This window comes from Blastochloris sulfoviridis, from assembly GCF_008630065.1.
GTDB classification, from domain to species: Bacteria; Pseudomonadota; Alphaproteobacteria; order Rhizobiales; family Xanthobacteraceae; genus Blastochloris; species Blastochloris sulfoviridis.
Genome location: NZ_VWPL01000003.1, coordinates 170504 through 214567, shown reverse-complemented (window position 1 = coordinate 214567; position 44064 = coordinate 170504). Strand labels below are relative to the sequence as shown.

40 protein-coding genes, 1 other RNA gene and 1 riboswitch are annotated in these 44064 nt (G+C 68.3%); of the genes, 26 read left to right on the top strand and 15 right to left on the bottom strand.

The genetic code is table 11. From position 1 onward, the window contains the following. Positions 1-729: 729 nt before the first annotated feature. Positions 730-3237, top strand: a complete 2508-nt coding sequence (locus F1193_RS02985; RefSeq protein WP_150096184.1) for an AsmA family protein — start codon at positions 730-732, stop codon at positions 3235-3237. Here the strand turns inward: F1193_RS02985 and F1193_RS02980 are convergent. From F1193_RS02980 to ssrA, 3 genes are all read right to left on the bottom strand, one after another. Next, entirely contained in the window at positions 3215-3727 is a 513-nt protein-coding gene (locus F1193_RS02980) for a dihydrofolate reductase (protein ID WP_150096183.1), read from the bottom strand. The genes F1193_RS02985 and F1193_RS02980 overlap by 23 nt on opposite strands. 4 nt (positions 3728-3731) lie before the next feature. Then, complete coding sequence (locus F1193_RS02975; RefSeq protein WP_150096182.1) at positions 3732-4322, bottom strand: SspB family protein; 591 nt, start codon at positions 4320-4322, stop codon at positions 3732-3734. A gap of 73 nt (positions 4323-4395) precedes the next feature. Then, positions 4396-4759, bottom strand: a transfer-messenger RNA (tmRNA) gene (gene ssrA / locus F1193_RS02970). 96 nt (positions 4760-4855) lie between these two features. On the opposite strand from ssrA, the gene F1193_RS02965 reads away from it, so the two are divergent. Next, complete coding sequence (locus F1193_RS02965) at positions 4856-5650, top strand: thymidylate synthase (protein WP_150096181.1); 795 nt, start codon at positions 4856-4858, stop codon at positions 5648-5650. Positions 5651-5960: 310 nt separating this feature from the next. Here the strand turns inward: F1193_RS02965 and fumC are convergent, their stop codons facing one another. After that, the gene (gene fumC, locus F1193_RS02960) at positions 5961-7361 is read right to left on the bottom strand and encodes a class II fumarate hydratase (protein WP_150096180.1); all 1401 of its coding nucleotides are present in this window, start codon (positions 7359-7361) and stop codon (positions 5961-5963) included. An 814-nt stretch (positions 7362-8175) separates the two neighbouring features. Here fumC and F1193_RS02955 point away from each other — a divergent pair. The 7 genes from F1193_RS02955 (at position 8176) to F1193_RS02925 (ending at position 13591) form a co-directional block, all read left to right on the top strand. Beyond that, positions 8176-8358, top strand: a complete 183-nt coding sequence (locus F1193_RS02955; RefSeq protein ID WP_150096179.1) for a DUF4169 family protein — start codon at positions 8176-8178, stop codon at positions 8356-8358. A 1-nt stretch (position 8359) separates the two neighbouring features. Then, positions 8360-8581 (top strand): ribbon-helix-helix domain-containing protein, encoded by a 222-nt coding sequence (locus tag F1193_RS02950; protein WP_126396552.1) that lies wholly within the window; start codon positions 8360-8362, stop codon positions 8579-8581. Positions 8582-9070: 489 nt separating this feature from the next. Further along, entirely contained in the window at positions 9071-10195 is a 1125-nt protein-coding gene (gene hflK / locus F1193_RS02945; protein WP_150096178.1) for an FtsH protease activity modulator HflK, read from the top strand. Next, a complete protein-coding gene (hflC, locus tag F1193_RS02940; protein ID WP_150096177.1) occupies positions 10192-11088 on the top strand; it encodes a protease modulator HflC in 897 nt (298 codons plus the stop codon). Before hflK ends, hflC begins: the two co-directional genes overlap by 4 nt. A 19-nt stretch (positions 11089-11107) precedes the next feature. Continuing rightward, positions 11108-11293, top strand: coding sequence for a DUF2065 domain-containing protein (locus F1193_RS02935; RefSeq protein ID WP_150096176.1), 186 nt, complete (start codon positions 11108-11110; stop codon positions 11291-11293). A gap of 131 nt (positions 11294-11424) precedes the next feature. Continuing rightward, positions 11425-12924, top strand: coding sequence for a Do family serine endopeptidase (locus tag F1193_RS02930; RefSeq protein ID WP_150096175.1), 1500 nt, complete (start codon positions 11425-11427; stop codon positions 12922-12924). A 202-nt stretch (positions 12925-13126) separates the two neighbouring features. Continuing rightward, complete coding sequence (locus F1193_RS02925; RefSeq protein WP_150096174.1) at positions 13127-13591, top strand: Lrp/AsnC family transcriptional regulator; 465 nt, start codon at positions 13127-13129, stop codon at positions 13589-13591. A 34-nt stretch (positions 13592-13625) separates the two neighbouring features. On the opposite strand, the gene serB is transcribed toward F1193_RS02925, so the two are convergent. Then, positions 13626-14525: a phosphoserine phosphatase SerB gene (gene serB / locus F1193_RS02920; protein ID WP_150096173.1), complete on the bottom strand. Its 900-nt coding sequence runs from the start codon at positions 14523-14525 to the stop codon at positions 13626-13628. Between the two features lie 75 nt (positions 14526-14600). Between serB and miaA the strand changes: the two genes are divergently transcribed. The 7 genes from miaA to F1193_RS02890 all read left to right on the top strand — a co-directional run bounded on the left by miaA (position 14601) and on the right by F1193_RS02890 (position 20286). After that, positions 14601-15512 carry a tRNA (adenosine(37)-N6)-dimethylallyltransferase MiaA gene (gene miaA / locus F1193_RS02915; RefSeq protein ID WP_150096172.1) on the top strand — a complete coding sequence of 304 codons (912 nt, stop codon included), beginning with the start codon at positions 14601-14603 and terminating at the stop codon, positions 15510-15512. 60 nt (positions 15513-15572) lie between these two features. Then, positions 15573-15737, top strand: coding sequence for a hypothetical protein (locus F1193_RS17005; protein WP_170263295.1), 165 nt, complete (start codon positions 15573-15575; stop codon positions 15735-15737). 317 nt (positions 15738-16054) lie between these two features. Beyond that, the gene (locus F1193_RS02910; RefSeq protein ID WP_150096171.1) at positions 16055-17815 is read left to right on the top strand and encodes an acetolactate synthase 3 large subunit; all 1761 of its coding nucleotides are present in this window, start codon (positions 16055-16057) and stop codon (positions 17813-17815) included. 113 nt (positions 17816-17928) lie between these two features. Beyond that, positions 17929-18465 (top strand): acetolactate synthase small subunit, encoded by a 537-nt coding sequence (gene ilvN, locus F1193_RS02905; RefSeq protein ID WP_150096170.1) that lies wholly within the window; start codon positions 17929-17931, stop codon positions 18463-18465. A 174-nt stretch (positions 18466-18639) separates the two neighbouring features. Continuing rightward, the gene (ilvC, locus tag F1193_RS02900) at positions 18640-19659 is read left to right on the top strand and encodes a ketol-acid reductoisomerase (protein ID WP_150096169.1); all 1020 of its coding nucleotides are present in this window, start codon (positions 18640-18642) and stop codon (positions 19657-19659) included. Positions 19660-19751: 92 nt separating this feature from the next. After that, a complete protein-coding gene (locus F1193_RS02895) occupies positions 19752-20066 on the top strand; it encodes a BrnT family toxin (RefSeq protein WP_150096168.1) in 315 nt (104 codons plus the stop codon). Further along, positions 20014-20286, top strand: coding sequence for a hypothetical protein (locus tag F1193_RS02890; protein ID WP_246164085.1), 273 nt, complete (start codon positions 20014-20016; stop codon positions 20284-20286). The genes F1193_RS02895 and F1193_RS02890 overlap by 53 nt, the downstream gene beginning before the upstream one ends. A gap of 165 nt (positions 20287-20451) precedes the next feature. Here the strand turns inward: F1193_RS02890 and F1193_RS02885 are convergent, their stop codons facing one another. Next, complete coding sequence (locus tag F1193_RS02885) at positions 20452-20742, bottom strand: GIY-YIG nuclease family protein (RefSeq protein WP_150096167.1); 291 nt, start codon at positions 20740-20742, stop codon at positions 20452-20454. 271 nt (positions 20743-21013) lie between these two features. Here F1193_RS02885 and F1193_RS02880 point away from each other — a divergent pair, with 271 nt between their 5' ends. The 4 genes from F1193_RS02880 to F1193_RS02865 all read left to right on the top strand — a co-directional run bounded on the left by F1193_RS02880 (position 21014) and on the right by F1193_RS02865 (position 26565). Beyond that, positions 21014-22720 carry a carbamoyltransferase C-terminal domain-containing protein gene (locus F1193_RS02880; protein WP_150096166.1) on the top strand — a complete coding sequence of 569 codons (1707 nt, stop codon included), beginning with the start codon at positions 21014-21016 and terminating at the stop codon, positions 22718-22720. 100 nt (positions 22721-22820) lie between these two features. Continuing rightward, positions 22821-22927: riboswitch (TPP riboswitch) on the top strand. Positions 22928-23055: 128 nt separating this feature from the next. Continuing rightward, the gene (gene thiC / locus F1193_RS02875) at positions 23056-24894 is read left to right on the top strand and encodes a phosphomethylpyrimidine synthase ThiC (RefSeq protein ID WP_150096165.1); all 1839 of its coding nucleotides are present in this window, start codon (positions 23056-23058) and stop codon (positions 24892-24894) included. Positions 24895-25006: 112 nt separating this feature from the next. Further along, complete coding sequence (pdxY, locus tag F1193_RS02870) at positions 25007-25870, top strand: pyridoxal kinase PdxY (protein ID WP_150096164.1); 864 nt, start codon at positions 25007-25009, stop codon at positions 25868-25870. Next, positions 25867-26565 carry an NUDIX hydrolase gene (locus F1193_RS02865; RefSeq protein ID WP_150096163.1) on the top strand — a complete coding sequence of 233 codons (699 nt, stop codon included), beginning with the start codon at positions 25867-25869 and terminating at the stop codon, positions 26563-26565. Before pdxY ends, F1193_RS02865 begins: the two co-directional genes overlap by 4 nt. 123 nt (positions 26566-26688) lie before the next feature. On the opposite strand, the gene F1193_RS02860 is transcribed toward F1193_RS02865, so the two are convergent. Together F1193_RS02860 and F1193_RS02855 are read right to left on the bottom strand one after the other, a co-directional pair. Next, positions 26689-28062, bottom strand: coding sequence for a patatin-like phospholipase family protein (locus F1193_RS02860; protein ID WP_150096162.1), 1374 nt, complete (start codon positions 28060-28062; stop codon positions 26689-26691). A 157-nt stretch (positions 28063-28219) separates the two neighbouring features. Further along, positions 28220-28621 carry a hypothetical protein gene (locus F1193_RS02855; protein ID WP_150096161.1) on the bottom strand — a complete coding sequence of 134 codons (402 nt, stop codon included), beginning with the start codon at positions 28619-28621 and terminating at the stop codon, positions 28220-28222. A 498-nt stretch (positions 28622-29119) separates the two neighbouring features. On the opposite strand from F1193_RS02855, the gene F1193_RS02850 reads away from it, so the two are divergent. Together F1193_RS02850 and infA are read left to right on the top strand one after the other, a co-directional pair. Further along, on the top strand, positions 29120-30649 hold the full coding sequence (locus tag F1193_RS02850) for a DEAD/DEAH box helicase (RefSeq protein ID WP_150096160.1): 1530 nt from the start codon (positions 29120-29122) through the stop codon (positions 30647-30649). Positions 30650-30666: 17 nt separating this feature from the next. Continuing rightward, positions 30667-30942 carry a translation initiation factor IF-1 gene (gene infA / locus F1193_RS02845; protein WP_126396589.1) on the top strand — a complete coding sequence of 92 codons (276 nt, stop codon included), beginning with the start codon at positions 30667-30669 and terminating at the stop codon, positions 30940-30942. 34 nt (positions 30943-30976) lie between these two features. Here infA and F1193_RS02840 read toward each other — a convergent pair whose 3' ends face one another. After that, the gene (locus F1193_RS02840) at positions 30977-31513 is read right to left on the bottom strand and encodes a DUF1003 domain-containing protein (protein WP_150096159.1); all 537 of its coding nucleotides are present in this window, start codon (positions 31511-31513) and stop codon (positions 30977-30979) included. Between the two features lie 403 nt (positions 31514-31916). On the opposite strand from F1193_RS02840, the gene F1193_RS02835 reads away from it, so the two are divergent. Next, positions 31917-33509, top strand: coding sequence for a 2-isopropylmalate synthase (locus tag F1193_RS02835; protein ID WP_150096158.1), 1593 nt, complete (start codon positions 31917-31919; stop codon positions 33507-33509). A 284-nt stretch (positions 33510-33793) separates the two neighbouring features. Here the strand turns inward: F1193_RS02835 and F1193_RS02830 are convergent, their stop codons facing one another. Together F1193_RS02830 and F1193_RS02825 are read right to left on the bottom strand one after the other, a co-directional pair. Next, complete coding sequence (locus F1193_RS02830; protein WP_150096157.1) at positions 33794-35650, bottom strand: phosphoenolpyruvate carboxykinase (GTP); 1857 nt, start codon at positions 35648-35650, stop codon at positions 33794-33796. 185 nt (positions 35651-35835) lie between these two features. Further along, positions 35836-37278: an O-antigen ligase family protein gene (locus F1193_RS02825; protein WP_150096156.1), complete on the bottom strand. Its 1443-nt coding sequence runs from the start codon at positions 37276-37278 to the stop codon at positions 35836-35838. Positions 37279-37727: 449 nt separating this feature from the next. On the opposite strand from F1193_RS02825, the gene F1193_RS02820 reads away from it, so the two are divergent. Continuing rightward, positions 37728-38483: a metallophosphoesterase gene (locus tag F1193_RS02820; protein ID WP_246164081.1), complete on the top strand. Its 756-nt coding sequence runs from the start codon at positions 37728-37730 to the stop codon at positions 38481-38483. Positions 38484-38532: 49 nt separating this feature from the next. Here F1193_RS02820 and F1193_RS02815 read toward each other — a convergent pair whose 3' ends face one another. Beyond that, on the bottom strand, positions 38533-39222 hold the full coding sequence (locus tag F1193_RS02815; protein ID WP_170263293.1) for a transglutaminase-like cysteine peptidase: 690 nt from the start codon (positions 39220-39222) through the stop codon (positions 38533-38535). A gap of 196 nt (positions 39223-39418) precedes the next feature. Between F1193_RS02815 and F1193_RS02810 the strand changes: the two genes are divergently transcribed. Next, the gene (locus F1193_RS02810) at positions 39419-40372 is read left to right on the top strand and encodes a 1-phosphofructokinase family hexose kinase (protein ID WP_150096153.1); all 954 of its coding nucleotides are present in this window, start codon (positions 39419-39421) and stop codon (positions 40370-40372) included. Positions 40373-40469: 97 nt separating this feature from the next. On the opposite strand, the gene F1193_RS02805 is transcribed toward F1193_RS02810, so the two are convergent. The 3 genes from F1193_RS02805 to F1193_RS02795 form a co-directional block, all read right to left on the bottom strand. After that, the gene (locus F1193_RS02805; protein ID WP_150096152.1) at positions 40470-40910 is read right to left on the bottom strand and encodes a hypothetical protein; all 441 of its coding nucleotides are present in this window, start codon (positions 40908-40910) and stop codon (positions 40470-40472) included. Positions 40911-41093: 183 nt separating this feature from the next. Further along, entirely contained in the window at positions 41094-41369 is a 276-nt protein-coding gene (locus F1193_RS02800; RefSeq protein WP_150096151.1) for a hypothetical protein, read from the bottom strand. 289 nt (positions 41370-41658) lie between these two features. Next, positions 41659-42225: a carboxymuconolactone decarboxylase family protein gene (locus F1193_RS02795; RefSeq protein ID WP_150096150.1), complete on the bottom strand. Its 567-nt coding sequence runs from the start codon at positions 42223-42225 to the stop codon at positions 41659-41661. Positions 42226-43080: 855 nt separating this feature from the next. Between F1193_RS02795 and F1193_RS02790 the strand changes: the two genes are divergently transcribed. Then, a complete protein-coding gene (locus tag F1193_RS02790; protein WP_150096149.1) occupies positions 43081-43782 on the top strand; it encodes a hypothetical protein in 702 nt (233 codons plus the stop codon). The last annotated feature ends 282 nt before the right edge of the window (positions 43783-44064 follow it).

Sequence of the window (44064 nt, the reverse complement as noted above, 5' to 3'; positions counted from 1 at the left end):
TTTTCTTCGTTTTTTTTATAATAAAACTCCCTCTGGGGTTTTGGGGGGGGGGGCGTCTTTCTCTCCTTCGCGCCCCCCGCCCCAGGATGTCGGCGCTGCGGGATGGTGACGCTGTAGCCGGCAAACGATCGGGCGGCATGCCGCCCGATCCGGTCTGAGACGATTTCCGGGTGATGGGCCCGGCTTCTTTCTTCCCTCTCCCCTTGCGGGAGAGGGTGCCGAGCGATCGATGAGATCGCGAGGCGGGTGAGGGGTGAAATCGCGCAGCCTGCGAGAAGCCCCCTCACCCGGCTCGACCTCGCTTCGCTTGGTCTCGCCACCCTCTCCCGCAAGAGCCTGCGCCCGGGCTCGCGCAAGCGCGGCCCGGGTGGGAGAGGGAAGGAGCGCGGCTCCCGCCCAGCGCTTCTTCCGCGGGGGTGAAACGGAAGCCATCTCACGGCGGTCCGGATTACGTCCGGTCGATCCGTCGGTCGATCCTTCGCGGCCCCGGAAACCGCCATGGCGGCGATCCTTTGTTCGACAGGGGCGATTTTCGGCGGCCCGACGGTGGCTCGAAGGCTTGTCCGGCCAGAGCCTTATTCTTCATTATGACACGTCTGCGTGATATTCTTTGTAGCTACAATTCCTGCGCGAGGCCTGTTCTTGCGCGGAGCGTGGCTGTGCGGACCATCGCCGTCGCAGCCGGCCCGGCGGCGAACGCGCCGGAGAATCCATCGCGCCGGAGCATCCATGAAGTTGAAGCTGCTCGGTCTCGCCATCGTCGTCGTCGTCGCCGGTCTCGGCGCGCTGGCGGCGGCGTTCCTGATCGATTGGGGGGCGCAGCGCGCGCTGCTCGAGTCCCGGCTTGGCCGCGCCTTCGGTGCGCGGGTCGCCATCGCCGGCCCGATCGACGCCCAGTTGCTGCCGACGCCGCGCTTCGTGCTGCGCGAGGTGACGATCGGCGGCGAGGGCCGGCGGCTCGACGCCGCCGAGGCGTTCGGCAGCCTCGAGCTCTGGCCGCTGCTGCGCGGCGAGATCCAGGCGCGCGAGCTGGTGCTGATCGAGCCCCGCATCGAGATCGATAGCGAGGCGCTCGGGGCGCCGGGGCTCGCCGGCCTCGCCATTCCCATCGCTGCCCGGCGGCTGGTGGTGGAGGGCGGGGAAATCGCGCTCCGCGACCGCGCCGGCGGCCGCACGCTCGCCATCACCGACCTCGACGCCACCGGCGATTTGCGCGAGCCCGAGGCGCTGGCGCGGCTGCAGGGCCGGGCGACCATCGCCGGGGTGGGCGCCGCCATCCGGCTCGCGGCCTCCGCCGAGGCGGACGGGGTGCGGCTGCGGCTCGCGGCCGACGATCTCAAGCTCGACAGTCCGGGCGGGCGCCTCGCCGGCCGGATCGCCTGGGACAGCGCGGGCGCGCCCGGCGGCCTTCTCACCGCCGAACTTGACGCAGCGTCGCTCGACCTCGACGCCCAGCCGGCGCTCAGCCGTGCCGCCGGGTTTCTCCGGGCCCTGGTGGGCGGCGGCGAGGTGCGGCTGAACATCGGCGCCGATTCGCTGCGCTACGCCGATGTAACGGCGCGGCGCGTCGAGGCAAGGCTCGTCTACGGCGCCGCAACGCTGGCGATCGAGCGTCTCGGCGTCGCCGATTTCGGCGGTCTGACGGCGACGGCGCAGGGCCGGCTCGCGCGCCTCGACGGCGAGGTCGAAGGCCGCATCCGGCTCGATCTCGTCGCCGACGGCACCGCCGGGCTCCAGGCGCTGGCCGGGGCCGCGGCGCTGCCGCAGGCGTTTGCCCGGCGGCTGGCCGCAGCGCTGGTGCCGGCGCGGCTCACGGTCGACATCGTCGCCGGCAACCTGTTGGTGGAAGGCGATATTTCGCCCGAGGAGGCGGCCCGCATGGTCGCCGTCGGGCTGCGCGGAAGCACCGGTTTGGGTGCCGTCAATGTGCGGGCCGGCGTGCCGCTCGACGCGCCGGAGACGGTGGTCGCGAGCGTCGCGCTCTCGGGCGGCAGCGCCCGCATGTGGGCGTCGCTGGCCGGCCTCGATCTGCCCGCGGGCGACGCCCGGCTCGGCCTCAACTGGAACGGCCAGAGCGGCGGCGCCGGGGAGCTGGAGGCGCGGCTGTCGCTGCCGGCCCTGGAGGCGGAGACGCGCGGCCGGCTCGCCCTCCGCGACGGACGGCTCGACCCGGATCTCGGGCTCGCCATCGCCAAGGGCGACCTCGGCAAGCTCTTGCCCACGCTGGACGATTCGCCCCTGCCGGTGTCCGGCTCGCTGTGGCTGACGCGCACCGGCGACACGCTGCGGGCCGAGGCGATCGACCTCGAGCTCGCCGGCACGCCGCTGAAGGGGGCGCTCGACATCGGCACAGGCGATCCGCTGCCGCTGGCCGGCGCGCTGGCCGCCGGCCGGATCGACCTGCCGCAGCTTCTGGCGGTGCTGGGCCGCGATGCAATCCCCGTGGCGCTCGACCTGACACTGACGACGCCGCGCCTGACGCTGCCGCTGGGCTGGACGGTCGCGGATGCCAAGGGCACGCTCACTTACGCCGCGCCGCGCAGCGAACTTGTTGTCAACGAAGGCAGATTTGCCGGCGGTCAGGCGCAAGGCCGGCTGGCGATGGTGACGTCCGAGGAGGGCGTGAGCGCCGACCTCGCCGTCTCGCTCAGCGGCGCCGACCTTGCGCTGCTGCCGGCTCAGGAGGGGGGCGCCAAGCCAAGCGGCCGGCTCGATGCCGAGATCGCAGCGGCCGGCACCGCCCGCACGCCCGCCGATCTTCCGGCCGCGCTCGCCGGGCACGGCACGCTGAAGGTCGAGGCGCTGTCCTGGCCGGGGCTGTCGCCCGACGCCCTGGCGGTGCTCGCCGGCCTTGCCGGCAAGACCGCGCCGTCCGGGAGCGCGGTGCGCGCCGCGGCCGAGGCCGCGCTGGCGGCGGGACCGCTCGACCTGCCGCGCGTCGAGGCCACGCTCACGATTGCCGGCGGGCAGGTGCGTATCGGCGAGGTGCGGACACAGACCGCGGCGGCGACGCTGCGCGGCTCGGCCGAACTCGATTTCGACGCGCGCAAGCTGCAGGCCCGGCTCGATATTTCGCCGCGCGACATCACCCTGCCGGGCTCGCCGGAGCTTGCGGTGCGCTGGAGCGGGCCGTTCCTGGCGCCGCGCCGGGAGATCGACGTGTCCGCGGTGATGGCAGCCCTCGCGCGGGCCGCGGCCGAGCGCGCGCCCTCGGTCAGCCGGCGCGGCAGTAGGTGACGAAGCTCATCGCCGCCTCGTCGGCCTCGCCTTGGACTGGGCCGATGCGCGCGGTCTCCCGCCACCGGCTGCGGTCGAACGGCGGAAAATGGACGTCGCCCTCCGGCCGCGCCGCCACCTCGGTCAGCACCAGCCGGTCGGCCAACGGCAACGCCTCGGCATAGAGTTCGCCGCCGCCCACCACCATGATCTCGTCGGTGCCGCGGCGCAGCGCCTCGCCCTCAGCCGCCCGCAGCGCCGCCGGCAGCGATGCAGCAACCAGCACGCCGGGCGCGGCGAAGCCGCGGTCGCGGGTGACGACGATGGAAAGGCGCCCGGGCAGCGGCCGGCCGATGCTGGCATAGGTCTTGCGGCCCATGACCAGCGGCCGGCCCAGGGTCGTGGCCTTGAAATGCTTGAGGTCGCTGGGCAATCGCCAGGGCAAGGCGGCGTTCCGGCCGATCACGCCGTTCTCGGCGACCGCCGCGACGATGACGATCGCCGCCGCCATGCCGTCATTTCTTCCGGAAGGTGTCGAGCCGCACGATGGTGGCGCCGCCCTCGTTCTGGCCTTCGCCGGTGCCGGTATCCTGGCCGATGGGCGTCTCGCCCGCCTCGTGCGCGGGCAGCGCCTGCGGCACGCCGGTGACCGGGACCGACCCGCGCGGCCTGCCTTCCAGGGTCTCCGTCGCCGGCCGCGGCTCGGCCTCGGCGCCCTCGGCGCCCGGCTCGGCCGATGCGGCGGCATCGTCGACCACCTCGAACTGCAGCCCGAACTGCACCGAGGGATCGAAGAACCCCTTGAGCGCGCTGAACGGCACGAACAGCCGCTCCGGGATGCCGGCAAACGACAGGCCCACCTCGAAGCCATAGTCCGAGACCGACAGGTCCCAGAACTGGTGCTGCAGGATGATAGTCATCTCTTCAGGATAGCGCTCCAGCAGGCGCGGCGACAGCCGCACGCCCGGCGCCCTTGTGTCGAAGGCGATGTAGAAATGATGCTCGCCCGGCAGGCCGTCGCGCATGACGTCCTGCAGCACGCGGCGCACGACGCCGCGCAGCGCGTCCTGGGCGAGAAGATCGTAGCGGATATGGTCGACGGTCATGCGTTGATCAAATTTTTTACGCCCGAACGGCGTCACGCCCAGTAGACTTCAGGGAGGCCACGCCGGGGGCGTGAGTGGAGGCTTCTGTTGCCAGGTGCCTCCGAACCCCGCCTAGTACGCGCAAGGCACTAGGACTTTAAGTGGTCTTTCAAACCGCGTCACGCGGCCTGAGCAACCGGCGCATAGTTGTCATTCGCAACTACACTAATGGCCCGATAACGGCGGAACCATGCCGAGCGAAAGCACACCCTTTACGCCCTCGTCGATCCTATTTCGCCCCCGCCGCAGCCGGCCTGATCCGCTGCAGAACCGGCTGGGGTGGAGGCGCCGGGTACCGCCCCCGGGTCCGATGGGTTTATTCCGATAGCCATTTATCGCCATAGCCGACTTGCGCCGGCCCGCTGAATATAGGGGTGGACGGTCGGCAAAGGAAGGGCGCAAGCGCGCTGCGTCGCGCGTCGTCATCCACAGGGTGGCTGAAACCTCCGACATGGACGGGCTATAGAGAGCCGTCCGACACGCGAGCAGCCCCCATGCGCCAGTATCTCGACCTGATGGCCCGCATCCTCGAAGAGGGGGTGGAGAAGCGCGACCGCACCGGCACCGGCACGCGCTCGGTGTTCGGCCATCAGATGCGCTTCGACCTCGCCAATGGCTTTCCGCTGGTCACCACCAAGAAGCTGCATCTGAAATCGATCATCGTCGAGCTGCTGTGGTTCCTGCGTGGCGACACCAACATCAAGTACCTGCACGAGCACGGCGTCACGATCTGGGACGAATGGGCGAATGGCGAGGGCGAATTGGGCCCGGTCTATGGCCGGCAGTGGCGTTCCTGGCCGTCCGGCGACGGGCGCACCGTCGACCAGATCGCCGACCTCCTCGACCAGTTGCGCCGCAATCCCGATTCGCGCCGGCTGATCGTCACCGCCTGGAACCCGGCGGAGGTGCCGGACATGGCGCTGCCGCCCTGCCACTGCCTATTCCAATTCTATGTCGCGGCGGGGCGGCTGTCCTGCCAGCTCTATCAGCGCTCGGCCGATGTGTTTCTCGGCGTGCCGTTCAACATCGCCTCCTACGCGCTGCTCACCCACATGGTGGCGCAGGTGGCGGGGCTTGAGCCGGGCGAATTCGTCCACACCTTCGGCGACGCCCACCTCTATCTCAACCACCTCGACCAGGCGCGGCTGCAGCTGTCCCGTTCGCCGCGGCCGCTGCCGACGCTGCGGCTGAACCCGGACGTGCGCGACCTCTTCGCCTTCCGCCTCGAGGACGTCGTTATCGAGGGCTACGACCCGCACCCGCACATCAAGGCCGCCGTGGCGGTGTGAGACGGACACCGGAAAACGGCGGCGGGGCCGAGAATCTGTCGTCCCGGCCAAGCGGCGGGATGCTCAGCATCCGCCGCGCGAGCCGGGACCGTCTTCAAGACGAGATCCATTTTTCGGATGACGACCCCGGGTCTCGGCTCCGCCTCGCCCGGGGTGACGCGGAAAGAGTCGTCGTCCCGGCCAAGCGAAGCGCGAGTCGGGACCATTTTCAGGAAGGGGACTTCTTCTGCATGACGATCCCGGGTCTCACGGCTTCGCCGTTCGCCCGGGACGACGAGCGGATGTTAAGGCCCTTCAGGCCAGAAACCGTTCACTCCGGCGCGATCATCTTCTCCGGCCGGACGATGGCGTCGAACTCGGCGTCGGTGACGTAGCCGCCGCCCACCGCCTCCTGGCGCAGCGTGGTGCCGTTCTTGTGCGCGGTCTTGGCGATCTTGGCGGCGTTGTCGTAGCCGATCTTGGGGGCGAGCGCGGTGACCAGCATCAGCGAGCGGTCGAGCGCCGCCTTGATGTTGTCCTCGCGGGCCTGGATGCCCACCACGCAATTGTCGGTGAAGCTCACCGCCGCGTCGGCCATCAGCCGGACCGACTGCAGGAGGTTGTAGGCCATCACCGGATTGTAGACGTTGAGCTCGAAGTGGCCCTGGCTGCCGGCAAACGTGATGGACGCCTGGTTGCCGAAGATGTGGGCGCACACCATGGTCATCGCCTCGCACTGGGTCGGGTTGACCTTGCCGGGCATGATCGAGGAGCCGGGCTCGTTCTCGGGCAGCGACAGTTCGCCGAGGCCCGAGCGCGGGCCGGAGCCCAGAAGGCGGATGTCGTTGGCGATCTTGAACAGCGCGGCCGCCACCGTGTTGATGGCGCCGTGGGTGAACACCATGGCGTCGTGGGCGGCGAGCGCCTCGAACTTGTTGGGCGCCGAGGTGAAGGGCAGGCCGGTGATGGCGGCAATGCGCGCGGCCACCTTCTCGGCAAAGCCCACGGGTGCGTTGAGGCCGGTGCCGACGGCGGTGCCGCCCTGGGCGAGCTGCATCAGGCCCGGCAGGGTCAGCTCGATGCGGGCGATGCCGTTCTCGATTTGCTGGGCGTAGCCCGAGAACTCCTGGCCGAGGGTGAGGGGCGTGGCGTCCTGGGTATGGGTGCGGCCGATCTTGATGATGTGGGCGAACGCCTTGGCCTTGGCGTCGAGGGCGGCGTGCAGGTGGCGCAGCGCCGGCAGCAGGCGGCGGACGATCTCCTCGGCGCCGGCGATGTGCATCGCCGTGGGATAGGTGTCGTTCGACGACTGGCTCATATTGACGTGGTCGTTGGGGTGCACCGGCGTCTTGGAGCCCATCACCCCGCCCAGCATCTCGATGGCGCGGTTCGAGATCACCTCATTGGCGTTCATGTTGGACTGGGTGCCCGAGCCGGTCTGCCACACCACCAGCGGGAAGTGGTCGTCGAGCCGGCCGTCGATCACCTCCTGCGCGGCGGTGACGATGGCGTCGGCGATCTTGGGATCGAGCCGGCCGAGGTCGCGATTGGTCTCGGCGCTCGCGCGCTTGACGATGCCGAGCGCGCGCACCACCGGCAGCGGCTGCCTCTCCCAGCCGATCTTGAAATTGCCGAGCGAGCGCTGCGTCTGGGCGCCCCAGTAGCGGTCGGCCGGGACCTCGATCGGGCCAAACGTGTCGGTTTCGGTGCGGGTCTGTGGGCGCGTCGTCATGTCGGGAACGGTCCGTTGGTCTGAGGCGGGAAGCGGACGACCGCGGCGCGGTTGCAGCTCCCCAGGTCGCCGCGAAGGCACGGTGATGACACCGGGCTTCTCGGCGCGCGGAAGGCGAAGCGCCGGCGCGCAGGTGAGCCGGCGTTCGTGAAAGGCGGAGCGCTCATATCACACGGGGTCCGCAACACACAGGTTCGGATACGGTGTCCGGTTGATCCCTTCGGGATACCGGAACCGGTCTCGCCGAAAACCTCTTGTTCGGAAACGGGATTTTCGGCGATTTGAATACGGTTCTCCGGCTTGATCAGCCGGAAACCGTATGAAAGATCATGTCACGATTGCACAGCCGAGGTTGCGCCGAAGGCCCTTGGCCACGAACAGCTTTTGGCATGTGGAGAAGGGCCGGCCGCGCCGTCTCGCCGCAGTTCGCTTTGCGTCGTTTTCGGCCAGAAAGGGGAACGTGGGGCGCGATTCTGCCGCATCGGAAGCCGGCCTGGGAATCCGCGTGCGTCACCTGGGAATTGGGTCCGTGGCGAAGGATATTCGATATTGCGAAATGACTGTATGACCGCGCTTTGCGCATCAGCGGTATTCTGCTGGGGAGTCTTCCGGAACGTGGTGAATTAGAATACATCAATATCGCTCAACGCTTAACCTTGGCGGAGCGGAGGGGGAGGGAGTGGGTGCCGGAACTTTACCTTGACGAGCAGAATCGGTATAAATTCATAACATCCAGGATGTGCATCGCTTCGGCCTGCATTCGTCTTGCCGCAGGCGCATCCGGTTTGGCAGTGGGGCACCGGGCCTGTCGTTCATGACTGAGGTGATCAACCTGCGGCAGGCACGCAAGAAAAAGGTGCGCGCTGCAGCCAGCGCGGCTGCTGCCGGCAACAGGCTGCGCCACGGCCAAACCAAGGCCGAACGAGACAATGAGGAAACGCGGCGGGCCAAGGCCGACCGCTTCCTTGATGCGCATAAGCGTGAAAAGGGCGAATGAGATGAAGAGTCCGGTCGTCAAGCGATCGATCGTGATCGCGGGCCACAAGACCAGCGTAAGCCTGGAAGATGCCTTCTGGGATGCGCTGAAGGAGATCGCCTCGCTGCGCAGAACGACGCTGTCCGAGCTGGTCGCCTCCATTGATGGTGGCCGCAACCACGGCAACCTGTCTTCGGCCATCCGGCTGTTCGTGCTCGACTACTACCGCAATCGCCCGCGCTGAGCGCCTGCGGCGCCAGTGATCTGCCGGCCCAAGCCGGCAGCATGTCCCGCCCCAGCCAATTTTCGGCCTTCCCCGTCACGGTCGCGCCCGAGCGTGCCGGCGCGCCCGGGATTCGCCGTTGCGCACCGGCGCCGCGCTTGCGTGGCACGGTGGGTGTTCCAGCCGGACGTGGGCGCGAGAGCAGATATTTCAAGACTATCTGTGCCATGAACCGGTGGTTTGGCCCGGTCTCCGGCGGTGTTGTTTTCTGCTTTTTTCAATTCGATTGTGGGCCAGGCTGGCGCTGTTTCGGAAGGACCGGGGGCGACAACCTTCCTCTCACGTGCTGCGCCGAACTTTTGCCGGGGTCCGTTGAAAGGGCTTGCCTCCTTCCTATATCCCGGCCAAGAGCGATATCTTGGACAAGACCGATGTCGGCCAAGATCGCGTCCCAAGACCGCGTCGCGACCGGCGTCGGTCACGAGATGCGGTGACAGGAAGGAACACTCAATGCCCTGGAGCAACCAGAGCGGCGGCGGCGGGCCGTGGGGACAGGGGCCGCGCGGCCCCTGGGGCAGTGGCCCCCAACCCAGCGGATCCACGCCCCCCGATCTCGAAGACCTCATCCGCAAGGGACAGGACCGTTTGCGCAGCGTGCTGCCACCGGGCGGCTCGCTCGGCGGGCGCGGCTTGGCGCTGGGCGGTCTGGCGCTGGTTCTGCTGTGGTTGGCGACAGGCTTCTACCGGGTCGAGCCCGACGAGCAAGGCGTGGTGCTGCGCTTCGGCAAGTACGTCTATTCGACCGACGCCGGTCTGAACTACCACTGGCCCTGGCCGATCGAGACGGCGCTGACGCCGAAGGTCACCACGGTCAACCGCATCGATATCGGCATGCGGCAGTTCGACGATGCCCGCCGCAACACGATCACCCGCGACGTGCCCGAAGAAAGCCTGATGCTGACCGGCGACGAGAACATCGTCGACATCGATTTCACCGTGTTCTGGCAGATCGCCAAGGCCGGCGACTTCCTGTTCAACATCCAGAACCAGGAAGGCACCATCAAGGCGGTGGCCGAGAGCGCCATGCGCGAGGTGGTCGGCCGGCGCGACATCCAGCCGATCCTCACCGGGGCCCGCCAGGCGATCGAGGCGGGCGTGCAGGAGCTGATGCAGAAGACGCTCGACGACTATGGCGCGGGCGTCATGATCCGTCAGGTGCAGATGCAGAAGGTCGATCCGCCGAGCCAGGTGATCGACGCCTTCCGCGACGTCCAGGCGGCGCGAGCCGACGCCGAGCGTCTGCAGAACGAGGCGCAGAGCTACGCCAACCGGGTGGTGCCGGAGGCGCGCGGCGACGCGGCCCGGGTGATCCAGTCGGCCGAAGGCTACCGCGAGCGGACCGTGGCCGAAGCGCGCGGCGCGGCCAGCCGCTTCACCCAGATCTTCGACGAATACCGCAAGGCGCCCGAAGTGACGCGCCAGCGCATCTATCTCGAAACCATGGAGCGTGTGTTCGGCGGCATGGACAAGGTGATCATCGACCAGCGCGGCGGCCAGTCGCAGGGCGTCGTGCCCTTCCTGCCGCTCGATGCCCTGCAGCGGCGCAGCGCCCAGCCGCAGGGAGGTTCGCGATGAAGGGGGGCATTCTCAGCGGCATCGCCTTGGTGGTGCTGGCGGCGGTGGTGATCCTCGGCTATTCGTCGGCGTTCATCGTGCACCAGACGCAGCAGGCCCTGGTGCTCCGCCTGGGCGAACCGGTGCGGGTGATCCAGCAACCCGGCCTCGCCTTCAAGATGCCGTTCGTCGACAGCGTGACCTTCTTCGACAATCGCGTGCTGGATCTGGATGCCCAGCCGCAGGAAGTGATCGCCTCGGACCAGAAGCGGCTGGTGGTGGATGCCTTCGCCCGCTACCGCATCTCGAACGCGCTGCGCTTCTTCCAGACGGTGGGCACCGTCCAGGGCGCCAATTCGCGCCTGTCGGTGCTTCTCAATTCCGCGGTGCGCCGCGTGCTGGGCGAGGCCACCTTCATGCAACTGGTGCGCGACGACCGCGCCGGCCTGATGTCGCGCATCCGACAGCAGGTGACGCCCGAGGCGCAGAACCTGGGCGTGGAGATCGTCGACGTGCGCATCCGCCGTGCCGATCTGCCGGACGCCAACAGCCAGGCGGTGTTCGAGCGGATGAAGACCGAGCGCCAGCGCGAGGCCAACGAGATCCGGGCCCAGGGCCGCGAGCAGTCCCAGCGCATCACCGCGCGGGCCGACCGCGACGTCACGGTGCTGATCGGCGAAGCCAACGCCAAGGGCGAGCAGGTGCGAGGCGAAGGCGATGCCGAACGCAACCGCATCTTCGCCGAGGCCTTCGGCCGCGACCTGGACTTCTTCGCCTTCTACCGGTCGATGCAGGCCTATGAGGCGGGCTTCAAGCCCGGCGAGACGCGCATGATCCTGGCCCCGGATTCGGCCTTCTTCCGGTACTTCGGCGATCCTGGCGGAAACCGGAAGCCGGAGACAGGAAAGCCCTGAGGCGGGACGTCCCAAGACCATGGCGGACTTCATCGTCGCGTTCGGGCTTCTGCTGGCCATGGAGGGGCTGCTCTATGCCGCCGCTCCGGACTTGGCGCGGCGGGCGGTCGTCAGCATCCTGCAGACCCCCGATCCGGTGCTCCGGGTCGGGGGTCTTGTGGCGGCGATCGCGGGCGTGGTGCTGATCTGGATGGTGCGGGGCTGAGGCCGTCCGCAACGGCTCGCGGCGGCGAGCCGCGGTCTGTGGTATCGGTGGTCCTCGGCATCCGGAGGGCTTGCGTGGCAGCGGCGTTCGCGCGAGCGTCTGTTCGATTCGAAACAAGGAGTTCCGGGGCCATGCTCTCTCAAGCCCGTGCTTTGACCGTCGTGCGTCTCGGGCTGGCAGCCGCGCTGGCTCTGGCCGTCGTGCCGCCGCTGCCGGGCGCCCATGCGCAGCAGATGGCAAGCCGCGAGCTTCCCGACGTCGCCGACGTCGTCGACAAGGTGATCGATGCGGTGGTCTACATCTCCACCACCGCCCGCGTCGAAGCCAAGCAGGGGCCGATTCCCCAATTGCCGCCCGGCTCGCCGTTCGAGGAATTCTTCGAGGAGTTCTTCAAGAAGCACGGGGGCAATGGCGGCGGCAACGGCTTCGATCCGCACCGCCAGCGCCGCCAGACCTCGCTCGGCTCCGGCTTCGTGGTCGATCCCAGCGGCATCATCGTCACCAACAACCATGTCGTCGAGGGCGCGGACGAGATCTTCGTGACGCTGAACGATTCCACCCGGCTCAAGGCCGAGCTGGTCGGCCGCGACAACAAGATCGACCTCGCGGTGCTGAGGGTGAAGCCGGAAAAGCCGCTGAAGGCGGTGAAGCTCGGCGACTCCGACAAGCTGCGGCTCGGCGAATGGGTCATCGCCATCGGCAACCCGTTCGGCCTCGGCGGCACGGTCACGCTGGGCATCGTCTCGGCCCGCAACCGCGATATCAGCTCCGGGCCCTATGACAATTTCATCCAGACGGACGCGGCCATCAACCGCGGCAATTCCGGCGGGCCGCTGTTCAGCCTCAAGGGCGAGGTGATCGGCATCAACACGGCGATCATCTCGCCGTCGGGCGGCTCGATCGGCATCGGCTTTGCGGTGCCGGCCGCCACCGCCGCCCCGGTGATCGATCAGCTCCGCAATTTCGGCGAGACGCGGCGCGGCTGGATCGGCGTGCGCATCCAGCAGGTCAGCGACGAGATTGCCGAGCGCCTCGGTCTGTCCAAGTCCAATGGCGCGCTCGTCGCCGGGCTGACCGATGGCGGGCCGGCGGAAAAGGCCGGCCTCAAGTCCGGCGATGTCATCGTCAAGTTCGACGGCCACGATGTGAAGGAGATGCGCGACCTGCCGCGGGTGGTGGCCGCAACCCCCATCGGCAAGGCGGTCGACATCGTCTTCCTGCGCAACGGCAAGGAGCAGGCCGCCAAGGTGACGGTCGAGCGGCTGGACGAGGCGGAGAAGCAGGCGTCGTCCGCCAAGCCCGCGCCCCAGCAGCAGCCGGCGGCGGACCGGCCCGGCCGGCTGCTCGGCCTCGATCTGGCGCCGCTCACCGACGAGCTGCGCAAGCGTTTCCGGATCAAGGAGTCGGTCAAGGGCGTGGTGATCACCGCGGTCGACCGCGACTCCTCGGCCTCCGAGAAGGGCATCCAGGCCGGCCAGGTGCTGGTCGAGGTGGAGCAGCAGCCCGTATCCGCCCTGGCCGACGTTCAGCGCCGGCTCGACGCGGTCAAGAAGGACGGGCGCAAGTCCGTTCTGCTGCTGGTCGCCAATGCCGAGGGAGAGCCGCGCTTCGTCGTCGTCGCCGTCCGCTGAGTGATGGCAGGAGAGGGCCGGCGCGGTCCGGATTGCGTAAGGTCAGGTTCCGCAGCGTTTACAGGCAGTTTTCGGTTACACGGCCGCTTTTTTTGCTTGTTTCGGCCAGCACCCGCACTTTGCTCTTGAATGCACGCCTCCGCTGAATTTGTCTACTCGCGCGTGGATCGGCACGAGCCGGTTGGAACGCGGGGGGGGCAGCATGGATGCGATCGACCGCAAGATCCTGGCCTATGTTCAAAAGAGCGGCCGCGATTCCTATGCCGAGATCGGCGCGGCGGTGGGGTTGTCGATTTCGGCGGTCAATGAGCGGCTGAAGAAGCTGCATGCCAGCGGTGCGATCCAGCACTGGTCGGCGGCCGTCGACCCCAGGGCGGTGGGGCGGCCCATCCTGGCCTTCACCCAGGTGCTGACCGCCGTCGGCCGGGCCGACGACGAGGCGGCGTTCCTCGGCGCGGTCCGCGGCAACGACGCGGTGCTGGAATGCCACCATGTCACCGGCGCCTGGTCCTATCTCCTGAAGATCCGGGCGGAAAGCCTCGTGGCACTGGAGACGCTGCTGACCGGCCTCGCGGCGACGCCGGGCGTCAAGCAGACCCACACCGAGCTGGCGCTGTCGTCGTTCAAGGAGACGTCGGTGGTGCCGCTGGCGGCCGAGGGCGCGTGATACGGGTGTCCGGCTCGATCGGCCGGACACCCGGTCAGGTGTGCGGCGCGAACTCCTCGCGCCGGAAGCCCTGGATGTAGAGCAGGGCGGTGAGGTCGGCGTGGTCGAGCCGCACCGCGGCGGAGGCCGCGACCTTCGGCTTGGCGTGGAAGGCGACGCCGAGCCCCGCCTCGTGCAGCATGTCGAGGTCGTTGGCGCCGTCGCCGACCGCCAGCGTGTCGGCCGGCGTGAGGCCGAGCCGGGCGCGCAGCTCGATCAGCGCCGCCAGCTTGGCCTCGCGCCCGACGATCGGCTCGGCGACGGTGCCGGTGAGCCGGCCATCCGCGACGTCGAGGTGGTTGGCGCGGGTCTCGTCGAAGCCGATCATCGCGGCGATGCGGTCGGTGAACAGGGTGAAGCCGCCCGACACCAGGCAGGTGTAGGCGCCGGTGGCGCGCATGGTGGCCACCAGTTCCGGTCCGCCGGGCGTCAAAGTGATGCGCTCCTCGATCACGCGCGCAACCATTTCGACCGGCAGGCCGCGCAGCAGCGCCACCCGTTCGCGCAGCGCCGGCTCGAAGGCGATCTCGCCGCGCATCGCCCGCTCGGTGATGGCGGCGACACGGTCCTTGCAGCCGACGAGGTCGGCGAGCTCGTCGATGCACTCCTGGCCGATCATGGTCGAATCCATGTCCGCGACGAACAGCGGCTTCTTGCGGTTTGCCGCCGGCTGCACGCAGATGTCGACCGGCGCCGGGCCGACCGCCTCGCGCAGGCGCGCGGCGATGGCCGCAAGGCCGGTGTCGGGCCGCGGGAACGGCAGGTCGGCGGCGATGCCGGGCGCGAGCCAGGCCGGCCCGCCGGGATGGGGCAGAGCGTCGGCGGCGCGGGCCAGCAGCGCCCCGTCCACGGCCGGGGCGGCGGGGTTGGCGATCAAGGTGGCAACGTGGGCCATGCCGATGCTTCCGGTTCGGGCTCGTGATACCACGCGCCGTCGTCTGATCGAGGCGGGCAATTCGGGGAACGGCGCGTGCGGCCGCGTGTGGTGCTCATTGCAGGTCCGACCGCCAGCGGCAAGTCGGCGGTGGCGCTGGACGTGGCCGAACGGCTGGGCGGCACCGTCATCAATGCCGATTCGATGCAGGTCTATCGCGACCTGCGGATTCTCACCGCACGGCCCTCGCCCGAGGAGATGGGCCGCGCGCCGCACCTGCTCTACGGCCATGTCGACGCGGCGGTGAACTATTCCGCCGGCCGCTGGGTCGAGGACGTCACGGCGGCGCTGTCCGAGGTGCAGGCGGCGGGGCGCCTGCCGGTCGTCGTCGGCGGCACCGGCCTCTATTTCAAGGCGCTGACCCAAGGGCTGTCCGACATTCCCGCGGTCCCGGACGAGGTGCGGGCCGCCGTGCGCGCCGAGGCCGAGGGTGAGGCCAGCGCCGACCTGCACGCCCGGCTCGCCGCGCGGGATCCTGTGACGGCGGCCCGGCTCAGCCCGGGCGACCGGCAGCGGGTGCTGCGGGCGCTGGAGGTGCTGGCGGCGACCGGCCGGCCGCTCGCCGCGTGGCAGGACGAGCCGCGCCGGCCGAAACTCGATGCGGCCGCGACGCTGGGGGTCTTCCTCGCCCCCGAGCGGGCCTGGCTCACGGCGCGGATCGATGCGCGGTTCGACGCCATGCTCGACGCCGGGGCACTGGCCGAGGTCGCTGCCCTCAAGGCCCGCAACCTCGATCCGGCGCTGCCGGCGATGCGCGCCCACGGCGTGCCGGGGCTGATCGCGTATCTGACGGGCGAAATTTCGCTGGAGGCGGCGGCCCAGCGCGGCAAGGCCGATACCCGCGCCTATGCCAAGCGGCAGGTCACCTGGTTCCGCCACCAGATGCCAGGGTGGCGGGCGCTGGTGCCCGAGGCCGCGGCGGCGGCCGTGCTGGAAGCCTCGACCTGAGCAAAGTTGGAACCGAACCGCGGGCAGGGCCGTTGTTGCAATTTAAAATGGAGCGGCACCATGCGATTTCTGTTCGGGTTCATGTTCGGCGTGGCGCTCACGATCGGGGCCGCCTACGTCCATGACAACGTCAATCTCGGCAGGGACGCTCAGGCCGTCAACCGGCCGATGGTCGTCAACTGGGACGTTTTGTCGAATCTCTGGTCGCGGAACACCGGCCAGTGACGGGCCGGCGCGATCAGGGTCGGATGCCATCCTTGCTGCGTAGTTGACCGCAGGCGGCGAGCCGCTTGACGGCGGTTGGGAAGGTCATTAGGGTCCGCGCAACTTTCAACAAGGGGCGGCCCATGTCGCGCAATTTCCTTATCGTATGTGAGGCGCCATCGTCGGGACGGATGTAATCCGTCACCCGACAGATGGCGCACGGGCCCCCTTTGCGGGGCTTTTTTGTTGCCGCGAGGCCATCACGAACCCGGCGCCGACCGGACACCGTCCGGCTCCGCCACCCTGCTTCACAGGAAACATCCGAAGGACGCACACCCATGACTCGCGAGATGACCGGAGCCGAGATGGTCGTCCAGGCCCTGATCGACCAGGGCATTACCCACATCTTCGGCTATCCCGGCGGCGCCGTGCTGCCGATCTATGACGCGCTGTTCCACACCGACAAGGTGAAGCACGTCCTGGTGCGCCACGAGCAGGCCGCGGTGCATGCGGCCGAAGGCTATGCCCGCTCGTCCGGCAAGGTCGGCGCGGTGCTGGTGACCTCGGGCCCCGGCTCCACCAATGCGGTGACCGGGCTTGCCGACGCCATGATGGATTCGATCCCGGTGGTGTGCTTCACCGGCCAGGTGCCGACGCACCTGATCGGCTCGGACGCCTTCCAGGAGTGCGACACGGTCGGCATCACCCGCCACTGCACCAAGCACAATTATCTGGTCAAATCGATCAACGACCTGCCGCGCATCCTGCACGAGGCGTTCTACGTCGCCAGCGCCGGGCGGCCGGGTCCGGTGGTCATCGACATCCCCAAGGACGTGCAGTTCGCCACCGGCACCTATTCGCGGCCGACCAGCAACCAGCACAAGACCTACCGGCCGCAGATCAAGGGCGAGATGTCCAAGATCAAGGCGGCGCTCGACATGATGAAGACGGCAAAGCGGCCGATCTTCTACACCGGCGGCGGCATCATCAATTCGGGCACCGAGGCGTCGGCGCTGCTGCGCGAGCTGGTGCGCACCACCGGCTTTCCCATCACCTCCACCTTGATGGGGCTTGGCGCCTATCCCGCCTCGGATCGGCAGTGGCTCGGCATGCTCGGCATGCACGGCACCTATGAGGCCAACCTCGCCATGCACGATTGCGACCTGATGATCGCGATCGGCGCCCGCTTCGACGACCGCATCACCGGCCGGCTCGACGCCTTCTCGCCGGGGTCGAAGAAGATCCACATCGACATCGATCCGTCCTCGATCAACAAGAACGTCAAGGTCGATCTCGCCATCGTCGGCGACTGCGCCCACGTGCTGGAGGACATGGTGCGGCTGTGGCGCACCTCCAACGCCACCGCCGACAAGGCGGCGCTCAAGGACTGGTGGGGCAAGATCGATGGCTGGCGCCAGCGCAACTGCCTCGCCTTCACGCCCTCGCAGGATATCATCAAGCCGCAATACGCCATCCAGCGGCTCTACGAGTTGACCCTCGGCAAGGACGTCTATTTCACCACCGAGGTCGGCCAGCACCAGATGTGGGCGGCGCAGTTCCTCAGGTTCGAGGAGCCGAACCGCTGGATGACCTCGGGCGGCCTCGGCACCATGGGCTACGGCCTGCCGGCGGCGCTCGGCGTGCAGTTCGCCCATCCCGGCGCGCTGGTGATCGACGTCGCGGGCGAGGCGTCGATCCAGATGACCATGCAGGAAATGTCGACGGCGGCGCAGTATCACCTGCCGGTCAAGGTCTTCATCCTGAACAACCAGTACATGGGCATGGTGCGGCAGTGGCAGGAGCTCCTGCACGGCGGCCGCTATTCGGAGACCTATTCGGAAGGGCTGCCGGATTTCGTCAAGCTGGCCGAGGCCTACCACGCCCGCGGCATCCGCTGCGACAAGCCGGCCGATCTCGATGCGGCGATCCTGGACATGATCAATTATGACGGCCCGGTGCTGTTCGACTGCATCGTCGATCCGGCGGAGAACTGCTTCCCGATGATCCCCTCGGGCAAGGCCCACAACGACATGCTTCTCGGCGATGCCGCCCAGGATATCGGCAGCGTCATCGACGAGAAGGGCAAGATGCTCGTCTGATCCCTTCGTTTGCGGCGCGGCCGGCGGCCACATGCGGTGGCGGCCGGTCCCGCGCCTTCCTCTTCGCGCCGGCGCCCCGCCGGCCCCGATCGACTTGACGCCGAGTTCCAGCCATGAACCAGACCCATTACCCGGCCCAGACGCGCAGCGAACCGGTCAGCCGCCACACCTTGGCGGTGGTGGTCGACAACGAGCCGGGCGTGCTGGCGCGCATCGCCGGCCTGTTCTCCGGCCGCGGCTACAATATCGAAAGCCTGACGGTGTCCGAGACCGAGCACGAGAAGCACATCTCGCGCATCACCATCGTCACCGCCGGCACCGCCCAGATCATCGACCAGATCAAGAACCAGCTCGAACGGCTGGTGCCGGTGCATCGGGTGGTCGACCTGACGCTGACCAACGAGGCGCTCGAGCGCGAGATGGCCCTGGTCAAGGTGGTCGGCAAGGGCGAGCAGCGCGTCGAGGCGCTGCGGCTCGCCGCCGCGTTCGGCGCGCGCACGCTCGATGCCTCGCTGGTGTCCTTCGTGTTCGAGCTCACCGGTACGACCGAGGAGATCGAGCGCTTCATCCGGCTGATGACCGTGGTCGGCCTCGTCGAGGTGTCGCGGACCGGCGTCGCGGCGATCTCGCGCGGCTCGGAGAGCATGTGAGGCCCGCATCCGCCGCCTTGGCCAGCCCTGCTGACATCTGGTAAAGCATCCGCCGATCCAGATGGACGCTCTAAGTTTTTGTGTTGGCGCATCTTCTTTCGCAGGACCGGCGCCCGGTCCTGCGAAACATGCAAGAACGCAGACCCATTCGAAACCCCGGGGGGACCGAACGCCATGCGCGTATATTATGATCGCGATGCCGACCTGAATCTGATCAAGGGCAAGAAGGTCGTCATCATCGGCTATGGCAGCCAGGGGCGCGCGCATGCGCTCAACCTGCGCGATTCCGGCGTGAAGGAGATCGCGGTGGCGCTGCGGCCGGGCTCCTCCACCGCCAAGAAGGTCGAGGCCGACGGCCTCAAGGTGATGTCGGTGCCCGACGCCGCCGCCTGGGCCGACCTGATGATGATGGCCACCCCGGACGAGCTGCAGGCCGAGATCTACAAGAGCGAGATCGCCCCCCACATCCGCGACGGCGCGGCGCTGGCCTTCGCCCACGGACTCAACGTGCATTTCGGCCTGATCGAGCCGAAGAAGACCGTCGACGTCATCATGATCGCCCCCAAGGGCCCCGGCCACACCGTGCGCGGCGAGTACGAGAAGGGCGGCGGCGTGCCGTGCCTGATCGCGGTGGCGCACGATGCCTCCGGCAACGCCCACGACCTCGCGCTGTCCTACGCCTCCGGCGTCGGCGGCGGCCGCTCGGGCATCATCGAGACCAACTTCCGCGAGGAGTGCGAGACCGACCTGTTCGGCGAGCAGGTGGTGCTGTGCGGCGGCCTGGTCGAGCTGATCCGCGCCGGCTTCGAGACCCTGGTCGAGGCCGGCTACGCGCCGGAGATGGCCTATTTCGAGTGCCTGCATGAAGTGAAGCTGATCGTCGACCTCATCTATGAGGGTGGCATCGCCAACATGAACTACTCGATCTCCAACACCGCAGAGTGGGGCGAATACGTCTCCGGCCCGCGCATCATCACGTCCGAGACCAAGGCCGAGATGAAGAAGGTGTTGAACGACATCCAGACCGGCAAGTTCACCTCGGAATGGATGCAGGAATACAAGGCGGGCGCCGCACGCTTCAAGGCCATCCGCCGCAACAACGATGCCCACCAGATCGAGGCGGTCGGCGAAAAGCTTCGCGGCATGATGCCGTGGATCAAGCAGAAGGCGCTGGTGGACAAGAGCAAGAACTGAGTCAAATGTGAATTGTGGGGATGGCGTGGACATCTCGCATCTCCACTGTACGGTCTGCCTCTATTGTTGCCTCGCTTCGCTGGAGCGAGATAATGGGTGAGACCGACGACCTGGAATGGGATGACACCAAGGATGCGGCAAACCGCGAAAATCGTGGTTTGCCGTTTCCGCTTGCCGCAGCGCTGTTTGATGGCCGGCAGCGGGTCGATGCCGTTTCACTGAAATCGCCCCCTGACGAGCCCCGCTTCGAAACGATGGCGGTGTTCGAAGGTCGCGTGCTATTTTGCGTGTGGACCTGGAACGGCGAGCGGCGCCGGATCATTTCCCTTCGGATGGCCCATCGGAGCGAACGCCGTGCCTACGAAAAAGCAATTGGAGGAGGCGGAGCGGCTCGCCAAGACAATTGACTGGGCGAGGTTCGACGCCATGACCGACGAGGAGATCCGTCAGGCGTGGGCCTGGGATCCCGACATGACGTGGCCCACCGACGAGGAACTCGCCGAGTTCGACCTCGTCATCCCGGCCAAGGCGCGGCGCGAGATGGCCGCCGCCCGCGAGGCTGCCAAGCGGAAGGCCGAGGCCGCGGCAGCCGACGAGCCGGCCAAGCCCAAGGACGCCGCCGAGTAGTCCGATCCGGTCGGGATCGCCGGGACAAGCCCGGCGATGACCGGGGTGATTGTGACATGGGCGGCGATCAGCGCAGCAGCGATGAGGAAGGCAGAGGCGGCGACGAGTGCGGCGCTGGCCGCACCCTCTCCGCGGTCATGGCCGGGCTTGTCCCGGCCATCCCGATCACGAGAGAAGCTCCGGAAAGAGATCGCGCCACGTCGGATTTTGCTGATAGATCAGCCGCGTCTTCCACGCCCGCGGCCAGTGCTTGATGTTCTTCTCGCGCTGGATCGCGTCATAGATGCTGTCGAACTGCTCGAAATAGACCAGTTGCTTGATGTTGTAGCGCTTGGTGAAGCCATCGACCGCGCCGCTGCGGTGCTCGAAAACGCGCCGGATCAGGTCGTTGGTGACTCCGACGTAAATGGCTCCGCCGGGCCTGCTGGCCAGGATGTAGACGTAAGCCGGTCGCATCGGGGTGACGGGATAATCGAGATCGCCGGGACAAGCCCGGCGGCGACCGGGGATTCCGCGACCAGCCTCGCGAAACCTGGGATTTGCAAGCCCCGCTCCCGTTCGGCCGCCGCCGGCGGCGAAGATCCCCTGACAGAGCCGCGCCGCCGGTGGACAACGATGCCTGTGACCGCTAAGGCCCGGCGCCATGGCAGGTGCCGCGGGCATGCGGTGCCGCGGCCGACCGGCCTAGCGTCGGCCGGCCGATCCAGCCCGGGTCAGGGAAGGCCTCATGATCATTCTCGGCATCCACACCAACCACGACGCCTCGGCCGCGCTGTTCGACGACTACCGCATGGTGTCGGCGGTGGCGCTGGAGCGGCTGACCCGCATCAAGAGCGACGGCTACCGCTACCCCGCCGAGGCGGTCGAGGAATGCCTGGCCATTGCTGGCCTCAGGCGCGAGGACGTCGACGTCGTCGCCCTGCCGCGCTCGGAGTTCGCGCCGAAATACTTCAAGCGCCGGGCGTGGTGGGCCAAGACCAAGGCCGACGGCGAGGGCCGGCTCGACCTGTTCCGCCAGATGGCGCTGCATCTCGGCGCCGCGCCCGACGCCATCTTCGACGTCGCGCTGTGGCTCGACGACCACGGATTCGCGCCCTCCACCCGCGTCCACTTCTACAACCACCACGACGCCCACGCGCTGGGCGCGCTGTTCCACACCGACTGGAATGACGCCCTCCTCTATACGTCGGACGGCTATGGCGACCGCGTCAACGCCTCCGCCCGCCTGCTGAAAGACGGCCAGCTCACCGCGCTGTGGGGCGACGATCGCGACGGCCTCAAGCTGCTCGGCTATGAGGGCGCGCGCTCCTCGATCGGCCAGCTCTATCTGGAGGTGACGGCGGCGCTGGGCTTCAAGCCGCTGCGCCACGAGGGCAAGGTGCTGGGGCTCGCCGCCTGGGGCAAGCCGGTGTTCGCGCCGGAACTGCGCGCCAACTACACCGTCGACGCGCTGGGCCGCACGCACGGCAGGATGCGCCTGAAGGATCTGCGCCGCCGCGTCCACGAGATGGTCAAGAGCGCGCCGCGCGAGGACGTCGCCGCCTCGGTGCAGACCGTGCTGGAGGAGGTGGTGCTGGAGGCGGTGGGCAACATCCTCAAAAATCACCCGGCCAAGGCGCTGGGTCTCGCCGGTGGGGTGTTCGCCAACGTCAAGCTCAACCAGCGGCTTGCCGAGCGCTTTCCCTTCCAGGAGCTGTTCGTCTATCCGGCGATGTCGGATGCCGGCATCGCCGCCGGCGGCGTGCTGGAGTTCCTGCTTGAGCGCGACGGGCTGCCAAGCTGGCTCGGCCACCGCTACCGCTTCGACACGCTCTATTATGGCCGCGACTTCGACGCCGAGGCCGAGGACGCCTTTCGCGCCGCCGGCGCCTATGCCGAATATGTCGGCGACCCGGCCGCCGAGGCGGCGCGGCGCATTGCGGACGGCGCCATCGTCGGCACCTTCCTGGGCGCCATGGAATACGGCCCCCGCGCGCTGGGCGCCCGCTCGATCATGGCGCGCGCCACCGAGCGCTCGATCAACGACACGCTGAACAAGCGGCTCGACCGCACCGAGTTCATGCCGTTCGCGCCGGTGGTGCGCATCGAGCGCTACAAGGAGGTGTTCGAGCTGCCGGATAGCCTCGTCTACCCGGCGCAGTTCATGACCACCACCTGCGACGTGAAGCCGGGCTGGCGCGACCGGGTGCCGGCCATCACCCATGTCGACGGCACCGCCCGGCCGCAGCTGATCAGCCGCAGCCAGAACGCCGTCTATTGGGACATCCTCGACGAATACGAGAAGCTGACCGGCCTGCCGGTCTTGATCAACACCTCGTTCAACGTCCACGAGGAGCCGATCATCAACGCGCCCGCCGAGTGCGTGCGCGCGCTGAAGGACCGGCGCGTCGACCTCGTCGTCACCAAGGGCGCGATCTGGAGTTTTGCCGGCTGACGGCCGCTCGATGCCGTTGGCGACCGGGGTGGCGGGCGGCCGGCACGTGTTTGCCGCACGCCTGCCGGCTTGACGCCGGCCCGGCCTTTCCCCACAGTCGGCCCGTCCGAAGGGGGGCCCCGCGCGGGGCTGAGATCGGGAGCGCCCGACCACCCTTTGAACCTGAACCGGTTCGTACCGGCGGAGGGATGCGGACGTCGCGGGCCAGCGGGCTTCGCGCCTCTCACTCGTCCCCGGTACCGACGTCTGCGCTCCGCCTCAGGGTGGTGGCGCGCGGTCCGCGACGCGCGGAGGCCGGTCCTGCGGGAGAAACGCGACAACGACAGGGCGTTCAGATGACCATTCACACCAAGCCCGCCCCCGACAAGCCCGGCTTCGCCGTCACCACGGGACCGCTCAAGGGCTCGCGCAAGGTCCATGATGCCGGCCGGCGCTTCCCCGAGTTGCGGGTCCCGGGCCGCGCCATTGAGGTCGAAGGCGAGCCCAGCGTGCGGGTCTACGATCCCTCGGGCCCCTATACCGACGCCGAGGCCTCGATCGACATCGCGGCCGGCCTGCCGCGTCACCGCGCGGCCTGGGTGCGGGCGCGCGACGATGTCGAGGAGGTCGCAAGCGCCATCCCGCCGCTCGGCCAGGGCGGCGCGGTGCCGGCGTTCCCGGTGACGCATCGCCCGCTGCGCGCAAAGCCGGGAAAGACGCCGACCCAGCTCGCCTATGCGCGGGCCGGCATCGTCACGCCGGAGATGGAATACGTCGCCATCCGCGAGAACCTCGGCCGCACGGTCGCAGCCGAAAAGGCGCGCGACGGCGAGGATTTCGGCGCGTCGATCCCGGACCTTGTGACGCCGGAATTCGTGCGCGACGAGGTCGCGCGGGGCAGAGCGATCATTCCCGCCAACATCAATCACGCCGAGCTCGAGCCGGCGATCATCGGCCGCAACTTCCTCACCAAGATCAACGCCAATATCGGCAATTCGGCGGTGCTGTCCTCTGTCGCCGACGAGGTCGACAAGCTGGTGTGGGCGATCCGCTGGGGCGCCGACACGGTGATGGACCTCTCGACGGGCCGCGACATCCACAACATCCGCGAATGGATCGTGCGCAATTCGCCGGTGCCGATCGGCACCGTGCCGCTCTACCAGGCGCTGGAGAAGGTCGGCGGCATCGCCGAGGATCTCACCTGGGAGGTCTATCGCGACACCCTGATCGAGCAATGCGAGCAGGGCGTCGACTATTTCACCGTCCATGCCGGGGTGCGCCTCGCCTACATCCCGCTCACCGCGGGCCGCGTCACCGGCATCGTGTCGCGCGGCGGCTCGATCATGGCCAAGTGGTGCCTTGCCCACCACACCGAGAGCTTCCTCTACACCCGCTTTGCCGACATCTGCGAGATCCTGGCCGCCTATGACGTGGCGTTCTCGCTGGGCGACGGCCTGCGCCCCGGCTCGATCGCCGACGCCAACGACCGCGCCCAGTTCGCCGAGCTTGAGACGCTGGGCGAATTGACGAAAATCGCCTGGGAGCACGGCGTGCAGGTGATGATCGAGGGCCCCGGCCACGTGCCGATGCACAAGATCAAGGTCAATGTCGAAAAGCAGCTTCAGCTGTGCGGCGAGGCGCCGTTCTATACGCTGGGGCCGCTGGTGACTGACATCGCGCCGGGCTACGACCACATCACGTCTGCGATCGGCGCGGCGATGATCGGCTGGTTCGGCACGGCGATGCTGTGCTACGTGACGCCGAAAGAGCACCTCGGCCTGCCCGACCGCAACGACGTGAAGACCGGCGTTATCACCTACAAGATCGCGGCGCATGCCGCCGACCTCGCCAAGGGACACCCCGGCGCGCAGGCGCAGGACGACGCGATCTCACGGGCGCGCTTCGAGTTCCGCTGGCACGACCAGTTCAACCTCGCGCTCGACACCGACACCGCGCGCGCCTTCCACGACGAGACGCTGCCCAAGGAGGCGCACAAGACCGCGCACTTCTGCTCGATGTGCGGGCCGAAATTCTGCTCGATGAAGATCAGCCAGGAGATCCGCGCGTCTGCGGCGGCGCAGCCGTCGGACGCCGTGGCCGCGGGCATGGCGGAGATGTCGGAGAAGTTCAAGGCGCTGGGCAGCAATGTCTATGTCGAGGTGGGCGAGGTAGCGGCGGGCGGCAAACTCCCCTAAAGTTCCGGCCGCCAGCCGGGAGATGCGCTCTCTCCCCGTCCCCTCGCGGGATAACGAAAGCAAGAAGGAAGGCAGGCCCGGCCGTCCGGACCCGCATGCCGCCCTGTCCGTCATGAATTTCCTGTCCATCCAATCCCACGTTGCCTACGGCCACGTCGGCAACGCCTCGGCCGTCTTTCCGCTGCAGCGGCTCGGCGTCGAGGTGTGGCCGGTCCACACCGTGCAGTTCTCCAACCACACCGGCTATGGCGCCTGGACCGGGCGGGTGTTCGACGGCGCGATGATCCGCGAGGTGATCGACGGCATCGAGGCGCGCGGCGTGCTGCCGGCCTGCGACGGCGTGCTGTCGGGCTATATGGGCGGCGCCGACATCGGCGAGGCGATCCTCGATGCCGCCGCGCGCGTGCGCGCCGCCAACCCGGCTGCGCACTATTGCTGCGACCCGGTGATCGGCGATGTCGGCCGCGGCGTGTTCGTGCGGCCGGGCATTCCCGACTTCATCCGCGACCGCGCGGTGCCGGCGGCCGACGTGGTGACGCCCAACCAGTTCGAGCTGGAGTTCCTCGCCGGGCAGGCCACGCCGACGCTTGCTGCCGCGCTCGATGCGGTGGAGGCCGTCCACCGGCTCGGCCCCAGGGTGATCCTGGTCACCAGCCTGATCACGGAGGACACGCCCGCCGACGCCATCGACCTGCTGGCCTCCGACATCCTGGGCACGTGGCGGGTGCGCACGCCGCGGCTCGATCTGTCGGTCAATGGCGCGGGCGACGCCATCGCCGCGCTGTTCTTCCTGCACTGGAAGCGCACCGGCTCGGCGCGCGAGGCGCTGGTGCGGGCGGCCTCCTCCACCTGGGGCCTGCTCAAGCGCACGCATGAGGCCGGCTCGCGCGAGATCCTCACCGTCGCGGCGCAGGACGAGTTCGTGACGCCAAGCCGGGTGTTCGAGGCCGTCACGGTCGGGCGGCCGCAGCCGTGAGCGCGCCGGTCGTTCGCCGCATCGCCGCCGCCGAGTTCGCGGTGGTGGTGGCGGATTGGCCGATGGCCCGCGCGCGGCGGGCCGAGATCGACGCCCATTTCGCGCGGCTGAAGCGCGACCGTCCCAAGCTGTGGAACGGCAAGGTGCTGGTCGCCCGCGACGTCGAGCTGGTGGGCGACCGGCTGACCGGCCATGCCTTCGAGACCGACTTCGCGTCGTTCCAATGGTGGCTCGGCACCGGCTTTCCCGATCCCGCCATCCGCAACATCTTCGGCATGGCGGCGGTGCGCGGCGCCGACGGCGGCTTCCTGCTGGGGGTGATGGGCGGCCACACCGCCAATGCCGGCAGCGTCTATTTTCCGGCCGGCACGCCCGATCCCGGCGACGTCACGAGCGGCCGGCTCGATCTCGCCGGCTCGGTGGTGCGGGAGCTGAAGGAGGAGACCGGGCTTGAGGCCGCGGCGTTGGTGGCCGAGCCCGGCTGGACCGTGGTGTTCGACGGGCCGCGGGTGGCGCTGATGCGCACCTTCCTGGCCGATGAGACCTGCGCGGCCCTGCTCGGGCGGGCGCGGGCGTACATTGCCGCCGATCCCGGCGCCGAGCTGGCAGATGTCATCGCCGTCCGCCGGATCGGCGATCTGCCGCCGGCGGCGCCGGCCTTCGTGCGGGCCTTTCTTGAATCGCGCCTTTCTTGAATCGCGCCTTGCCGCGTGAGCGTCAGGAGCGTCCGCCGAGCCGGTTGAACCGGGGCTGCTCCAAGTCTCTGAGTTGTCGCATTCTCTGTCGCAAAACCGGTTCCCACTTTTGCGGAGAATGCTTTAGCGCCCGAGGAGGCTGCCGCGCAGCACGGGGTGGGCGCGGGTGGCCTCGATGCCGGCATTCACCACCAGCTCGACCTGCTCGGGCTCCAGCCGCAGGCGGGTCGGCACCGCATTGAGCGTGGGGGTGAGCTTGCCGAGCTGGTCGAACGACACCTCCGCGAGGTCGAACGAGACGTCGTCGCAGCGCCAGCCGGGGCCGGCGCCGAGCCGCTTCGCCTCGGCGGCCGACAGGCCGCAGCGCCATTTGCGGGTCGACGTCTCCCATTGGTTCATGGTCAGGCGGAAAGCGTCGAACGAGGAGATCGCCGCCGCATCAATGGCGGTGTCGGTGACCGCGCCGAGCAGTTCCCGGCCCGAGGGCCCCTCAGGCGAGAGCGCCCAGTTGCCGGCCGGGCCGCGCCCGGCATTGACGACGATGAACACGAGGCGGCGCAGCTGGACGGCGCGCTCGGCGTTGAGGGGTGAATAGGGACGGTCGCTGATCTCGCGGGCGATGACGAGGCCGGCCAAGCCGAAATTGTCGACGAGCCCGCCATCGGCCAGCTTGACGTAGCGGATCTGGCCGGGATCGCGATAGCGGATCAGCGCCTGGGCGAAGGCGCGGGCCTGGCCGCCGGAATTCGGGTTCTTCAGCACCCGGTCGACCCAGGGCGGCAGCGGCGCGCGGCAGGAATCGGGGAAGGTCTTGAGCACGATCGGCGCAAAGGCGACTGGCACCGCGGCCGACGCGGCCACCGCCTGGGACACCGGATAGGAGGTGACGTCGCTGCACAGCGCGGCGAAGGTCGACGGCGTGAAGTGGAACGGCGTGCGGTTGAACAGGTCGGAAGCGTTGATCCACACCAGCGGCCGGTTCTTCCCATGGAGGTCGGCCAAGGTGGCGCCGTTGAAGAGCTGGCGGTCGAGCCAGGCCGGCAGGCGCGAGGAGTCGTTGACGCCGCCCTCGATGCCGCGCACCAGGTTGGCAAGGTTGATCCTCGTGTCGAGACTCTCTTCGGCGTTCTGGAGCAGGAAGCGCTCGCGGAAGTCGCCCAGCGCCGCGCGGCCCTTGAGGCCGAAATAGGCTGCGGCGACCGAGCCGCCCGACACGCCCGAGATGAACACCACCCGGTCGAGATAGCTGCCGCCCTGGCGCGAGGGCATCGTGTCGAGGGCGGTCAGCACGCCATGGGCAAAGGCGGCGGCGCGCGTGCCGCCGCCCGAGAAGGACAGGGCCACGGCGACGTCGCCGGTCATTCTCGGCGGCGAGCCCGCATCCAGCGTCGGCGACTCGGAGTCGATCGGCCGGTTGATCGGCAGGTTGAAGACCGTTCCGCATCCGGCGAGGAGAACGCCGAGCAGCGCGGCCAGGGTCAGGCGGCGTCCCGTCATGATGTCTGGTCCGTGGCTGGGGGTTCTTGGGGATGCAGGGTTCTTGGAGATGCGGGGTTCTTGGGAATGCTTGGGTCTTCGCGATGCTTGGGGGAACTTGGGGGAACTTGGGGGAACTTTGGGAACTTGGTGGATGCGGCGGGCTTGCGGGGCGCGCTCAGGACCGTCCGGCGGGATCGCGGCTGCGAACCACACTGTCGCCCTGGGAGACCGGGTAGCCGTAGCGGCGCTTGGTGGCGTTCACCAGCGCGATGGCCTCGTAGTTGCGCGCTGCCTGGCAGGCGGCGACGGCCGGCCGCAGCTCGTTGATCACCCTGTCGTAGACCGGCTTGTTGACGTGACCCATGCGCAGGTCATTGTCCATCACCGCCTTGTAGGACGAAAGCTCGGCGCCGCACGGCTGCCCCATGGGAATGTCGAGTGCCGCCACCCTGGCGCCCGGATTGACCGGCTCGCCGGAGGGGGACGGCGCGTTCGACGTCTCCAGCGTATTGCAGGCGCCAAGCGCAAGCGTGACGGCAAGCGTGACGAAAAGGGGGGTGGGGCGGAGCGGGGACATCGGTGGCCTCTTTGGAAACCATGGTGGCTGGCTCGTCATAGCAGCGAGAATGTGGCCTTGAAATAACCATAGGAAGGCGTCATGAAGGGAATGCTGGGTTCGCGGCCAAGTGTGGCCGGAGGGCCATGCGTGCGCGCCACCTTCGCCTGAAGGTTTCGGCCTATTTCGCCCAGCTCTCGACAACCGACAGCCCAAGTCACGCGGGGCGCGTCTTTGATGGCTCCCCGCGCCGCGCGGCCGGTGCCCTATGGGCGCTGCCGTGTCGCGTTTGCGCTCTCGATTTCGGGTTCTGCGGGATCACGTCGTGGTCCGCGGGCTCGATCTCGCCGGACTCCCCTGTGCGAAAGCGGGATTTCGGCGACCGGAATATGAAACGCCGGCCTTGCGGGCCGGATCTCTTAAATCAAGCGGCCGCCGGCCCGATGGCCCGGAGCGGCCGCTCCAAATGTTGGTTTGATGCATTTTCGCTCGCAGGACCGGTTTCCCGCTTTGCGGACGATGCGCCAGCAAGAAAGACAGACCTTGACCGATTTCACCACGCTCGGCCTTGCCGCGCCGATCCTGCGCGCCCTCGCCGAGGAGAATCACGTTCATCCGACCCCGATCCAGATCCAGGCGATCCCGCCGGTGGTCGCGGGGCGCGACCTCATCGGCATCGCCCAGACCGGCACCGGCAAGACCGCCGCTTTCACCTTGCCGATCCTCAACCGGCTCGCCGCCCATCGCGGCCCCGCCCGACTCGAAAAGGGCGCGGTGCGCGCGCTGGTGCTGGCGCCGACCCGCGAGCTGGCGAGCCAGATCCTCGCCGCCGTGAAGACCTATGGCCGGCACCTGCGGCCGAGGGTCGCGCTGGCGATCGGCGGGGTGTCGATGAACCCGCAGGTCCGGGCGCTGGCCCAGGGCGTCGACGTGCTGGTGGCCACCCCCGGCCGGCTGATGGACCTGGCGAACCACCACGCCGTGCGGCTCGACCGGGTCGAGGTGCTGGTGCTGGACGAGGCCGACCAGATGCTCGACATGGGCTTCATCCACGCCATCCGCCGGATCGAGGCGATGTTGCCGCACAATCGCCAGAGCCTGCTGTTCTCGGCCACGATGCCCAAGGAGATCGAGGCGCTGACCGGCAAGATGCTGCGCGATCCGGTGCGGGTGGCGGTGACCCCGGTGGCCAAGACCGCCGACCGCATCGACCAGCGCATCCTGCTCGTCGACAAGGCCGACAAGACGGCGATCCTGGCCGACGTGCTGCGCCGCGAGCCGGTGGAGCGGGCCCTCATCTTCGCCCGCACCAAGCACGGCGCCGACAAAATCGTGCGCATGCTCGACAAAGCCGGCTTGCCGGCGGCGGCAATCCACGGCAACAAGTCGCAGAACCAGCGCGAGCGGGTGCTCGCCGCCTTTCGCGACGGCAGCCTGCGCACGCTGGTGGCAACCGATATCGCCGCCCGCGGCATCGACGTCGCGGGCGTCAGCCATGTGGTGAATTTCGACTTGCCCAACGTGCCCGAAAGCTATGTGCATCGCATCGGCCGCACCGCCCGTGCCGGCGCCACCGGCGTGGCGATCTCCCTGTGCGATGCCGAGGAGCGGCCCTATCTCAAGGCCATCGAGACCTTGATCCGCGCGTCCATCCCGGCGGTCGACATGCGCGGGCGGGTGCGGACAGGCGGGGGTGCGGCTGTGCCGAAGGGTGAGGACGAGTCCAGGGCGGCACCGCGCGCCGCCGGGCGGACGGCCAAGCCGTCAGCCAAACCGGCAGCCAGGCCTGCAGTCAGGTCGCCGGCCGGGCACGCCGCTGCCTCGGACGCCCATCCGGGCGCCAAGCAGGACACCAGGTCGAGTCGTGAGCGCGGGCAGATGGGCGGCAAGGCTGCCCAGCGGCCGGCCGCCGCCCGGACGGGGACGGCACGGCCGCCGGCACGCGAACCGGGCACGGACGCCAGTTTCGCGGCCATGGCGTTCCTCAAGCCGGCGCGGCGGCCGGGCCGGGGCAGCCGGTTCGCGCCTGTGGCGCGGCCGGTGGGCTGAGATTTCAGGAGCAAGGCATGTCGAAGGAAGAACTGCTGGAATTCGATGGGGTGGTGACCGAGGTCTTGCCGGACGGCAATTTCCGGGTGAAGCTCGACAACGACCACGAAATTCTCGCCTATGCCGCCGGCAAGATGCGCAAGCACCGCATCCGCACCATCGCCGGCGACCGGGTGGTGGTGGAAATGTCGCCCTACGACCTGGAGCGTGGCCGCATCAATTTCCGCCACAAGTCGGAGAGCGCCGGCCCGATCGGCAGCGGCCAGCGCCGCCCGCAGTTCCGCCGCCGCTGACCGCGCACCGGACGGGGCCCGTGGAGGGCGGGGATCAGCGGGGCACGTGCAACAGTGCCTCGATCCTGCCCTCGATACGGGCCACGGCCGCCGCCAGATCCTGGCTGCGCAGGCGGTCGAGCTTGTCGTGCAGCGCGACGATCTCGACCTCGGCCTTGAGGTTGACCTCGTAGTCGTGCAGCGCCTGGATGCGGTCCTTCGCCGCCTGCCGGTTCTGGCTCATCATGATGATCGGCGCCTGGATGGCCGCCAGCGTCGACAGCACCAGATTGAGCAGGATGAAGGGGTAGGGGTCGAAGGGCGTCCCGCCGGCGAGGCCGAGATTGACCGCGATCCACACCAGCATCACCAGGGCGAAGCTGACGATGAACGGCCAGGAGCCGCCCCACGCCGCCACCGCGTCGGCGAGGCGCTGGCCGAAGGTCAGGCTCTCCTCGTATTCCGCCGACCAGTCCAGCCGGGCGCTGAGGCGCTTTGCGATGTGTTCGATGACGCGGCGGTCGCGCGGCGGCAGCGCCTCCGGCCCCTTGTCGATCAGGCGTTCGGCGAAGGCGCGGATGTGGTCGGTCATGGTGGGTCCGGGGATTGGCGGGGCCTCTCGGCGGGGTCTCGCGGTGCGCTCCGCCGGTCATCATGCCGGCAGGGAGCCGATTGTCCCATCATCTTGCCACCGGCCCTCGCAACCGGTACAAGGGATCATTCGTGGTTTGCGGCCCGCGCGGACAGCGTGGGTCTATGGGCGCGAGACAGAGGGCAATACGGTGATCCGCTCGACGACGAGCCGCACCTGGAACCGGACCGCGCACGCGGTGCTCCGGCGCGCCCTTGCGCTTCGCGGGATCCTGCTCCTTAGCCGCCCCTGAGGGCCGGCCGGGCTTTTGCCTGGGCGCTCAGGGGACCTTGCGAGCAACCTCCCGAAACCGCAGACGGGGCCACGCGAGAAGGCCCGCGATCTCCACGACAAGGATTTCCCAATGACTGCCAAGCCGCAGACGGAAGGCGCGCAGGGCGTATCCGCCCAGACCGAGGCCGCCCACGACCGCGTCATCATCTTCGACACCACGCTGCGCGACGGCGAGCAGTGCCCCGGCGCCACCATGACGCTGGAGGAGAAGCTGCAGGTCGCCGACCTCCTGGACGAGATGGGCGTCGATGTGATCGAGGCCGGCTTCCCGATCGCCTCCAATGGCGATTTCGAGTCGGTGTCGATGATCGCGGCGCGACTGAAGAACGCCTCGGTCGCCGCCTTGGCGCGGGCCGCCTTCAAGGACATCGACCGCGCCGCCGAGGCGATCAAGGCGGCGCGCCGGCCGCGCATCCACACCTTCATCTCGACCTCGCCGGTCCACATGAAGTGGAAGCTGCAGAAGACGCCCGACGAAGTGCACGAGATGGTGATCGCCCAGGTCAGCCGGGCCAGGAACCATGTCGACGACGTCGAGTGGAGCTGCGAGGACGGCACCCGCACCGAGCACGACTTCCTGTGCCGGGTGATCGAGAGCGCGATCAAGGCCGGGGCCACCACCATCAACGTCCCCGACACTGTCGGCTACACCACGCCGGACGAGTATTTCGCCTTGATCAAGATGATCCGCGAGCGCGTGCCCAATTCCGACAAGGCGATCTTCTCGGTGCACTGCCATGACGATCTCGGCATGGCGGTGGCCAATTCGCTGGCCGGCGTGCGCGCCGGCGCGCGCCAGATCGAATGCACCGTCAACGGCATCGGCGAGCGCGCCGGCAACGCCGCCATGGAAGAGGTGGTGATGGCGATCCGGACGCGCGCGGACGTGTTTCCGTTCGCCACCGGCATCAAGACCGAGATGCTGACGCGGGCCTCCAAGCTGGTGTCGGCGGTGACCTCGTTCCCGGTGCAGTACAACAAGGCGGTGGTCGGCCGGAACGCCTTCGCCCACGAGAGCGGCATCCACCAGGACGGCATGCTCAAGCACACCCAGACCTACGAGATCATGACGCCCGAGAGCGTGGGCGTGAAGCAGACCTCGCTGGTGATGGGCAAGCATTCGGGGCGCAACGCCTTCCGCGAGAAGCTGAAGATGCTGGGCTACCAGCTGGGCGACAACGAGTTCGAGGATGCGTTCAACCGCTTCAAGGACTTGGCCGACCGCAAGAAGCACGTCTATGACGAGGACATCGAGGCTTTGGTCGATCAGGAGATCGCCACCGCCCAGGACCGCATCAAGCTGGTGTCGCTGAGCGTGATCGCCGGCACCCACGGGCCGCAGCGCGCCACCATGCGGCTCGAAGTCGATGGCACGCGCATGCTGGAGGAGGCCGAGGGCAATGGCCCGGTCGATGCGGTGTTCAACGCCATCAAGGCGCTGGTGCCGCACGAGGCCAAGCTGGAGCTCTACCAGGTGCACGCCGTCACCGAGGGCACCGACGCGCAGGCCGAGGTGTCGGTGCGGCTGTCGGAAGGCGGCAAGACGGTGACCGGCCGCGGCGCCGATCCCGACACGCTGGTGGCCTCGGCCATGGCGTACCTGGCCGCGCTGAACAAGCTGATCCTGAAGCGCCAGCAGCTCCACTCCACCGCGGCGGAGTGAGATTCATACGGTTTCCGGTTGATCCCTTCGGGATACCGGAAACGATCTCGCCGAAAAATCCTTGATCTGGAAGGGATTTTCCGGCGAACGGCATACGGTTCTCCGGCCTGATCGGCCGGAAACCGTATCAATCCCGGTTTGACCGGCCGCTCTCCCATGACGAAACGGCCGCGGCGAATGTTCGCCGCGGCCGTTTTGCATTGAAGGCTTGGTGTGGTTTCCGGCTGATCGCTTCGTGATCCCCGGAACCGGGCGGCGCAGGCCGCCCGGTCGCGTCGACTCGCTCACTGGTTCTGGGCGTAGTCCGGCAGTTCCCAGTGGTTGGGCGAACGCCACAGGTTCGACAGCAGGAGCTGGCGCATGGCGATGAATTCCTTGGGCAGCCGGTCGAACAGCTTGATGAACAGCTCCTCGTGGCCGAGCACTTCCTTCTGCCAGACGTCGCGGTCGACCGACATCAGCTGGTGGAACTGCTCGCGCGAGAAGTCGAGGCCGCGCCAGTCGATGTCGTCATAGGTCGGCACGTAGCCGAGCGGACCCTCGATGGCGCGGGCGGTGCCGGCGGCGCGCTCGACGATCCACTTCAGCACGCGCATGTTCTCGCCGTAGCCCGGCCACAGGAACTTGCCGTCCTTGTCCTTGCGGAACCAGTTGACGGAGAAGATGCGCGGCGGCTGCGTGACCTTGCGGCCCATATTGAGCCAGTGATTGAAGTAGCTGGCCATGTGGTAGCCGGCGAACGGCAGCATCGCCATCGGGTCGCGGCGAACCTCGCCGATATTGCCGAAGGCGGCGGCGGTCATCTCCGAGCCCATGGTGGCGCCGGCGTAGACGCCGAACGCCCAGTTCACCGGCTGATAGACCAGCGGAACGACCGTCGAGCGGCGGCCGCCGAACACGATGGCCGAGATCGGCACGCCGGCCGGGTTCTCCCACTCCTTGTCGACCGCCGGGTTCTGGTTGGCGGGGACGGTGAAGCGGGAATTGGGGTGGGCCGCCTTGCGGCCGCAATCGGGCGTCCAGTCATTGCCCTGCCAGTCGATGGCGTGGGCCGGCGGCGCGCCGTCCATGCCCTCCCACCACACGTCGCCATCGTCGGTCAGCGCGACATTGGTGAAGATGGTGTTGGCGCGGATCGTCTCCATGCAGTTCGGGTTCGAGGTGTAGTTCGTGCCGGGCGCCACGCCGAAATAGCCGGCTTCGGGATTGATGGCGTAGAGCCGGCCGTCGGCCCCGGGCTTCAGCCAGGCGATGTCGTCGCCGATGGTGGAGACCTTCCAGCCCTCCATCTCCTTGGGCGGGATCAGCATGGCGAAGTTGGTCTTGCCGCAGGCCGAGGGGAAGGCCGCGGCGACATAGGTCTTCTTGCCCTTGGGATCCTCGACGCCGAGAATGAGCATGTGCTCGGCCATCCAGCCCTCGTCGCGGCCCAGCACCGAGGCGATGCGCAGCGCCAGACACTTCTTGCCGAGCAGGGCGTTGCCGCCATAGCCCGAGCCGTAGGACCAGATCGAGCGCTCTTCCGGAAAGTGGACGATGTACTTGACGGTGGGGTTGCACGGCCAGGCGACGTCCTTCTGGCCGGGGGCGAGCGGGGCGCCGACCGTGTGCACGCACGGCACGAACACGTCGGACTCGCCCAGCGCGTCGTCGACGGCGCGGCCCATGCGGGTCATCAGCTTCATGTTGACGACGACGTAGAGCGAGTCGGTGATCTCGTAGCCGATATAGGAGATCGGCGAGCCGATCGGTCCCATGCAGAACGGGATGACGTACAGGGTGCGGCCGCGCATCGAGCCGTCGAACAACGGCTGCAGCGTCGCCTTCATCTCGCGCGGGTCCATCCAATTGTTGGTGGGCCCGGCATCCTCCTTGTTGAGGCTGCAGATGTAGGTGCGGTCCTCGACGCGGGCGACGTCGGAGGGGTCGGAGAAGGCGAGGAAGCTGCCCGGGCGCTTGGCCGGATTGAGGCGCTTGAAGGTCCCGTTCTTCACCAACTGCTCGCAGAACCCGTCATACTCGGCCTGGGAACCGTCGCACCAATGGATCTGGTCCGGCTTGCACAGTGTCGCGATGTCGTTGACCCATGCGCGCAGACGTTGGCTCTTGATGTGCGCGGGAATGCTGGTCGTTGCGGGCATGTTCTCTCTCAACCCCTCGTGAATGCCGGATTCGGATCGCATCTTTCCTCGGCGGTCGGCGGCAAAGATGCGTTGGTCGTCGAATTTGGGAAACGCCGGCATCTGTATCTCAGCCGTTGCGCTGTTGCCATCCATACGGCGGATGGGCCGCAATTGCAGCCGGAATCCGGCCGGCAGGGGTGGGTTCAGCGGTTCAGTGCGACCTCCGGTCGCGCCGGCGCAGGCCGGATGTCTCCGGTCCGCGGCTCTTCGCCGTCCTCGCCGCGGCCGCGTTGCAGCCTGGACATGCTTGATATGCTCTGCGCCAGGGTCGTGCCCAGGATGGCCCAGAACGGCAGGAAGAAGCCCGCCGTCTGCAGATGGAAATCCACCAAGGCATGCAGGAAGGTCAGCGTACCCACCGCCGCGCCGGCGATCGGCAGGGCGCGGTCTCGGCGGCGGTTCAGCGCGCCGCGATAGAGCAGCGCGAGGGTTGCAAGGCTGGCCAGCACGACGGCGGCGGCGGCCGGCAGGCCCAGTTCGACCGCCACTTCGAGCGGCGTGTTGTGGGCGCGGTCGACGATGCCGAAGATGAACCCGTCGGGCCGGTAGGCGGGAAAGACGGCGGCGAAGGTGCCAAGCCCGGTGCCCCACCAGGGATGGTCGGCGATGATCCCGCCGCTCGACTGGAAGATCAGAAGCCGGCTGAAATCCGTCACGCCGCCCTGCTGGATGCGCTGTTCGAGCAGGCCGCCCCACATTTCGACGGCGGCCACGCCGAGCGCGGCGACCGCGGCGACCACCGCCAAGCCCGGCGAGGCGCCCTTGAGTTCGCGACGGAAGCTCAGCAGCACGGCGACGGCCACGGCCAGCAGGGTCAAGAGGCTGCCGGCGCGCGAGCCGGTGGCCAGCACCGCCCCCAGGCAGATGAGCAGCGCAAGCGTCGGCTGGGTGATCTCGCGCGGCATGCGGCTGAAGCCGAGCCGCAGCACATCCTTCAGATCGGCGCGGTCGTCGGGCAAATGGTGGCGAAGCCGCACGCACAGCAGGGCGGCCCAGATGACGGCGCCCATGCCGAAATAGGTCGCCGCGGTGTTGGGATTGACGAAGGTGCCGGTCATCCGGCCGGAATAGGCTGGCCGTTCCCGCCACAGCAGCATGTGCGGGTCGATGACCATCATCAGCAGGCCGTAGATCGCATAAGCGAGGCTCGCGACGGCAACGACCTTCATCAGGCGCACCGCGCAGTCGCGATCGGTGGCGGTCACGAACCCCGCCAGGAAGGCCATGAAGGCGGCGACCGCCGGCCCGATGGCGAGCCAGGGCAGATCGCGCGTTGCCGTCGGCACCGGCGTGAGCCGCGGCTCGCCGAGCAGCGCGGCCGCCCGTTCATGCAACGGATAGTCCGGCAGCAGGCCGGGCAAGGCCGCCGACTGCAGGGCCACCACCAAGCCGTAGACGGCCGCCGCGACAAGCATCGGCGCCAGCAGCGCGAGATGGGAGGGCCGCAGGTGGCGATAGTCGGCGAAGACCAGCGAGACCGCCAGCAGCACGATCCACATCGCCAGCCACAGCGGCTCGTTGGAGCCGAAGGGCAGCGGCGCCAGCGCAACGACGGTGTAAAGGGCAGCGTGGGAAAGGCGGGACACGGTACCGGCTCACGGCTCGTCTTCGCCCGAATTCGGCGGACCGATCCATAGCCCAGCTCGGTTGCAGGCGGAAGCGGGTTGCGGGACGAAGCCGGTTGCAGGTGCGGCGTGGCGGCGGCCGGACCGGCGCAGCCGGCAAGCAGGCGGGGCGGCGCCGGCGATATTTGCCGCGACCCGGTTTCAGGCGCGACCGCGCCTGCCTATATATCCAGGCGAAGGCGGAGGGTCCGGCGGTGTAGCGTGGTTCGCCCGGCAACCTTAAGCAGAATGAGGCGCGTTTTCCGCAAAATATGGGATTCGGTTTTGCGAAGGAACGTGCACCGGAACAGAAGCTGGAGCATCCTGCGATCCGCGACGGTCGACGTGTCGGGGGCTATGGAGCGAGACGGAACGGGTCGATGATCCTGCGGGCCTTGAGGCATCGACGGCAGCCGGCTGCGGCGGGGCAGTTGCCCCCGGTTGTCCATGCCCTGACCGAAGGATGCCGGGTGTACGCCATCGGCGACGTTCACGGCCACGCCGACCTGCTGGGGCGCATGCTGGAGACGATCGACGCCGAGGAGGCGCGGCGCCCCCCCGCCACCTGGACGGTGGAACTGTTCCTGGGCGACGTGATCGATCGCGGACCGGAGTCGCGCGGCGTCGTCGACATGCTGATCGAGCCGCCCGGCGGCGGCCGGCATCGCGTCTGCCTTCGCGGCAACCACGAGGACTGCCTGCTGCGCTTCCTCGCTGAGCCGACCGTCCTGGCCACCTGGCGGGCGTTCGGCGGCCTGGAGACGCTCGCCAGCTATGGCCTGTCGCACCGCCCGCTGAGCACGCCCGAAGATTTCGATGCCGCGCGCATCGAGTTCATCAACAAGCTGCCGCCGGCGCACAAGAGGTTCTTCGAGCAGACTTGGCTGTTCTATGAGCAGGGTGGCTTCTTCTTCGCCCATGCCGGGGTCCGTCCCGGCGTTCTGCTGAGCGAGCAGACGGCGGAAGACCTGATGTATATCCGCGGTCCGTTCGTGTCCTACCATGGCGACTTCGGCAAGCGCATCGTCCACGGCCACACGCCGGTTGCCGCCGTCGAGGTCTTGCCGAACCGCATCAATGTGGACACCGGCGCCTATGCGACCGGGCGGCTGTCGTGCGTGGTGATCGAAGGCGACCGGGTCGACGTTCTGAGCGTCAGCCGCATGCCGCTGAAGGAGCGGGCCTGATCGGCCAGGCGCGACAGAAGGCGCGACAGCCGGCCCGCCGGCCGCGCTGTCATTGTGACAGCGTGTCTTTCCGGGCCTTTGCGGTGGGCGTGCTGCGATTGTACGCCACCGGCACGGCGCGGCGGCCGGGCCGGTCGCGGGGCGGCCCGGCGATCGCCAGCCACAGGCGCGGATCCTCCGCGCTCGATCGCATCATCCAGCGGTATCCGGTGCGCGACCAGGGCACCACCCGGTCGCGGAGGTTGTCCAGCACGAAGTCGCCCCGGTCGGTGGCGACGACGGCGACGAGGTGGTACTCGGTGCTGGGGATGCGGGCGATGGCCAAGCCGACGGCACCGCGCGGCCAGCCGCGCGAGATCAGGATGTGGCGCTTGCGCACCGCATAGTCGTCGCAGTCGCCGGCAGCGGCATCCAGGTTCCAGATGTCGAGACCGTCGTCGGAGCGCGGCCGAATCGCCGCATTGACGGAGCGATTGACCTCGTCGAGATCGGCCCAGCGCTCCTCGGTGAGCGCGACCATGGTGGCGCCGTCCTCGCCCGCGCGGCATTCGCTCTCGAAATCCATGCAGAAGCGGACGGCGGCGATGGGCGCCAGCACCGCCGGCCCGAGCCGCATCGGCGTGCTCTTCGGGATGGGATTGGCCAGCCGCGTTGCCGACAGGGGCATGGCGCGGGCAGGGGTTTCCGCCGTCAGCGTCACCGCTCCGACCACCAGCATGCTCGCAGCCAATCGCTTCATCTCGCGCCTCCCGAACTGCCGTGCGAGGCGACCATACTGACGGGGTGCTAAGAGGGACCTCTCGTCGGGTAAAACATTCGAGGAACGACCGTAATCGTTCATTCACCAAAACCGGTGACAGCAAGGAACCGCGCCAGGCCCGCGGGTCTGCCGCCGGCCGGCGAAGGACCGGGCCTCGAACCAGGGATATGCGCCGATGAAGCCGATCGTCACCTTGACCCTCAACCCGTCGATCGACGGCGCTGCGGAAACCGACGCCATCCGCCCCACCCACAAGATCAGGACCAGCAACGAGCGCTATTATCCGGGCGGCGGCGGCATCAATGTCGCGCGCGTGGTGGCCGAGCTCGGCGGCGCGACCTGCGCGGTCTATGCCGCGGGCGGCGCGACCGGGCCGATCCTCGATACGCTGATCAAAAAGCGCGGCATCGCCATCCACCGGGTCGACATCGCCCAGGACACGCGGATCAGCCACAGCGTGTTCGAGCGCTCGACCGGGCTCGAATACCGGTTCGTGCCCGAGGGGCCGGAACTGCAGCCGCAGGAATGGCAGAGCTGCCTCGACGCGCTGGCCGATGTCGACTGCGACTATCTGGTCGCCAGCGGCAGCCTGCCGCGCGGCGTGCCGGAGGATTTCTATGTCCGCGTCGGCGAGCTTGCCGGGCGCACCGGCGCCAGGCTGGTGGTCGACACGTCCGGGCCGGCGCTGCGCGCGGCGGTGGCTGTGGGCGGCCTTCACCTCGTCAAGCCGAGCCTCGGCGAGTTCGAACTCCTGGTCGGGCGCAAGCTGCCGGATCCTGAGGCCCAGCACGCGGCGGCGATGGAGCTCGTCGGTTCGGGGAAGGTGGCGCTGCTGGCGGTCACGCTCGGCCATCTCGGCGCGTTCCTGGCCGAGCCGGGCGGCATCCTGCGGCTGCCGGCGATGCCGATCGAGGCGAAGAGCGCGGTCGGCGCCGGCGACAGCTTCGTGGCGGGAATGACCCTCGGGCTGGCGCGCGGCCTGCCGCCGCGCGAGGCGTTCAAGCTCGGCATGGCGGCCGGCACCGCGGCGGTGCTGACGCCGGGCACGGAACTCTGCACGCGCGCCGATGTCGAGCGGCTGTTCGCCGACCTGCAGGCGACCGCCGAGGGCCAGCCGGCATCGGCTTGAGCATCCGCCGATCCGATGGAACCGAGCGGACGCTCTAAGTCCTTGAGTTGTCGCATTCTCTTCCGCAAAACCGGTTCCCACTTTTGCGGAGAATGCTCTATTTGAGACGGAACGCGCCGTGGCAGGCGTTGCAGTGGGTGGTGACCACCGCAAGTCCGCCCATCAGCTCCGCCCAGCCGGCGCTGTCCGGCTTCTCGGGCAGGCGCTCGGCGATGCGGGCGAAGTCGTCGGCGGCGCGATGGAAGCCGAAGCCGATCTCGCGGAATTCCGGCGTCATGTAGCGGCCGAAGCCCTTGCCGCGGCCGATGGCCATCTCCTTGCGGGCGAATGCGCCAGCGCCCTTGATGTCGCCCGACGACAAGAGCTGGATGACGCCGTCGAGGGAGCCCATGTGCGTGCGCATTTCCTCCAGGAACGCGGCGCGCACATCGGGCGGCAGGTCGATGGCGGTGCGGCCGTCGTCGGCGGCCAGGGCCGGGGACGCCACCGCCAGCCACAGGGCGGCAAGGCCAATTCGGCCGGAGAGCGATGCGCGCATGCTACCTTCTCCTTCTGATGCGGTTTCCGGTGGATCACGTCATGTCTCCCGGACGGGATTGAAGCGAAACCTTTCGCGCGCGGCTTCACCCGGGGCGCGGCCGGCGGCGTGACCCTAGGTGCGACCGCCTGACGGCGCGCTGACGGCGGCCGCCCCATGGCACAGCCATCTTTCGGGCGCTCGTCAGACCAGCCGGTCGATCCGGCTGCCGGGCGGGAGAAGGATGCGCTGCGGAGAGGACGCAGTGGCCGGCGCGCTGGCGGGGGCTGCAGCAGCCTGGCGGGACGCCGTGTGCTCCGCCGGCGCGGCGCCCTCGGCGGTTGGCGCCGCGATGGCAGGCGAATGCGAGGACGCCTCGGCCGGGCGGCTGTCGGCCGCGGGCCTGGCAACGTCCTTCGCCTTGGCAAAATCCTCAAGATGCCGGGCGAGATGTCCACGCACGACGGGAGGCGTGCTCATGGGGAGGCGTGCTCATGACAACCTATTCCCGCAGCCGATTCGCTGCGAATAGGCCGAAAATCTTGACCGAACCAAGCATTCCCTACCGAAAACCTGGCGCTGTGCCAATCCCAAACAGCGCGTTGTGATGCGACATCCGGCCGATCAAGCTGGAGAACCGTAGAGCATCCGCCGATCCGGTTGAACCGGGCGGACGCTCTAAGTTCTTGGTTTGTCGCATTCTCTTTCGCAAAACCAGTATCCACTTTTGCGGAGAACGCTCTAGTCTGTTCGCCGCGCCTTGGCGCGCTCACGCCGCCGTGCCGGCCGCAATCGGCACCCGGCAGATGCCCGCGGCGGGGATTTCGAGGGCGGCGTTGAACTTGCTCGACATGTTCTGGAAGGCGATCAGCGCGGCCAGTTCGACGATCGCGTCGGCCGGGAAGGCGGCGCCGAGCCGCGCCTTCAGCGCGGGATCGACGACGCGGCCGGTGATGGTGACGGCTTCGGTGAAGGCCAGCGCCGCCTTTTCGCGCTCGCTGAACAGGTCCGAGGTCTCGAAACGGTCGAGCGCCCACAGCCTGTCCTCGGCGACATCGCGCTCCAGGGCGCGCGAGGCGTTGAGGTCGATGCAGAACGGGCACACATTGATCTGCGACACGCGCACCATGATCAGCGATCGCAGGGCGGGCTCGATCGGCGAGGCGGTGCGGTCGATCGCCCGGTAGAGCCGCAGGAATGCCCGCAGCACCCGCGGCGTACGCGCCCACTGGCGCACCGGCTCGGAGACCGGCTGGCCGATGGCGTCGCGAAAGGCGAAAAGCCAGCGCATGTACAAAGGATAGTGCCCAGCGGCGGGCGTGGCGATCCAGCTCATCGGGTCGTCTCCTGGGTCAAGCGGCGAAGGACGGCGGGACGCCCCCGGCCCGCGCAGTGTGCGGTCCAAGACGTGTGGTCCACGAAACGTCGGCCCGCGAATTGTCTGCGCGAAGCGAATGGCGGCCGGTCATGCGGTTTCCGGGCGAGCCCTTCGGGAACCCGGACGCGGTCACGCCGAAAACCTCAGTCCCGAGAGAGGCTCGCGACAGCGGGCTTTTCGGCGATCGGACGACGGCTCGAAGGCTTGATCGGCCAGAAACCATATCATACGAAGCGCCGGCTTCAGCGGCGAGCGTCCTTAGAGCGTTATCCGATCTGACTGCATCAGATCGGATAACGCTCTACGTTTCTGGTTTGTCGCATTTTCTTTCGCAAAACCGGTATCCACTTTTGCGGAAAATGCTCTTGTGCCCGGCTTGCCCGCAGGGCGTGGCGGGCAAGGGGGCCATCGCCGCGATCTCTGCTGGCCGCGGGGGCAGCTCTTCCGTCCCATTGAGGCGATCTATCGGCCGCGGACTGTATCTTCACCCCGATCCTGATGTGCAGCTTCACCCGTAACTTTACCCGCATCTTCACGCGGTCTCGACGCCACCCCTGGCGCAAACTGCCGGGGAGTTCGCCGCGGTCTTCCGCAAGGGAAGAATCGCGGAAAAGGCTGCCGCCTTGTCGACCGCAACCAACAATAGAAGAATTGCGCGCGAATCAGCGCGTTTGGCACCGGACCGTCGGCGTGGTTGCACCGGTTCAGCGAAAGAATGGGCTGAAATCAATCATCTTGCGTGACTTTTCCGTGACGCCGGCCGGATTTTGCGGATGCGCGGCCCGTTAACGCAAGGTTGCAGAAGATGGGCGATTGCTGTACGTTGCCGCCGACGTTGAAGGGATTTTTCGCATGACCTCGATCCGACTCAAGGCGATCGCGCTTTCACTGGGGGCGGCGGGATTGTGGGTGCTGCCGATGGCGAGCGTCAGTGCCCAGCAGGCGCCTTCCGGGCCGCAAGCGAGCGCCGGCCAGCAGGGCGCGCCAATCACTCTCGAAACCACCCCGGCCGAGATCACCCAGCGCTTTCCGGCGGGCGGCGCGTCGTTTGCCGCGGCGCTGCGGGGCTTCCTCGATGCCAACGCCAACCAGCTCGGTGTGGCGCTCAACCATATCAAGGGGCTGCTGGCGAACCTGAATTCGGCCCAGTCCGAGACGGTCGGCGAGGTGCTGGGACGACTGGCGGCCGATCTCATGGCGCGCAAGGATCTCGACAATCTGCGGCTGGTCCAGGAGTTGGTGGCGCGTGGCAACTCGTTCCTGGTCGCCGGCTATAACCGCTCGACCGGGCTCAATCCGGATACTGCGGGCCTCGGCGGCGGTGCCGGCGGTGGCGCAGGGCCTGTCGGGTCGATTGCCGGTTCCGGCGGGGGCGGTGGCGGCGGGGCCGCCCAGGGCAACACTGCCTATGGCACGAGCAGCTCCAATCCGATCACCGGCGGCGGTGGCGCCGGCGCCTCGGTGACCCGCAACAACTCATATTATTCGTACACCAACTCGATCAGCCCATTCTGAGCGGCCGTCCTGACATTTCGCGGCGCAGACACGTCTTGCAGGACGGCAGGACGTGTTTTGGGCAGGGCGTGTTTTGCTTCGTGCAGAACCGGTTGCGGGATTGCGGATGCGCCGGGAGGTCGGCGTGAGACGAACAGGCAGCCGTGCCGGCGTGGCGCAGCGGCCGGAATGCGGTTTGCCGGCATTGCTCGGTTGCCGGCGAGCTCAATTGCTGGCTTGCTCGGTTGTTGACTGTGTTCGGTTGTTGGCGGTGCGCACAAGACCCTTCGGGTGTGTCCGGCC

Bases quoted from the DNA above. Each gene is read 5' to 3' on its own strand.
- F1193_RS02985 (WP_150096184.1), top strand. From the start codon at position 730: ATGAAGTTGAAGCTGCTCGGTCTCGCCATCGTCGTCGTCGTCGCCGGT.
- F1193_RS02980 (WP_150096183.1), bottom strand. From the start codon at position 3,727: ATGGCGGCGGCGATCGTCATCGTCGCGGCGGTCGCCGAGAACGGCGTG.
- F1193_RS02975 (WP_150096182.1), bottom strand. From the start codon at position 4,322: ATGACCGTCGACCATATCCGCTACGATCTTCTCGCCCAGGACGCGCTG.
- F1193_RS02965 (WP_150096181.1), top strand. From the start codon at position 4,856: ATGCGCCAGTATCTCGACCTGATGGCCCGCATCCTCGAAGAGGGGGTG.
- fumC (WP_150096180.1), bottom strand. From the start codon at position 7,361: ATGACGACGCGCCCACAGACCCGCACCGAAACCGACACGTTTGGCCCG.
- F1193_RS02955 (WP_150096179.1), top strand. From the start codon at position 8,176: ATGACTGAGGTGATCAACCTGCGGCAGGCACGCAAGAAAAAGGTGCGC.
- F1193_RS02950 (WP_126396552.1), top strand. From the start codon at position 8,360: ATGAAGAGTCCGGTCGTCAAGCGATCGATCGTGATCGCGGGCCACAAG.
- hflK (WP_150096178.1), top strand. From the start codon at position 9,071: ATGCCCTGGAGCAACCAGAGCGGCGGCGGCGGGCCGTGGGGACAGGGG.
- hflC (WP_150096177.1), top strand. From the start codon at position 10,192: ATGAAGGGGGGCATTCTCAGCGGCATCGCCTTGGTGGTGCTGGCGGCG.
- F1193_RS02935 (WP_150096176.1), top strand. From the start codon at position 11,108: ATGGCGGACTTCATCGTCGCGTTCGGGCTTCTGCTGGCCATGGAGGGG.
- F1193_RS02930 (WP_150096175.1), top strand. From the start codon at position 11,425: ATGCTCTCTCAAGCCCGTGCTTTGACCGTCGTGCGTCTCGGGCTGGCA.
- F1193_RS02925 (WP_150096174.1), top strand. From the start codon at position 13,127: ATGGATGCGATCGACCGCAAGATCCTGGCCTATGTTCAAAAGAGCGGC.
- serB (WP_150096173.1), bottom strand. From the start codon at position 14,525: ATGGCCCACGTTGCCACCTTGATCGCCAACCCCGCCGCCCCGGCCGTG.
- F1193_RS17005 (WP_170263295.1), top strand. From the start codon at position 15,573: ATGCGATTTCTGTTCGGGTTCATGTTCGGCGTGGCGCTCACGATCGGG.
- F1193_RS02910 (WP_150096171.1), top strand. From the start codon at position 16,055: ATGACTCGCGAGATGACCGGAGCCGAGATGGTCGTCCAGGCCCTGATC.
- ilvN (WP_150096170.1), top strand. From the start codon at position 17,929: ATGAACCAGACCCATTACCCGGCCCAGACGCGCAGCGAACCGGTCAGC.
- ilvC (WP_150096169.1), top strand. From the start codon at position 18,640: ATGCGCGTATATTATGATCGCGATGCCGACCTGAATCTGATCAAGGGC.
- F1193_RS02895 (WP_150096168.1), top strand. From the start codon at position 19,752: ATGGGTGAGACCGACGACCTGGAATGGGATGACACCAAGGATGCGGCA.
- F1193_RS02885 (WP_150096167.1), bottom strand. From the start codon at position 20,742: ATGCGACCGGCTTACGTCTACATCCTGGCCAGCAGGCCCGGCGGAGCC.
- F1193_RS02880 (WP_150096166.1), top strand. From the start codon at position 21,014: ATGATCATTCTCGGCATCCACACCAACCACGACGCCTCGGCCGCGCTG.
- thiC (WP_150096165.1), top strand. From the start codon at position 23,056: ATGACCATTCACACCAAGCCCGCCCCCGACAAGCCCGGCTTCGCCGTC.
- pdxY (WP_150096164.1), top strand. From the start codon at position 25,007: ATGAATTTCCTGTCCATCCAATCCCACGTTGCCTACGGCCACGTCGGC.
- F1193_RS02860 (WP_150096162.1), bottom strand. From the start codon at position 28,062: ATGACGGGACGCCGCCTGACCCTGGCCGCGCTGCTCGGCGTTCTCCTC.
- F1193_RS02855 (WP_150096161.1), bottom strand. From the start codon at position 28,621: ATGTCCCCGCTCCGCCCCACCCCCCTTTTCGTCACGCTTGCCGTCACG.
- F1193_RS02850 (WP_150096160.1), top strand. From the start codon at position 29,120: ATGCGCCAGCAAGAAAGACAGACCTTGACCGATTTCACCACGCTCGGC.
- infA (WP_126396589.1), top strand. From the start codon at position 30,667: ATGTCGAAGGAAGAACTGCTGGAATTCGATGGGGTGGTGACCGAGGTC.
- F1193_RS02840 (WP_150096159.1), bottom strand. From the start codon at position 31,513: ATGACCGACCACATCCGCGCCTTCGCCGAACGCCTGATCGACAAGGGG.
- F1193_RS02835 (WP_150096158.1), top strand. From the start codon at position 31,917: ATGACTGCCAAGCCGCAGACGGAAGGCGCGCAGGGCGTATCCGCCCAG.
- F1193_RS02830 (WP_150096157.1), bottom strand. From the start codon at position 35,650: ATGCCCGCAACGACCAGCATTCCCGCGCACATCAAGAGCCAACGTCTG.
- F1193_RS02815 (WP_170263293.1), bottom strand. From the start codon at position 39,222: ATGAAGCGATTGGCTGCGAGCATGCTGGTGGTCGGAGCGGTGACGCTG.
- F1193_RS02810 (WP_150096153.1), top strand. From the start codon at position 39,419: ATGAAGCCGATCGTCACCTTGACCCTCAACCCGTCGATCGACGGCGCT.
- F1193_RS02805 (WP_150096152.1), bottom strand. From the start codon at position 40,910: ATGCGCGCATCGCTCTCCGGCCGAATTGGCCTTGCCGCCCTGTGGCTG.
- F1193_RS02800 (WP_150096151.1), bottom strand. From the start codon at position 41,369: ATGAGCACGCCTCCCGTCGTGCGTGGACATCTCGCCCGGCATCTTGAG.
- F1193_RS02795 (WP_150096150.1), bottom strand. From the start codon at position 42,225: ATGAGCTGGATCGCCACGCCCGCCGCTGGGCACTATCCTTTGTACATG.